The sequence below is a fragment of the Nocardia sp. NPDC058499 genome (genome assembly GCF_042719915.1).
GTDB lineage: Bacteria > Actinomycetota > Actinomycetes > Mycobacteriales > Mycobacteriaceae > Nocardia.
In genome coordinates this window covers 3,272-60,942 of sequence record NZ_JBHXMZ010000002.1, presented here as the reverse complement: position 1 = coordinate 60,942, position 57,671 = coordinate 3,272, and the positions used below count along the sequence as shown (strand labels likewise).

At 68.7% G+C, this 57,671-nt stretch carries 48 protein-coding genes (1 of these 48 cut by a window edge); 32 read left to right on the top strand and 16 right to left on the bottom strand.

Annotated elements, in window-relative coordinates; translation table 11 throughout:
• The 3 genes in view from ACFWPH_RS05360 to ACFWPH_RS05350 are tightly spaced (each overlapping or abutting the next) and all read right to left on the bottom strand, a layout consistent with a single transcriptional unit that may run on beyond the window.
• Nucleotides 1–945 carry the 5' portion of a glycosyltransferase family 4 protein gene (locus tag ACFWPH_RS05360; protein WP_378748299.1) on the bottom strand. 318 nt of this gene lie to the left of the window's left edge, so the window shows 945 of its 1,263 coding nt (coding positions 1–945); it begins with the start codon at nt 943–945; the stop codon falls past the left edge of the window.
• Nucleotides 942–2,483, bottom strand: coding sequence for a 1,4-alpha-glucan branching protein domain-containing protein (locus ACFWPH_RS05355; RefSeq protein WP_378748298.1), 1,542 nt, complete (start codon nt 2,481–2,483; stop codon nt 942–944). The genes ACFWPH_RS05360 and ACFWPH_RS05355 overlap by 4 nt, the downstream gene beginning before the upstream one ends.
• The gene (locus ACFWPH_RS05350) at nt 2,480–3,265 is read right to left on the bottom strand and encodes a methyltransferase domain-containing protein (protein WP_378748297.1); all 786 of its coding nucleotides are present in this window, start codon (nt 3,263–3,265) and stop codon (nt 2,480–2,482) included. The genes ACFWPH_RS05355 and ACFWPH_RS05350 overlap by 4 nt, the downstream gene beginning before the upstream one ends.
• Nucleotides 3,266–3,460: 195 nt before the next feature.
• On the opposite strand from ACFWPH_RS05350, the gene ACFWPH_RS05345 reads away from it, so the two are divergent.
• From ACFWPH_RS05345 to ACFWPH_RS05330, 4 genes are all read left to right on the top strand, one after another.
• On the top strand, nt 3,461–4,246 hold the full coding sequence (locus tag ACFWPH_RS05345; protein ID WP_378748296.1) for an electron transfer flavoprotein subunit beta/FixA family protein: 786 nt from the start codon (nt 3,461–3,463) through the stop codon (nt 4,244–4,246).
• Nucleotides 4,247–4,285: 39 nt separating this feature from the next.
• Nucleotides 4,286–5,242, top strand: a complete 957-nt coding sequence (locus ACFWPH_RS05340) for an electron transfer flavoprotein subunit alpha/FixB family protein (RefSeq protein ID WP_280414930.1) — start codon at nt 4,286–4,288, stop codon at nt 5,240–5,242.
• A gap of 373 nt (nt 5,243–5,615) precedes the next feature.
• Entirely contained in the window at nt 5,616–6,965 is a 1,350-nt protein-coding gene (gdhA, locus tag ACFWPH_RS05335) for an NADP-specific glutamate dehydrogenase (protein ID WP_378748295.1), read from the top strand.
• 320 nt (nt 6,966–7,285) lie between these two features.
• Nucleotides 7,286–8,128 carry an SDR family oxidoreductase gene (locus ACFWPH_RS05330; RefSeq protein WP_378748293.1) on the top strand — a complete coding sequence of 281 codons (843 nt, stop codon included), beginning with the start codon at nt 7,286–7,288 and terminating at the stop codon, nt 8,126–8,128.
• An 82-nt stretch (nt 8,129–8,210) separates the two neighbouring features.
• Here the strand turns inward: ACFWPH_RS05330 and ACFWPH_RS05325 are convergent, their stop codons facing one another.
• Both ACFWPH_RS05325 and ACFWPH_RS05320 read right to left on the bottom strand, forming a co-directional pair.
• Nucleotides 8,211–9,851 carry an AMP-binding protein gene (locus ACFWPH_RS05325; protein ID WP_378748292.1) on the bottom strand — a complete coding sequence of 547 codons (1,641 nt, stop codon included), beginning with the start codon at nt 9,849–9,851 and terminating at the stop codon, nt 8,211–8,213.
• 193 nt (nt 9,852–10,044) lie between these two features.
• Nucleotides 10,045–11,022 carry a helix-turn-helix transcriptional regulator gene (locus tag ACFWPH_RS05320; protein WP_378748291.1) on the bottom strand — a complete coding sequence of 326 codons (978 nt, stop codon included), beginning with the start codon at nt 11,020–11,022 and terminating at the stop codon, nt 10,045–10,047.
• Between the two features lie 101 nt (nt 11,023–11,123).
• Here ACFWPH_RS05320 and ACFWPH_RS05315 point away from each other — a divergent pair, with 101 nt between their 5' ends.
• On the top strand, nt 11,124–11,519 hold the full coding sequence (locus tag ACFWPH_RS05315) for a RidA family protein (protein ID WP_378749389.1): 396 nt from the start codon (nt 11,124–11,126) through the stop codon (nt 11,517–11,519).
• Between the two features lie 367 nt (nt 11,520–11,886).
• Entirely contained in the window at nt 11,887–13,086 is a 1,200-nt protein-coding gene (locus ACFWPH_RS05310) for a lipase family protein (protein WP_378748290.1), read from the top strand.
• Nucleotides 13,087–13,415: 329 nt separating this feature from the next.
• Here the strand turns inward: ACFWPH_RS05310 and ACFWPH_RS05305 are convergent, their stop codons facing one another.
• A complete protein-coding gene (locus ACFWPH_RS05305; RefSeq protein WP_378748288.1) occupies nt 13,416–14,222 on the bottom strand; it encodes an SAM-dependent methyltransferase in 807 nt (268 codons plus the stop codon).
• Nucleotides 14,223–14,360: 138 nt separating this feature from the next.
• On the opposite strand from ACFWPH_RS05305, the gene ACFWPH_RS05300 reads away from it, so the two are divergent.
• From ACFWPH_RS05300 to ACFWPH_RS05290, 3 genes are all read left to right on the top strand, one after another.
• The gene (locus ACFWPH_RS05300; protein ID WP_378748287.1) at nt 14,361–16,493 is read left to right on the top strand and encodes a putative bifunctional diguanylate cyclase/phosphodiesterase; all 2,133 of its coding nucleotides are present in this window, start codon (nt 14,361–14,363) and stop codon (nt 16,491–16,493) included.
• 59 nt (nt 16,494–16,552) lie between these two features.
• The gene (locus tag ACFWPH_RS05295; RefSeq protein WP_378748286.1) at nt 16,553–16,876 is read left to right on the top strand and encodes a hypothetical protein; all 324 of its coding nucleotides are present in this window, start codon (nt 16,553–16,555) and stop codon (nt 16,874–16,876) included.
• Between the two features lie 150 nt (nt 16,877–17,026).
• Complete coding sequence (locus ACFWPH_RS05290) at nt 17,027–17,326, top strand: hypothetical protein (RefSeq protein ID WP_378748284.1); 300 nt, start codon at nt 17,027–17,029, stop codon at nt 17,324–17,326.
• A 327-nt stretch (nt 17,327–17,653) separates the two neighbouring features.
• Here the strand turns inward: ACFWPH_RS05290 and ACFWPH_RS05285 are convergent, their stop codons facing one another.
• Nucleotides 17,654–18,511: a LysR family transcriptional regulator gene (locus ACFWPH_RS05285; protein WP_378749387.1), complete on the bottom strand. Its 858-nt coding sequence runs from the start codon at nt 18,509–18,511 to the stop codon at nt 17,654–17,656.
• 110 nt (nt 18,512–18,621) lie between these two features.
• Between ACFWPH_RS05285 and ACFWPH_RS05280 the strand changes: the two genes are divergently transcribed.
• The 3 genes from ACFWPH_RS05280 (at nt 18,622) to ACFWPH_RS05270 (ending at nt 21,900) form a co-directional block, all read left to right on the top strand.
• On the top strand, nt 18,622–19,926 hold the full coding sequence (locus ACFWPH_RS05280) for an NAD(P)/FAD-dependent oxidoreductase (protein ID WP_378748283.1): 1,305 nt from the start codon (nt 18,622–18,624) through the stop codon (nt 19,924–19,926).
• A gap of 221 nt (nt 19,927–20,147) precedes the next feature.
• Nucleotides 20,148–20,975: a GNAT family N-acetyltransferase gene (locus ACFWPH_RS05275; RefSeq protein ID WP_378748282.1), complete on the top strand. Its 828-nt coding sequence runs from the start codon at nt 20,148–20,150 to the stop codon at nt 20,973–20,975.
• Nucleotides 20,976–20,979: 4 nt separating this feature from the next.
• Entirely contained in the window at nt 20,980–21,900 is a 921-nt protein-coding gene (locus tag ACFWPH_RS05270) for a lysophospholipid acyltransferase family protein (RefSeq protein WP_378748281.1), read from the top strand.
• Nucleotides 21,901–22,010: 110 nt separating this feature from the next.
• Here ACFWPH_RS05270 and ACFWPH_RS05265 read toward each other — a convergent pair whose 3' ends face one another.
• Nucleotides 22,011–22,586, bottom strand: a complete 576-nt coding sequence (locus ACFWPH_RS05265; protein WP_378748280.1) for a hypothetical protein — start codon at nt 22,584–22,586, stop codon at nt 22,011–22,013.
• A gap of 469 nt (nt 22,587–23,055) precedes the next feature.
• Between ACFWPH_RS05265 and ACFWPH_RS05260 the strand changes: the two genes are divergently transcribed.
• From ACFWPH_RS05260 to ACFWPH_RS05230, 7 genes are all read left to right on the top strand, one after another.
• A complete protein-coding gene (locus ACFWPH_RS05260) occupies nt 23,056–24,270 on the top strand; it encodes a fatty acid desaturase family protein (protein WP_378748278.1) in 1,215 nt (404 codons plus the stop codon).
• Nucleotides 24,271–24,566: 296 nt separating this feature from the next.
• Nucleotides 24,567–24,719 carry a hypothetical protein gene (locus tag ACFWPH_RS05255; protein ID WP_378748277.1) on the top strand — a complete coding sequence of 51 codons (153 nt, stop codon included), beginning with the start codon at nt 24,567–24,569 and terminating at the stop codon, nt 24,717–24,719.
• A gap of 189 nt (nt 24,720–24,908) precedes the next feature.
• Nucleotides 24,909–26,135: a cysteine desulfurase family protein gene (locus tag ACFWPH_RS05250; protein WP_378748276.1), complete on the top strand. Its 1,227-nt coding sequence runs from the start codon at nt 24,909–24,911 to the stop codon at nt 26,133–26,135.
• Between the two features lie 3 nt (nt 26,136–26,138).
• Nucleotides 26,139–27,239 (top strand): tRNA 2-thiouridine(34) synthase MnmA, encoded by a 1,101-nt coding sequence (gene mnmA, locus ACFWPH_RS05245; protein ID WP_280417293.1) that lies wholly within the window; start codon nt 26,139–26,141, stop codon nt 27,237–27,239.
• A complete protein-coding gene (locus tag ACFWPH_RS05240; RefSeq protein WP_378748275.1) occupies nt 27,236–28,273 on the top strand; it encodes a methionine synthase in 1,038 nt (345 codons plus the stop codon). The genes mnmA and ACFWPH_RS05240 overlap by 4 nt, the downstream gene beginning before the upstream one ends.
• Nucleotides 28,274–28,468: 195 nt before the next feature.
• The gene (gene ligA / locus ACFWPH_RS05235) at nt 28,469–30,613 is read left to right on the top strand and encodes an NAD-dependent DNA ligase LigA (RefSeq protein WP_378749385.1); all 2,145 of its coding nucleotides are present in this window, start codon (nt 28,469–28,471) and stop codon (nt 30,611–30,613) included.
• Nucleotides 30,614–30,673: 60 nt separating this feature from the next.
• Nucleotides 30,674–31,918: an ATP/GTP-binding protein gene (locus tag ACFWPH_RS05230; RefSeq protein ID WP_378748274.1), complete on the top strand. Its 1,245-nt coding sequence runs from the start codon at nt 30,674–30,676 to the stop codon at nt 31,916–31,918.
• Nucleotides 31,919–31,937: 19 nt separating this feature from the next.
• Here ACFWPH_RS05230 and ACFWPH_RS05225 read toward each other — a convergent pair whose 3' ends face one another.
• Nucleotides 31,938–32,141, bottom strand: coding sequence for a hypothetical protein (locus tag ACFWPH_RS05225; protein ID WP_280417297.1), 204 nt, complete (start codon nt 32,139–32,141; stop codon nt 31,938–31,940).
• 442 nt (nt 32,142–32,583) lie between these two features.
• Between ACFWPH_RS05225 and ACFWPH_RS05220 the strand changes: the two genes are divergently transcribed.
• Nucleotides 32,584–32,913 carry a hypothetical protein gene (locus ACFWPH_RS05220; protein WP_378748273.1) on the top strand — a complete coding sequence of 110 codons (330 nt, stop codon included), beginning with the start codon at nt 32,584–32,586 and terminating at the stop codon, nt 32,911–32,913.
• Between the two features lie 5 nt (nt 32,914–32,918).
• Here the strand turns inward: ACFWPH_RS05220 and ACFWPH_RS05215 are convergent, their stop codons facing one another.
• Nucleotides 32,919–33,569 (bottom strand): amino acid-binding protein, encoded by a 651-nt coding sequence (locus tag ACFWPH_RS05215; protein ID WP_033241261.1) that lies wholly within the window; start codon nt 33,567–33,569, stop codon nt 32,919–32,921.
• A gap of 247 nt (nt 33,570–33,816) precedes the next feature.
• On the opposite strand from ACFWPH_RS05215, the gene gatC reads away from it, so the two are divergent.
• Together gatC and gatA are read left to right on the top strand one after the other, a co-directional pair.
• Entirely contained in the window at nt 33,817–34,116 is a 300-nt protein-coding gene (gene gatC, locus ACFWPH_RS05210) for an Asp-tRNA(Asn)/Glu-tRNA(Gln) amidotransferase subunit GatC (RefSeq protein ID WP_378748271.1), read from the top strand.
• 71 nt (nt 34,117–34,187) lie between these two features.
• Nucleotides 34,188–35,660 (top strand): Asp-tRNA(Asn)/Glu-tRNA(Gln) amidotransferase subunit GatA, encoded by a 1,473-nt coding sequence (gene gatA, locus ACFWPH_RS05205; RefSeq protein ID WP_378748269.1) that lies wholly within the window; start codon nt 34,188–34,190, stop codon nt 35,658–35,660.
• A 489-nt stretch (nt 35,661–36,149) separates the two neighbouring features.
• On the opposite strand, the gene ACFWPH_RS05200 is transcribed toward gatA, so the two are convergent.
• The 4 genes from ACFWPH_RS05200 to ACFWPH_RS05185 all read right to left on the bottom strand — a co-directional run bounded on the left by ACFWPH_RS05200 (nt 36,150) and on the right by ACFWPH_RS05185 (nt 40,384).
• Nucleotides 36,150–36,596 carry an SRPBCC family protein gene (locus ACFWPH_RS05200; RefSeq protein ID WP_378748268.1) on the bottom strand — a complete coding sequence of 149 codons (447 nt, stop codon included), beginning with the start codon at nt 36,594–36,596 and terminating at the stop codon, nt 36,150–36,152.
• Nucleotides 36,597–36,605: 9 nt separating this feature from the next.
• The gene (locus tag ACFWPH_RS05195; protein ID WP_378748266.1) at nt 36,606–37,544 is read right to left on the bottom strand and encodes a hypothetical protein; all 939 of its coding nucleotides are present in this window, start codon (nt 37,542–37,544) and stop codon (nt 36,606–36,608) included.
• A gap of 123 nt (nt 37,545–37,667) precedes the next feature.
• The gene (locus tag ACFWPH_RS05190; protein WP_378748265.1) at nt 37,668–39,509 is read right to left on the bottom strand and encodes an alpha/beta-hydrolase family protein; all 1,842 of its coding nucleotides are present in this window, start codon (nt 39,507–39,509) and stop codon (nt 37,668–37,670) included.
• Nucleotides 39,506–40,384: a hypothetical protein gene (locus ACFWPH_RS05185; protein WP_378748264.1), complete on the bottom strand. Its 879-nt coding sequence runs from the start codon at nt 40,382–40,384 to the stop codon at nt 39,506–39,508. Before ACFWPH_RS05185 ends, ACFWPH_RS05190 begins: the two co-directional genes overlap by 4 nt.
• A gap of 141 nt (nt 40,385–40,525) precedes the next feature.
• Between ACFWPH_RS05185 and ACFWPH_RS05180 the strand changes: the two genes are divergently transcribed.
• The 3 genes from ACFWPH_RS05180 (at nt 40,526) to ACFWPH_RS05170 (ending at nt 45,247) form a co-directional block, all read left to right on the top strand.
• A complete protein-coding gene (locus ACFWPH_RS05180) occupies nt 40,526–41,794 on the top strand; it encodes a histidine kinase (RefSeq protein WP_378748263.1) in 1,269 nt (422 codons plus the stop codon).
• A 554-nt stretch (nt 41,795–42,348) separates the two neighbouring features.
• Entirely contained in the window at nt 42,349–43,011 is a 663-nt protein-coding gene (locus ACFWPH_RS05175) for a response regulator transcription factor (protein ID WP_033241265.1), read from the top strand.
• Nucleotides 43,012–43,117: 106 nt separating this feature from the next.
• On the top strand, nt 43,118–45,247 hold the full coding sequence (locus tag ACFWPH_RS05170) for a serine/threonine-protein kinase (RefSeq protein ID WP_378748262.1): 2,130 nt from the start codon (nt 43,118–43,120) through the stop codon (nt 45,245–45,247).
• A 166-nt stretch (nt 45,248–45,413) separates the two neighbouring features.
• Here ACFWPH_RS05170 and ACFWPH_RS05165 read toward each other — a convergent pair whose 3' ends face one another.
• Together ACFWPH_RS05165 and ACFWPH_RS05160 are read right to left on the bottom strand one after the other, a co-directional pair.
• Complete coding sequence (locus ACFWPH_RS05165) at nt 45,414–46,175, bottom strand: ABC transporter ATP-binding protein (protein ID WP_378749383.1); 762 nt, start codon at nt 46,173–46,175, stop codon at nt 45,414–45,416.
• 43 nt (nt 46,176–46,218) lie between these two features.
• The gene (locus tag ACFWPH_RS05160) at nt 46,219–46,524 is read right to left on the bottom strand and encodes a hypothetical protein (protein ID WP_378748260.1); all 306 of its coding nucleotides are present in this window, start codon (nt 46,522–46,524) and stop codon (nt 46,219–46,221) included.
• Between the two features lie 191 nt (nt 46,525–46,715).
• On the opposite strand from ACFWPH_RS05160, the gene ACFWPH_RS05155 reads away from it, so the two are divergent.
• The 7 genes from ACFWPH_RS05155 (at nt 46,716) to gatB (ending at nt 57,445) form a co-directional block, all read left to right on the top strand.
• Nucleotides 46,716–48,206, top strand: coding sequence for a sensor histidine kinase (locus ACFWPH_RS05155; protein WP_378748259.1), 1,491 nt, complete (start codon nt 46,716–46,718; stop codon nt 48,204–48,206).
• 400 nt (nt 48,207–48,606) lie between these two features.
• Nucleotides 48,607–49,293, top strand: coding sequence for a response regulator (locus ACFWPH_RS05150; RefSeq protein WP_378748258.1), 687 nt, complete (start codon nt 48,607–48,609; stop codon nt 49,291–49,293).
• Nucleotides 49,294–49,359: 66 nt separating this feature from the next.
• Nucleotides 49,360–51,873: a protein kinase gene (locus ACFWPH_RS05145; protein ID WP_378748256.1), complete on the top strand. Its 2,514-nt coding sequence runs from the start codon at nt 49,360–49,362 to the stop codon at nt 51,871–51,873.
• Nucleotides 51,874–51,941: 68 nt separating this feature from the next.
• On the top strand, nt 51,942–52,910 hold the full coding sequence (locus tag ACFWPH_RS05140) for a hypothetical protein (RefSeq protein ID WP_378748255.1): 969 nt from the start codon (nt 51,942–51,944) through the stop codon (nt 52,908–52,910).
• Nucleotides 52,911–52,990: 80 nt separating this feature from the next.
• A complete protein-coding gene (locus tag ACFWPH_RS05135) occupies nt 52,991–54,025 on the top strand; it encodes an ATP-dependent 6-phosphofructokinase (protein WP_378748253.1) in 1,035 nt (344 codons plus the stop codon).
• Nucleotides 54,026–54,509: 484 nt separating this feature from the next.
• Nucleotides 54,510–55,892 (top strand): alpha/beta hydrolase family protein, encoded by a 1,383-nt coding sequence (locus ACFWPH_RS05130; protein WP_378748252.1) that lies wholly within the window; start codon nt 54,510–54,512, stop codon nt 55,890–55,892.
• Between the two features lie 44 nt (nt 55,893–55,936).
• Complete coding sequence (gene gatB, locus ACFWPH_RS05125; protein ID WP_378748251.1) at nt 55,937–57,445, top strand: Asp-tRNA(Asn)/Glu-tRNA(Gln) amidotransferase subunit GatB; 1,509 nt, start codon at nt 55,937–55,939, stop codon at nt 57,443–57,445.
• The last annotated feature ends 226 nt before the right edge of the window (nt 57,446–57,671 follow it).

Below are 57,671 nucleotides of genomic sequence, written 5' to 3'. Positions count from 1 at the left end.
GGTGGCCGCCGCCTCCAAGGCGACGATCCCGAACGGCTCGTAGCGGCTGGGCAGCACGATGGCGTCGGCGCCGTGCAGCCAGCCCAGTAGTTCGGCGTGATCCAACTGACCGGTGAAATGCACTGCGCGCGCCACCCGGTGTACGCGGGCACGCTCCCGCAGCCATTCGAACTGGGTGCCGACCCCGGCGATGGTCAGCGTGGTACCGGGATGGGCGCGGCGGATCCGCGGGAGTGCGGCGATCGCGTCCTGGATACCTTTCTCGTACTCGAGCCGCCCCACATACAGCAGGCGCGGCGGCCCGCTACGCGGCGGGCGGGCGCGAAACGACCAGGCTCCCACGTCGATTCCGTTGCGGATCACGTGCACGGGCACCCGGTCGGGCCGGTAGAGCCGTTCCACTTCGTCCTGCATGGACGCCGAACAGGTGATGAGCGCATCCGATTCGTTGGCCAGCCACCATTCGACCGAATGCACCTGCCGGTTCACCCGCCCCGCGACCCAGCCGCTGTGCCGCCCGGCCTCGGTGGCGTGGATGGTGGAGACGAGCGGGACGTCGTAGTACTCGGCCAGCGCGATCGCCGGATGCGCCACCAGCCAGTCGTGCGCGTGCACGACGTCGGGGGTCCAGCCTTCGCCGATACCGGGTTTGTCCAGTGCGACCCCGGCGCGCACCATCGCATGCCCCATGGCCAGGGTCCAGGCGAGCATATCCTCGCCGAAATCGAAGATCGGCGGATCCTCCGCGACCGCCACCACCAGCACGCCCTCGGCGACGAACGAATGGGTGGGATGGGTGGCGGGGCTGGTGCCGGTGGGGCGTCGCGCGAGCACCACCACTTCGTGTCCGGCCGCCGCGAGCGAGGTCGCGAGGTGGTGGACATGCCTGCCCAGACCCCCGACGACCACGGGTGGGTATTCCCACGACACCATCAAGATCTTCATCGCGGTCCTTCTACTGGATTGACGCGTAGCCTACGCGCGTCCAGGGCCGGGAACACGCCGTCTGCCACGGCCCATCCGGCCGCCAGTTCCCGGGCTCGCGCGTACTGGCCGGCGCCGACGGCGCCCGCGATCTCGCGGACGGCGTGCGCATGCTGGTGGGCGCGGTCGCGGGCGTATCCGGCGGCGGAATCCTTGCTGACCATGAACGCCCAGTCGCTGGACACGGCGAGGATGGCTTCGCGCAGGAGTTGATCGGCCACCGGGTCGCGGCCGATTGGCGCGGTGGCCCGCATCTTCGCGGTGGTGTCGAGGGCGAGCCGGACGATTTCCTCGTTCAGTTCGACCAGGTCGCGGACCTGGTCGCCGGCCCAGACCCGCCAATCCTTACCCGACCCCCACGAGGAATCCGTGAGCGGAACGGGATCGCCGACGAACCCGCGTTCACGGGCGTCCGCGAGGGTGCCGACGGTGACCCCGGCCTCCGGTAGCGCCCGCAGCACCTGGGCCAGCCACTGCGGACCCTCGTGCCACCAGTGCCCGTACAGTTCGGTATCGAAGGCCGCTACCACGAGGGCGGGCCGCCCGATCCGCTCGGATTCGGTGATGAGCCGCTCGCGTACGGTCGCGACGAAATCCGCGACATCCCGCTCGACCTGGGCCGCGGCGAGCGCGGGGTCGTAGGGCGCCTTGTCCGGCCCGGCGACGGTTTTCCCGGTGACCCGGGCGGGTTTGAGTCCGGTGGCGTGGTCGTAGTGATGGAAGTCCCGGTAGGCGCCGTTGCCGGGGTAACCCGATTTCGGCGACCACACCCGGTAGCTGACCGTGAGATCGCGTCCGAATGCGACGACGGGAGAGTCGCGCACCGGCCGGCCGAGCGAGGTATCCCCGCGTAGAGCGGGCCCGTCGACCATGAAATGCGTCACACCGGCGGCGGCGTAGCCGTCTTCCATGCCGGGCGTGAACCCACATTCCGGTGCCCACAGACCCGAAGGCGTATGTCCCCAGCGCAGTCGTGCGTCGGTGAGCCCTTCACGCAATTGGAAATCGCGCAGCCGTTCGTCGAGCAACGGCTGGAACGGATGCGCCAGCGGGCCACCGAGCAATTCGATGGCATCGGCGTCGAGCAGCTGCCGCCATACCGGCGCCGCCCCGTGCCGCCAGTTCTGTTCGAACTCGGCCAGCGCGGCCGCCGCGAGCCGGTGCTCGTGCCGGCCGAGTGGTTTGTTGCCGGCCATGGCGGCCTCGTCGGCCCGCAACTGCCAGTTGCCGAGCCAGTGATGCATCCCCGCCAGCGAATGCGGGTCGTCGAGTTGTGCTGCGAGAACAGGGGTTATCCCCAGTGTCAGCAGATGCGAGCGCCCCTCGGCGGCGAGCGTGCGCAGGACCTCGACCACCGGTAGATACGAGGCCGCCCACGACTGGTAGAGCCATTCCTCGCCGACCGGCCACCGGCCGTGATGGGCCAGCCAGGGCAGGTGTGAGTGCAGGACGAGCGTGAATTGTCCGGGTACCGTGTCGCCGGTGTTGTTGCCGCTCACGGTTTCACCGCTCGGGCGACCAGGTCGAGGCTGGCGTCGATATCGGCGGGGGTCAGCGCGAAATCGTCGACGGTGATACCCGCGACGTCGGCGGTGAGTTCGGCCGGCCAGGGTTCACCGGCCAGTGCCCGCTCGATCTGCGCGTCGATGAAAGAGCCGCCGTGCTTTTCGTCCAGTGCGCGCAGGCTCGGGCCGTGGTGCACACCCGTCATGAGTTCCACCCGGAAACCGGCTTCCTCGAGCAGTTCGGTCAGCTCGGCGGCGTTCAGTTCGCGCGTGTGGAACGGATTGAGCGGGGTGTCCCGGCCGGGGGAGAAGGTGATCCGATTGGGAGTGCTGATGAGCAGTTCGCCCCCGGGACGCAGCACGCGCAGGCATTCGCGCAGGAACTGCACCTGATCCCAAAGATGTTCGATCACTTGGAAATTCACCACGGTATCGACCGTGTTGTCCGGCAGCGGGAGAGCGGCCAGATTACCGCGGATCATCCGCACCCGGGGGTATCGCGCGCGCACATGTGCCGCCGCGCCGCGGTCGTAGTCGAGCCCGATCACCGCGGCCGCGATCTCGGCGATCATATTCGCGCCGTATCCTTCGCCCGATCCCGCCTCGAGTACCACCTTGTCCGCGCACCGCGACAGCAGCCGGGCGTAGACGATCTCGTGCCGGCGGAACCAGTAGTTCTCCTCCGCGATACCCGGCACCGTCCGCTCACCGGTCAACGGCAGCGGCTCCAGTACGTCAGGGGTAGCCGGTGCGGCGGGAATCACAGCCTCGCTCATTGCGACGAGGTTACTGGTACTGCCCGGTACACGGGTCTCCAGGGAGGCCCTCCGGGCGGCCGTGCTTGTAAGTTACCCACGAGTAACTTAACGTAGGGTAATGTCTCGGCCTGAGCTACTCACATGGACGTACGGCCGCTGGAGATCGTGCGACCGCCAATACAGGTAACCAGAACAGGAGGTCGACGAAGACCGATGCCGAATATCGTCGTACTCATCAAGCAGGTGCCCGATACCTGGTCCGAGCGCAAGCTGACCGACGGTGACTTCACCCTCGACCGTGAAGCCGCCGACGCGGTGCTCGACGAGATCAACGAGCGCGCTGTCGAAGAAGCCCTCCTGATCAAGGAGGCGCAGGGCGGTGAGGTCACCGTGCTGGCCGCCGGTCCGGATCGTGCCACCGAGGCCATCCGCAAGGCCCTGTCCATGGGCGCCGACAAGGCGATCCACATCAACGATCCCGCCATCCACGGCTCCGATACCGTCCAGACCGCGTGGGTCCTGGCCGGTGCGCTGGGCCAGGTCGAGGGCGTCGAACTGGTTATCGCCGGTAACGAGGCCACCGACGGCCGCTCGGGTGCCGTCCCGGCCGTTATCGCCGAGTACCTGGGCATCCCGCAGCTCACCCATCTGCGCAAGCTCACCGTCGACGGCGAGAAGATCACCGGCGAGCGGGAGACCGACGAAGGCGTGTTCAAGCTGGAGGCGTCGCTGCCGGCCATCGTCAGCGTCACCGAGAAGATCAACGAACCGCGCTTCCCCTCCTTCAAGGGCATCATGGCCGCCAAGAAGAAGGAAGTGCAGACCTTCACCCTGGAAGACCTGGGCATCGACCCGTCGACCGTGGGTGTGGCCAATGCGGGCACCGCGGTGACCGCGTCCACCCCGAAGCCGCCGCGTACCGCGGGCGAGAAGATCAGCGACGAGGGCGACGGCGGCACCAAGATCGCCCAGTACCTGGTCGGCCAGAAGATCATCTGAGTCCCCCGCACCCGCAGCAACTTCTAGGAGAAGAGACAAATGGCAGAAGTACTTGTGCTCGTCGAGCACGCCGACGGTGCGGTCAAGAAGGTGACCACCGAACTGCTGAGCGCCGCCGCCGGCCTCGGTGAGCCGTCGGCCGTGGTGCTGGGCGTCCCCGGCACCGCCGACAAACTGTCCGATGCGCTGGCCGCGGCCGGCGCCGCCAAGATCTACGTCGCCGAATCCGACGATGTCGAGAACTACCTCATCACGCCGAAGGTCGACGTGCTGGCCGGCCTCGTGGAATCCGCCTCCCCGGCGGCCGTCCTGGTCGCCGCGAGCGCCGAGGGCAAAGAGGTCTCCGGCCGCCTGGCCGCCCGTATCGGCTCCGGCCTGCTGGTCGACGTCATCGACGTCAAGGCCGACGGCTCGGCCGTGCACAGCATCTTCGGTGGCGCCTTCACCGTGGACGCCAAGGCCACCGGCGATGTGCCCGTGATCTCCGTGCGTCCGGGCTCGATCGAGGCGAACGCCTCGGCCGGCGCCGGCGAGAAGGTCACCGTCGAGGTCCCCGCGCAGGAAGAGGGCGTCGTCAAGGTCACCAGCCGCGAGCCCGTCGTCGCCGGTGACCGGCCGGAACTCACCGAGGCGAATATCGTCGTCTCCGGTGGCCGCGGTGTCGGTTCCGCCGACAACTTCTCCGTGGTCGAGACCCTCGCCGATTCGCTCGGCGCGGCCGTCGGTGCCTCGCGTGCCGCGGTCGACTCCGGCTACTACCCGGGTCAGTTCCAGGTGGGCCAGACCGGTAAGACGGTTTCCCCGCAGCTGTACGTCGCCCTGGGTATCTCCGGCGCCATCCAGCACCGGGCCGGTATGCAGACCTCGAAGACCATCATCGCGGTCAACAAGGACGAAGAGGCGCCGATCTTCGAGATCGCCGACTATGGCATCGTCGGCGACCTGTTCAACGTCGCCCCGCAGCTGACCGAAGAGGTCAAGAAGCACAAGGGCTGAGCCCTCGCGCTTTCCCACGCCACGGCGTGAGCACGCCCGGTCGGTTACTCCGGCCGGGCGTTCGCTGTTTTGCGTCGAATATCGGGAAGCCCCGGAGACGCCCGTTCTCGACGTGCTGAGCGGCCGCGGCGACCGGACGACCGAACACGTGTGGCGGATACCGCCGGTCACAGACCATGCAGCTGTGGCGAAAATAACGCTTCACAGATCTGAATCACATCGTGAGTGGGCAGATGGCGGGGGCAATCCGACCGACGGTTAGGCTCACAACGGTGACCTTGCGGCGGTGAGCTCGTGGCCGGATGCGAATGCTCGAACGCGGCCCGGTGGTCGATCAGCGCAAGGTCGCCGACGATGAGGAGGTACCGGATCCATGCCCGTTCTGCACGAGGAGCTACAGGAAATCTACGACGAGGTGCTTCTCCGCAATGCGGGGGAGACCGAGTTCCACCAGGCCGTACACGAAGTGCTGGACAGCCTCGCCCCGGTGGTCGCCAAACACCCCGCCTACACCGATGCGGCCGTGATCCGGCGCCTGTGCGAGCCCGAACGGCAGATCATCTTCCGGGTGGCCTGGGTCGACGACTCCGGCCAGGTGCAGATCAACCGTGGATTCCGGGTGGAGTTCAATTCCGCGCTCGGCCCCTACAAGGGCGGGCTGCGTTTCCACCCGACCGTGAACGTCGGGATCGTGAAATTCCTGGGGTTCGAGCAGACCTTCAAGAACTCGCTCACCGGTATGCCGATCGGCGGCGGCAAGGGCGGCTCCGATTTCGACCCGAAGGGCCGCTCTGATGCCGAGGTGATGCGTTTCTGCCAGGCGTTCATGACCGAGCTCTACCGGCATATCGGCGAGCACACCGATGTTCCGGCCGGTGATATCGGTGTCGGCGGGCGGGAGATCGGCTACCTGTTCGGGCAGTACAAGCGCATCACCAACCGCTTCGAATCGGGTGTGCTCACGGGTAAGGGACTCGCCTGGGGCGGGTCGCAGGTCCGCACCGAAGCCACCGGTTACGGCGTGGTGTTCTTCGTCGACGAACTGCTGCGGACCCGCGGCGAAGGCTTCGACGGAAAGAAGGTCATCGTCTCCGGCTCCGGGAACGTCGCCCTCTACGCGATCGAAAAGGTCCAGCAGCTCGGGGGCACGGTGATCGCCTGTTCCGATTCGAGCGGCTATATCGTCGACGAAGCCGGTATCGACCTCGAACTGCTCAAAGAGGTCAAGGAGCAGCGCCGGGCCCGGATTTCCCGCTACGCCGACGAACGCGGCCCCTCGGCGCGGTTCGTCGAAGACGGATCGGTCTGGAATCTGCCGTGCGATATCGCACTGCCCTGCGCCACCCAGAACGAACTCAACGGCCGGGACGCGGCCGTGCTCGTACGCAACGGTTGTACGGTCGTCGCCGAAGGGGCGAACATGCCTTGCACGCCCGAGGCGGTGCGGGTGTTCGGCGAGGCGAAGGTCGGGTTCGCACCGGGTAAGGCCGCCAATGCCGGCGGCGTCGCGACCAGCGCCCTGGAGATGCAGCAGAACGCCTCTCGGGACTCGTGGTCGTTCGAGTACACCGAGGAACGTCTCGCCGAGATCATGCGCGGTGTGCACGATCGCACTCTCGCGACCGCCGACGAATACGGTTCCCCCGGAAACTATGCAGTCGGGGCGAATATCGCCGGTTTCATCCAGGTCGCGGATGCCATGCTCGCCCTCGGCGTCATCTGAGCGGTAGGCCGGACGGTCTCCTTGTCGCCGGGCGGCGGTGTCGCAGCGACCAGGAGACCGGTGCGGAGGAGGCCGGCCCGCCCGGCTCGTGGACAGTGCCGCTCGCCTCGAATTCCCGATACCGGGGCGGGCGGTTTCAGCTTCCGGCGCCGATCGTGCAATCGAGTCGCCTGCCGCGCAGTGGTACTCAGGGGCGAGACGAGCGCGGTGGTACTCAGGGGTGACACGAGCGTAGGTCCGGAGACCGATGTGGTCGGCAGCCGAGGTCGCGAGGATGGTGGGGAGCCCGCCGGCGGGGTGGGCACCCGACTGGAGGGCATATGAAACTGGAAGCCGGGCAGGTTGCCGTCGTCACCGGTGCCGCGAACGGTATCGGCGCGGCAATCGCCGCCGCGTTGGCAGAGCGGGGGCTGCGGGTGGTCGTGGCCGATATCGATTCCGCGGCGCTGACGAAAACCGCTGCCGAACTGGGTGACCGGGCGATCGCCGTGCCCACCGATGTCGCCGATATCGAGCAGGTGCGTGCGCTCGCCGACCGGACGCTCGCCGAATACGGCCGCATCGACCTGGTGTTCAACAATGCCGGTATGGGGACCGGCGGGCCGAGCTGGGAGGTCACGCCCGCCGATTGGAACCGGGTCTGGGCCGTGAATGTCGGCGGAGTCGTGAACGGTCTCCACGTATTCACGCCCCATCTGATCGCTGCCGGGCACGGGCATATCGTCAACACGGCTTCTTTGGCCGGGCTGGCGGTCGGTATGTTCGGGGCACCGTACGCGGCGAGCAAGGCAGCGATCATCTCGCTCTCGGAATCGTTGCGGGGTGAACTGGACCTGATCGCACCGAACGTCGGTGTGACAGTGGTGTGCCCGGGCCCGGTGGACACTCAGATGTTCCGGGGCCTCGCCGAGCTCGCCACGCCGCCGGAGGACCGGGCACCGGAAGCGGAGGCGTTGCCGCCCGAAGTAATGGACAAGCTGGCACCGATGATGGAGGCGGTCGCCGAAATGGCGAAGGAGATGATCCCGGCGCCGCGGGCGGCGGAGATCATCCTCGGTGCAGTGGAATCGGGGAAGCTGTACGAAACCACGCATCCGGCGATGGCGGCCGCCGCCCGTGAGCGGATCGATACGATTCTGGAGTCTTTCGGCACCCCTGCCTGAACCGCTTCGACGACCTCGCCGGGCCGGTGGAATTCCGGCCCGGCGAACCTCCCCGTCGTTGTGGATTGCTCGCACGACTCGGTTACTTGCCGACGCCCATGCCCTCGAGCAGTGCCAGGGCTTGCTTCCGCATCTCCACCTTGCGTACTTTCCCGGTGACGGTCATCGGGAATTCGTCGACCACATGCACGTAGCGGGGGATCTTGTAATGCGCCAGCCGGCCCTCGCAGAATGCGCGCAGCGCCGCGGCATCGAGAGCGGGGGCACCCTCACGCATCCGGACCCAAGCCATGAGTTCCTCGCCGTATCTGGCGTCGGGCACACCGATCACCTGCGCATCGAGGATATCGGGATGGGTGTAGAGGAATTCCTCGATCTCGCGCGGGTAGATGTTCTCGCCGCCGCGGATCACCATATCCTTGATCCGGCCCGTGATCGCCACGTAACCGTCGTCGTCCATGATCCCGAGATCGCCGGTATGCATCCAGCGGGCCGCATCGACGGCCTCGGCGGTTTTCTCCGGATCTTCCCAGTAGCCGAGCATCACCGAATAACCCCGCGTGCACACTTCACCGGGCTCCCCGCGCGGCAGTGTCCGGCCGCTCACCGGATCGATGATCTTGATCTCCAGATGCGGGCCCACCCGCCCGACCGTCGCCGTGCGCTGGTCGATACTGTCGTCGGCCCGGGTCTGGATCGAAACCGGTGACGTTTCGGTCATCCCGTAGCAGATGGTCACCTCGCTCATCCCCATTCGCTCGATGACCTGCTTCATCACCTCCACCGGACACGGCGACCCCGCCATGATCCCGGTCCGCAACGTCGACAACCGGTAGTCGTCGAATCCGGGTTCGGCGAGTTCGGCGATGAACATGGTCGGCACCCCGTACAACGATGTGCACCGGTGCGTCTGTACCGCGGCGAGCGTGGCCGCGGGATCGAACGCCGGTGCCGGGATGACCATCGTCGCCCCGTGACTGGTGCAGGCCAGGTTGCCCATCACCATCCCGAAGCAATGATAAAAGGGGACCGGGATGCATACGCGGTCCTGATCGGTGTAACCGCAGATCTCGCCGACGAAGAAGCCGTTGTTGAGGACATTGTGGTGGCTCAGCGTCGCACCTTTCGGGAAACCTGTTGTGCCCGAGGTGTATTGAATATTGATCGGATCGTCTGCGGACAACCCGTCCTGTGCGGCGGCGAGCGTGGCGGGGTCGGCGTCGTGGCCTACGGTGAGCAAGCCGGACCAGTCCGCGCTGCCGAGCAGTACGACCCGTTCCAGCGCTGGGCAACCCGCGCGCACCTCCGCCAGCATGGCGGCATAGTCCGACGTCTTGAACGACTCCGCGGCGATGACCATCCGGATACCGGCCTGCCGGAGCACATACTCCAGTTCATGCGCGCGGTACGAGGGATTGATCGTGACCAGAACGGCACCGATCTTGGCGGTCGCGTACTGCACGAAAACCCATTCGGGACAGTTGGGCGCCCAGATCCCCACCCGGTCCCCGCTGCCGATCCCCGCCGCGAGCAACCCCGACGCCAGCGCATCGATCTCGGTCGCCAGCTCGCGATAGGTCCAGTGCCGGCCGCCGGCAACATCCACCAGGGCATCGTTATCGGGGAAAGTGGCGACCGTGCGATCGAAATTGTCGCCGATCGTATCCCCGAGCAGCGGCACATTCCACGCGCCGGAGGCGTAGCTCTTCAGGGCTGTACTCATCACCGGTCCTCTCCCGGCGCCCGTGTGGACGCCTGTATCCGGGGCCGTAGGCGTATTCCGTCCCGCCGCGTGACCCGCTGAGATAGTGATACAGGTCACCGTCGACCGGCCACCCCCGAACGGGGGTATAAAGGGCCGCCGTATCGGCAGTCTCCCCGAGCCGCAGGTGCAAGCGGGTAACCCGCCGGATTTCCTAGGTGGTGGATCCGCCGTAGCGGGTGGCGATGGCGGCGGCGCGGTTGTGCAGGCGGATACGCAACGACTGCGGGGCCAGGGCTTCGGCGTCCGGGGCGAGCTGCCACAGCGCCCATTCGGCATGCCGGAAATCCTGGAAGGTCACCTCCAGTCGCAACTTGCCGTCGGTGCCGGTTTCTTCGCTGCGGACGGTGAGGGCGGTGCTCACCAGTTCGTCGCGGCGGGCCGGATCCACCTGTACCAGCACGGTGACCTGGTTGCCGCCCACCCGGAACCGGGTGCTGCGTTCCTGCCAGGCGCTGTGCAGATCGACCCGGTCCGGTCGCTGGGCGGTTTCGTGCAGTTCTTCGGCGGCCAGTAGCCGCGACAGGCGGTAGGTGCGGTCCGCGCCGGACCGGGTGGCCAGCAGATAGCCCTGGCCGCGCACCGTGACCAGCCCGATCGGGTCCACGGTGCGCCACTGCGGGGCCTGGTCCACGGCCGCGTAGTGGATACGCAGTTTGTGCCCGGCGAACACCGCGCGCCGGACCTCGGTCACCACGGCGTCGGGCACATCGTCGTCGCCCACCCGGCGCGCGAGTAGGTCGGTTTCCGGGTCGATGAGCAACCGTTGGGCCGCTTCGCTCGCGGTGGTCCGGTAGTTCTCGGGCAACGCGTCGACCACCTTCAGCATGGCCGATGCGAGCGCCGACCCCAGCCCGAAAACCTGGGCACCGCGACGTGTTCCGGCGACCAGCAGGGCGAGCGCCTCTTCGTGGTTCAGTCCGGTGAGCTCGGTCCGGAAACCGGGGAGCAGTGCGAAACCGCCGTGCCGGCCGCGTTCGGCATACACCGGGACACCGGCCGCGGAGAGCGCTTCGATATCGCGCAGCACCGTCCGGGTGGATACTTCCAGCTCGCGGGCGAGCGTGGCGGCCGGTAACCGGCCGTGCCGGCGCAGCAACAGCACCAGCGAGACCAACCGGTCGGCGCGCATACCGGGAAATCTACCCGGAATACATGACCGAGGATGTCGTGATTTCCCGCGAGACTCGTCGGCATAGGACTTCCGATGAAACGAATGGAGCAGAAGTGACAGTGCAACGCACGGCGGTCAACCCGGTGATGTGGTCGGCGGAGCTGGGATTCAATCAGGGGGAACTCGTCGCCGGGCACACCCGGACGCTCTATTGTTCCGGCCAGACTGCCACGGATCGCGACGGTAAACCGGAGCACGACGGCGATATGGCAGCGCAGCTGGCGCTGAGTCTGGACAACCTCGAGGCCGTGCTCCGCGAGGCGGGTATGTCGGTCGCCGACCTGGTGCGGCTCAACGTCTACACCACCGACGTCGATCTCCTGTTCCAGCACTACGGTGTGCTGGCGGCGCGGTTGGGCGCGGCCGGGATCGCGCCGGCCACCACGATGCTCGGGGTGACCCGGCTCGCGCTTCCCGGCCAGATGGTCGAACTCGAGGGGACCGCCGTCGCGTGACCATATGACAGCCGCCGGCCGGCTCGGGGTGCCGAAGAAGAGCCGGTCGGCGGCCCGTGCCCGGGACGTAAGGGCTGGGAAACCGTCGGGACGCCGGCGCCGAGCTTCGGCTCCGGGCAGGCCGTCGAGGTCGCTCTCATTGTGAAGAAGCGCAACGACCGAGGGTGCGGTGGGCGAGGTCGACTGTTCCGGTGGGGCCGGTCCGCGGCTTTCGGACGGCGATCACCGGCGGCGATCCGGAACCTTCCGATTCGCTCCGTCCGCATATCGCGCCGTGCTACGTTCTAGAATGAATTTCAGTTTTATCCGTGGCGACCGGTGTCCGATGGAGCGATATCGCGCCGCCACAGATGGTTGGAAGCGTGATATGAGAACAGTTCTGTCCCGCCGCGGCACCGGGAGATGGCGTGCGGCGATCGTGCTGGCGGCCACGGCCCTGGTCGCCACGGCATGTGGCGATTCGACCGAAGAACCCGACAGTGCCGCGCCGGGCGCCCTGATCACCGCCACACCGGTGCAGCTATCTCCGGACTCGGTGGTGCCCGAAGCTGCGCGGACCGAACGCATCACGTATCTTTCGCAATCCGCCGCCGGGCAGGAGATCCTGGTTTCCGGCACGGTAACCGTCCCGGCCGGCGAGCCGCCCGAGGGCGGCTGGCCGGTGATCAGCTGGGCGCACGGCACCACCGGTGTCGGAGACGCCTGCGCACCCTCGGCGCACAGCGTCGGCGGGCCGGCGCGTGACTATCTGGCCGTCACCGATCCCGTTATCGCCCGGTGGGTGACCCGCGGATACGCGGTCGTCGCCACGGATTACGAGGGCCTGGGAACGCCCGGCGGACATCCGTACATGAACGGTGTCAGCGCAGCACATACCGTCACCGATATCGTCCGTGCCGCGCGTGAACTCGATTCCCGGATCGGCGCGAAATGGGCTGTGGCCGGACATAGTCAGGGCGGGCATGCCGCCTTGTTCACCGCGGCGCAGGATGCCGGATACGCGCCGGAACTCGACCTCGTGGGCGCCGTGTCCTACGCACCGGGGAGCCGCACCAGCGATACCGCCGAATATATGGCGGCCGGCGGCCCCGGGGTGCGTGCGGCACTACCGTTCCTGCCGGTACTGCTCCTCGGCGCCGAGGCCGCGGATCCGGAACTTTCGGCCGAGGCGATGATCAGCGATGCGGCGCGGCCGCTACTCGATGTGGCACGCACGGGTTGTATGGACCAGATCAAAGCGGCAGCGGCCGAGGTCCCGCCCGGTGATCTGTTCGCACCCGGTGCCGATACCGCCGCGCTCACCGCGTACTTCGCCGGACAAGAGCCGGAAGAGCTGAACCTCACGGTCCCTGCCCTGGTTGCGCAGGGCACCACCGACGCCCTGGTCGCCGCACCGATCACCACGCAGATCACCGAGAAGCTGTGCGCGAACGGTTCGCCTGTGGACTACCGGTCCTACGAGGGCGCCGACCACCGGGGTGTCCTCACGGCCGCGGGTGACGATGTCGACGCCTTCCTGAACACGCTGTTCGCCGGCGAGGACCCGGGCGCCATGTGCGGAGCGTGACGGGAAAGGACCTGAGGTGGTCACCCGCCGACCGCCTGCGCTGTGCCGGGATCCAGGTGGCGTCGACCCGGTAGTTGGAGCCGTTGTAGGCACTCGACGCCGGCTACTGGTTCGGTGTGAACAGCGAAAAGTCGAGAACCCTGCCGGCAGTGGCAGTTGCGGTGCCGACGGGACGAGGACGTAACCGTCGGCCGATACGCAGGTGGTCGTCCGGAGCCGCAGCGGTCGAGCGCGGCAGCTCTCACCGCGCGGCTGTCACCCGAATGAGCAATCGGGCCGGTATTTTCCACGGCCCGAAGCACTGGGCTCGACGGTGCTGGGCGCTCGGATCAGTCCTTGCGGGCGACCGCGCCGTACGCCCCGGACCGTTCCGGATGTTCGCCGATATCGTCGGGGTGCTCGGGCCGCCACAGCGGGAGGTGGACGAGCCCGGGATCGAGCATCGTCCAGCCGGTGAAGTAGGCCGCGATCTCGTCCTGGGTGCGGAGGACGATCTCCGTGGAGGTCCGGCCGGACAGTTTCTGTGCTTCCAGGACCTCGGCCGGCTGCCCATCGGCGGTGGCATGGGTGATCGCCAGGTAGCTGCCCGCCGGAACGGCGGCGCCGAGCCGGGCGACGCAGCCCGCGGGGTCGGCATCGTCGGTGACGAAATGCAGTACGCCCAGCAGCAATACCGCGACCGGCTTGTCGAAGTCGATGAGGCTCTTGACCAAAGGGGCGGCGACGATCGTTTCGGGCCGGCCTGCGTCGGCCTGGATCACGGCCGCGTTCGGGTTACCGGCCAGGATGGCCGTGCTGTGTGCGACCGCGACCGGGTCGATATCGACGTAGACCACCCGCGCCGACGGATTGGCCGCCTGCGCGACCTCGTGGACATTGCCGACCGTCGGGATACCGGAGCCGATATCGAGGAACTGTTCGATTCCCTGGTCGGCGAGGAACCGGACGCAGCGGCGCAGCAGATCTCGGTTCGCGCGCATGGTCTCGGCGACATTCGGGGTGAAGGTCTCGATCTGCTGGGCGAGCTGCCGGTCGATCTCGAAATTGTGCATACCGCCGACGAAGTAGTCGTAGACGCGGGATGCGCTCGGGCGATCCAGGTCGATACCGTCGGGGGCCCAACTCGGTCTGGTCATCGGTCGGTATTTCCTTTCGCGCCAACGTTTTCTGCGTCGGCGAAGCCTGGCGACCCGGACGGCCGTCATGGTATCCGAAACCGGTGGGAAGTGGGTACGTTCCACATCCGGAGCCGCTTGCGGCTAGCATCGGACCCCATGGGTTGGGATGCCGGGCCCGGTGCGTTACCCCAGGGCTTGTATGCCGACCTGGCCGGCCGATGGATGACAGCGCTGCGGGAGGGAGCGCGCGATCACATCGTGCCGATGAGCGCCGCCGAAACCGCCGGCTTGCTGACCCAGCTGACGGCCGAGGTCTGTGTGGCCGCCACCCCGCGGCCCGATCCGGAGCGGGCGGCCGCGGCCGGTGCCGATCTCGCCCGCGCCCACCTCGTGGGTGACGAGGTATTGGGCCGCAGTATCCATGTTCTCGGCACCCACCTCGCCGGCCTCGGTGTCCCGGCACCGCACGTGGCCGCGACGCTGGGGGCCTTCGCCAACGGTTACCTGCGCGCCTTCCGGGCGTGGGTGCTCGCCGAGCAGGAAAGCGTTCGCACCGCCGAAATCGCGGCGCGGCGCGCCGCCGAAGAACAGTTGCGGGCCAGCGAAGCACGGATGCGTGGCGTATTCGCGCAGGCCGGTGTCGGTACGGGGCTGTCGGATATGACGGGCCGGATCATCGAAGTCAATGCGGCGTTCGCGGAGATGCTCGGGTACCGGCCCGAGGAGATGTGCGGAATGTTGGTGACCGACCTTGCGCATCCGGAAGACGAATCGGGGATGTGGGAGCTGTACGGGGCGCTGATGGCCGGCGGATGCGACAGTGTCCGGCTGGAGAAGGCATACCCGCATCGGGACGGGCACGCGGTGTGGACCAACCTGAACGTCTCGCTCATCCGGGATCAGCGAGGCGCCCCGCAGTACACCCTGGTGCTGGTAGAAGACATTTCCGAACAGCGGGCTCTGCAGGCGAGCCTGCATTACCGGGCCCACCACGACCAGCTGACGGGCCTGGCCAACCGGTCCTATCTGTTCGACGCGCTCGCCGAAGCGTTCACCGCTCCGGACTCCGGCGTCGGCCTGTGTTACGTGGACCTCGACCATTTCAAGACTGTCAACGACACCTACGGTCACGCGGTCGGCGACGAACTGCTGGTTGCCGCCTCGGCCCGGCTGCGGGGATGCGTCACCGAACCCGGGCAGCTGGTCGCGCGGATGGGTGGCGACGAGTTCGTGATCCTGGTGCCCGACCCCGCCCACCCCGGCGAGGTGGCGGCGCTGGCCGAGACCGTTCTGGCGGCATTCTCCGAGCCCTTCGAGATCAATGGTCAGCGCCTGCGCGTGGGCGCCAGCGTCGGGGTGATGGAGGAACGCTCGGACCGGGCCGACGCGGACGAATTCCTGCAAGCCGCGGACACATCCATGTATTGGGCCAAATCGGCCGGCCGCGGCTGCTATGCGGTGTTCGACCCCGACCGCGGCCGCCGCGAGCACGCCCGGGCCGAACTGTCGGCCGCCATCCCCGAGGCGCTGGCCGCCGGGGAGTTCTTCCTCGACTACCAGCCGATCGTGCCGCTGTCCGGGGACCGGGTCGACGCCGTGGAGGCGCTGGTGCGGTGGCGTCATCCCGACCTGGGGGTGCTCTCACCCGTCGAATTCATCGACCTGGCCGAGGACGACGGCCATATCCTGGCCCTGGGCGCCTATGTGCTCGGGCGGGCGTGCCACGCCGCCCGCCGCTGGTACGACCTCGACCCGGAGGGCGCACCGGTCATCAGTGTGAACGTCTCCGCGGTGGAGGTGGCCGACCCGTCCTGGCTGACCCGAGTGGAGAAAACTCTCGCCGAGACCGGAATACCGCCGCAGCGGCTGCAACTGGAGCTGACCGAGCGGGCGTTCATGGCCGATGACGGCGGACCGCTGGCGGCCTTGCGCACCCTGGCGGACGCGGGGGTGCGTATCGCGCTGGACGATTTCGGCACCGGTTACTCCAACCTGGCCTACCTGGGCCAGCTGCCGCTACAGGTGGTGAAGCTGGCGGGCCCGTTCGTCCAGCGGATCCGCGACAGTGCCGGCGACACCGATTTCGTGGTGCTGGAATCGATCGTGGGCCTGACTCATGCGCTCGGCTTCACGGCCACCGCGGAATGTGTCGAAACCCGGTTCCAGGCCGAACAGTTGCGGGCCCTGCACTGTGATACCGCGCAGGGCTGGTATTTCCACCGGCCGCTGACCGAGGAAGCGGTGACCGAACTCCTCGAGCGGCAGCGAGGCGATCACCACGAGCGGTAGCGGCCGCCGGCTGTTGAGCTGCTGTGGTGGTCGAACACGGCCGCGCGGATACTCGAGATATGGCGCGATATGAATCGCAGGCACAGCCGCAGTGGCGCGGTACGGGCCATCGGAGGTTTCCGCTGGCCGCCGAGGTCGATGGGCACTGGTGGGTGTTGCGGCTGAACCCGTTTCCCGACCACAGCCTGTGGACTCTGTTCGTCGACGGCGTCGCTCGCTATGACCTCAACGATGCGCCGCCGAGCTGGGGCGTTCTCGCTCCGGCCTCCGCGCCCCCGCTGGACCCGTGGACCGCCGACAGTTTGCTGGCGCCGCTGCGCGGTTTCACGGTGTACGGCAGTGAGGCCGGGAAGCCGTGTGACGACCTGTTCTGCTGCGGCTGATCCCGCGCGGCCGGTTCTCAAGAAGGCTGCCGGTTCCCAGCCGACTCCCAGCCGAGTGCGCAGCTGGGGCACAGGAAAGCGAACTAACGTCGCAGACATCGGAAAGCCGGTCACTCGATCGGCGAAAAATGCGATGTGACAAGGAGTTTCATGGTGAGTCTGAAACCGGCGAGTAGGGCTTTCGCCGCTGTGGTGTGCGGAGTAGGGGTCGCAGGTGCGGCCGTGGCGGGTGCCGGGGTGGCCAGTGCACATCCCGGGCCCGGTGAGAAGAAGATCATCATCAATGGACAGGAGCGGCCCGATATCGACCGGGTGATCCTGCGGGAGAACCTCGGACGGGATCTGCCCGGATACCAGCTGCCGCCGGGCAGCCCGGGCGTGATCATTCTGAAGAACGGTGAGGTTCAGCCGGTGCCCGGAGGTGCGGTGCTGCGCACCGACCGGCCGTAGATCCACGACAGCGGTATCCACCGTCGTAGGACGGTAACGAGACAACCCGAGGTGTGGTCCCTCGCCACTCGGGTTTCCCGGCGGCCACTGCCCGGCCGCAGGAGCACGGCCGGCCCGGTGAGCCACGGCACCGGGCCGGCCGTTTGCGTGGCGTGATTGTGTCGTGGCGGCGTTTTTCATTGGCCATGTTGCGGGAGAGTTGCGGGCGGTACTCCCGGAGTGACTGACGGCGTGTATCGCAGGCACGGCCGAACCCGGTGCTATGGCGCACGGGGGTCGGCCGTTTGCGTGGGGCATTCCAGTGGGTTGCGGTGCGGGTTCGTACCGCTACGCGCCGTGCAGTCCGTGCAGCAGTGTCGCGAGGATGGGGGTGCGGCGGGTGTCGGCGCGTAGTACTGCGGAGACCGGGATGCGCAGGCGCTGGTCGGCGAGGGAGAGGGTGGCGATACCTTCGGTGGAACTGTTCGCGTAGAGCGCGGTCCACGCGTCGGGGTGGTTGATCAATTCCATGGTGGCCGTGTGGTCGGGGGGAATGGGCGGGCCGTAGGTGGGGCCGACCGGGAGGTCGGCGAAGGCGGCGCGGATGACGTTGTGGATGAGGACCTGCTCGGATTCCGGGGGGAGCAGGAGGGGGTAGGCGCTCAATTCGGACAGGGTGACATCGGTGCGTCCGGCGAGCGGGTGGGCGGGGGCGGTGGCGAGGGTGAGGTCTTCCACCCACAACTGTTCGACGATGAGGCCCGCCTGCTGGACGCTGCCGCGGATCAGGGCGAGATCGCAATCGCCGTCGGCCACCGCGGCCACGCGCTGGCGGAAGGGTTTGATGACGAATTCGATCTCGGCGCCCGGGTGGGCTTCGCGGGCGCCGGCGATAGCCGTCAGCGATCGTGTGGCGAAGGACATATTCGCCGTGAGGCGGATTCTGGGGCCGGTGGTGCGGATGGAGGCTCGGATCGCGGATTCCAGACCTAGCATCTGCTTCGCCAGCGGTAGTAGCCTTGTGCTCGCGTCGGTGGGGACGACCGAGCGGGTCGAGCGTTCGAAGAGCTGGACGCCGAGGTCGTGTTCGAGCCGGGCGATCTGATGACTGATCGCCGATTGCGAGATGAAACAGCGGGCCGCGGCCCGGCTGAAGCTGAGTTCCTCGCACACCGCGACGAAGTACGTGAGCTGGCGAAGTTCCATCTCCACCCCATTCATGACGAGATCAGATAAGAGTCATCTCAATTATGCGCCCTGAACCCTGAAATATCTGCGTTCTGGATGACGGTTAGTAATGAGTGAAGGAGGCTGTCATGCAGAACGTCACGGAAATCGGCGCCGGCGTCGAGTACGCGGATGTCGTGATCATCGGATCGGGGTTCGGTGGGCTCGCCGCCGCCAAGCAGTTGGCGAAGGCGGGCGTCGATTATGTCCTTATCTCGAGCACGCCGGAACACCTGTTCCAGCCGCTGCTGTACCAGGTCGCCACCGGGGTGTTGGCGTCCGAGGAGATCGCACCCCCCATCGCGAACATTCTGCGCCGGCACAAGGAGGCGGATGTCCGGCAGGGGCATGTCACCGATATCGAGCCCGATTCCGCGATCCTCACCTACGAGACCCCCGAGGGCACCCGGCGTATCCGCTACGGTTCGATGATCGCCGCCACGGGTGCCAGCCAGTCGTATTTCGGACGTGACGATTTCGCCGACAAGACCTACTCACTGAAAACCATCGACGACGCCAAGCTGCTGCGTGCGCAGATCGAACGCGTTTTCCGGGAAGCTGCCGACGCCGACGAGGAGACCCGCCGCAGGCTGCTGTCGTTCGTGGTGGTCGGGGCCGGTGCCACCGGCGTCGAGGTCGCGGGACAGCTGAAAGAGCTGGCGAAGCGGCACTTCCACCAGGAGGTTTCGGTAACCCTCGTCGAAGGTGCGGGCGCGGTGCTGCCGCCGTTCGGTGGCGGGCTCTCGGAGTATGCGAAGAAATCGCTGACCCGTAGCGGTGTGGAGGTGCTGCTGGGCACCTTCGTCACCGATATCGAGGCCGGGCAGGTCACCGTCAAAGACAAGGACGGGCAGCTTCGGCAGATCGACGCGGAAACCATCGTCTGGTCGGCCGGTGTGCAGGCGGGCGGGTTCGCGAAAATGCTGGCCGAAGCCACCGGATGCGAAACCGACCGGGCCGGGCGGCTGCTCATCAACCCCGACCTCACCGTCGGCGGTTACGCCGATATCTACGCCATCGGCGATATGACCTCGCTCAACGGCTACCCGGGGCAGTCGCCGGTCGCCATGCAGGAGGGGCGTCACGCCGCCGATATCGTCAGTCGCGATAAGCACCCCGGTACGCCGTTCGTGTACTGGGACAAGGGCAGTATGGCGGTGATCAGCCGGTTCAGCGCGGTCACCAAACTCAACGAGCGGATCAGCTTCCGTGGCACGATCGCCTGGTTCATCTGGCTGGCGGTGCACCTGTTCTACCTGGTCGGCTTCCGCAACCGTTTCGCCGCGGTGCTGTCGTGGCTGGTGGCGTTCATCGGCACCGGGCGGCCCGGGTTCGACGAGGTCGACGAGCAGTGGCGGGGCGCGGTTCGGGAACCGGAACGTTTTGTCGCCTAGCGACCACCGGTTGGGTGGTTCGTCCGAATTGGCGCAATCCTCAACGAGGTAGATGGTCGTTCGGTTCCCGGCGTCATGCGGCCTCTGGCCTCCCACGGGGCGAACTCACGGGAAGCTGCTGGTAAACGGCCGGTGTGAGCTGCATCTCGTTAACCGAACCGGCATACCGGCGACACTTCACGGATGCCCGGGCGCAGTGTCGAACTGGCCTCCTAGGCCTTATGGCTATTACGTCCGTGCTGACAGCGCCGGCTCGACCGGCCGGCAGCGAGGATCACCGGTCCCGATACGCACTGATCGTCTCCTCCGATACCGACCATCGCATCGCGGCGCAGCGACTGCGGTACAACGTTTTCGCCGATGAACCCGGTTTCCGGATCCCCGACAACGGAACGGGTCTGGACGCCGATCGCTTCGACGACCATTGCGACCACATGCTGGTACGCGACGAGCACACCGGCGAATTCGTCGGCTGCTACCGGATGCTGCCACCGGACCGGGCCGCGGCGGCCGGCGGTTACTACACGGCCACCGAATTCGATCTGACCCGGCTGGACCCGGCCGGGAAGCGGATCGTGGAGATGGGGCGGGCCTGTGTGGTGCCCGACCACCGCAACGGCTCGGTGCTCACGCTCATGTGGGCGGGGATCCTGCACTACATCCAGCTCACCGGTTACGACTGGGTGATGGGTTGCGCCTCGGTGCCCATGCGTAACCGCCCGGACGAGCCGGCCGGGGTCAATGTGCGCGGGGTGCGTGATTTCCTGCTCGCCAAACATGCGTGTGCACCGGAGAAGCGGGTGCGGCCGTACCGCCCGGTCGTGGTGGACGGGGTGGCGCTCGACGATCTACCTGCGCCCGCGCGCCCGAAATTGCCGCCGCTGCTCAACGGGTATCTGCGGCTCGGTGCGGAGATCTGCGGCGAACCGGCGCACGATCCGGATTTCGCGGTCGCCGATTTCGTGGTGCTGCTGGGGCTGGACACCATCAACACCCGCTACCTGGACCGTTTACGCGGTGCGGCGGCGAATTTCGACGGTGGGCGGTGATCCGATGCCGGTTCGGACGCTGGAAGATCAGGCCGGAGTAACCGTGCCGCAGCATTCGTGGATGCCCACCAGCCCGTGCGCGGCGGGATGCGTCCAGCACAGGGCCGAGGTCGGAATACTGCGTGCCGGGTTCCGGGCCGCCGGTGCGCTGTCGGTGCTGGCCGCCTATCCGTTCGCGCATATCGTCACGCCACCGTCGCGCCGTTCCGGTGTGCAGCGGCGCTTTGCGGGAATGCTGTTGCGTAGCTGCGGGATCCGGCTCCGGGTGGTGGATCGACGGCCGGTGCAGGGGAGGCCGCAGTTCGCGCCGGCCGGTACCGGCGTGCTGGTGGCCTGCGGGCATATCGGCTGGGCGGACATCATCGTCTTGGCCTCGGTGCAGCCGCTGGCCTTCGTGGCGCGCGCGGATCTGATCGACTGGCCGCTGCTCGGGCGGCTGGCCCGGATCATGCGGGTCGTGCCGATCGAGCGGGAGCGGCTACGCCGGTTGCCGGAGGTGGTGCAGCAGGTCGGGCAGCGACTGGCCGCGGGCGAGCGGATCGGTTTCTTCCCGGAGGGCACCACCTGGTGCGGGCGGGCCTACGGGAAACTGCGGCCGGCGATTTTCCAGGCCGCGGTGGATACCGGGGCCCCGGTGCAGCCGGTGCGGTTGCGGTATCTGGATGCGCACGGCAACAGATCGACCGTGCCGGGCTTCGTCGGCGACGATACGCTGATCGGGTCGGTGGTCCGGGTCCTGCGGACGCGTGGGCTGACGGCCGAGGTCGTGCTTGCGCCGGTCGAGCAGGCGGGCGACGACCGGATCGATCTTGCGCGGCGGTGTGAGCGGGCTGTCCGGGCGGAGGAGCTTTCGGATGCGGCGCATGCAGTACTTGCCGCGGCCGGCCGGCAGTTGACGTCGGCGGCGGTGGCGGCGCCCGTGTGATCGAAGAATCGGGTTACGGCCGGGTCCGGGGTATGGACCCGGCCGTATTATCTCAACTGATGTATCGCTTTCATATGGACCGCTAAATAACGGCAACATAGAGCGCGGTATCAAAAGGCGCTGCCCGTGCCGGGCAGTCCCGGGAGCCCGACCAGTGGCAGTGGAAGATGCGGCAGCGCCGGGAGGTGTACCGGCGGAGTCGGCAGCAGGGCCGGGGGAGGCGGCGGAATATAGGGGTTGGGCACATTCCAGGTCTGGTTCTGGGTGCCGCCGCTGTGGTCGTTGTCGTCCCAGTCGGCCGGAGCGTCGTAGTCGCTACCGCGGTTACCGTTGTAACCCGCGTGCGAGTCCCGGTCTTCGCGATCGGTGTGACCGCTGTTGAACTGGTCGTTCCAGCCGTCGTAGTTGTGCCGATTGTGATCGCGATAGCCGTACTGGCCGTTGTCGTCCCAGCCGAAGCCGTCGTCGTCCCAGCCGGCGCCGTAATCGCCGGAGTCGTTGCCGAAGCCGTGGCTGTCGTCGTTGCCGAAACCGCCGGAGTCGCCGAAATCGCTGACCTCGGTCGCTGTGGTGGGGTCGGCGAGGGCGTTGCCGGTGGTGACGGCCAGTGGCGCGAGGGCGAGGATCGCGATCGCGGCGATCCGGGCGGCAATGCGGCGGGTGCGCTGTTCGGGGGTTCGGTTCATCGGAGAGTCCTCACTCGTCGCGCCCCGGTGGACCTGCGGGGCGGTAGCGCTTCTGCAGCGCTCCATCGATACATTCAATACCGTACCGCTAAATAACGGCACATTCAACAGGTTCTTTGGAAGGTGGGTAACTTGTGCGCATCCCGCCACCCGCATCGCGCCACTACCAGCCATTTCCCGGGTAGCCGGTGGGGGCCGCGGATCCCGGGAACCGGCGCGCCGCCCCGCCACCGGTGTTGTGGACCGCCGCGAACGAATGCGGCTACGGTGGACTCGAACAGGCCGAGCTGCTGCTCTCGATATCGGTGGCGCCGCATCCGAGCGTGTCCGGAGTGTTCCCGGGAAGGGCCTGGCGCTGCTCGGGCGCGGCGGCTTCAGCAGGTGGCACCGCTGACCACTGTCATCGGTGCTTCCAGACGGTTCCGGCTCCGGATCCGGGCAACTACCCAGGAATGTGGGGCAGAGAACTATGGCCATCAGCCAGGTGGCGGTGTATGCGCACCTGAGCGTCACCGAAATCGAGTCCCTCGGGCGCGAACTCGACGAGATCAGGCGTGATGTCGCCGACGGGCTCGGTACCCGTGATGCCGGCTACATCCGGCGCACCATCGCGTTCCAGCGCACACTGGACGCGTCCGCGCGGGCGACGATCGGATTCAGCCGGCGTCGCGGCGGCTGGCTCGCCGGCACCGGTGGGCTGGCTCTGGCCAAGATCATCGAGAATATGGAGATCGGCCACAATGTGAGCCACGGCCAGTGGGATTGGATGAACGACCCGGAAATCCACTCCACCTCCTGGGAGTGGGATATGGCCGGACTGTCCGCGCAGTGGCGGCATTCCCACAACTACCGGCATCACGTCTACACCAATGTGCTGGGGCTGGACGACGATATCGGCTTCGGTGTCATGCGGGTGACGCGCGACGAACGCTGGCAACCCGGACATCTGTTGCAACCGCTGCGCAATCTGCTGCTGGCGGTCACATTCGAATGGGGGATCGCCTCGCAGGGCTGGTATCTCGAGCGCAAATTCGGTCGTACCGCGGCCGGTGGGACGGGTTCGGCGCGGGCGCTGGCGGCGAAAATCGCCCGGCAGGTGGCTAAGGACTATGTGGTTTTCCCGGCGTTGAGCGGCCGCCGGTGGCGCCGGACGCTGGCCGCGAACGCGACGGCGAATCTGGTCCGCAATCTGTGGGCCTATACGGTGATCGCCTGCGGTCATTTCCCCGACGGCGCGGAGAAATTCGAGCCCGAGGTGATGACGGACGAGTCCCGGGCGCACTGGTATCTCCGGCAGATGCTGGGCACCGCCAATTTCGACGCCGGCCCGGTGCTGGCCTTCCTCAGCGGGCATCTGTCCCATCAGATCGAGCACCACCTGTTCCCCGATCTGCCGAGTAATCGGTATCCGCAGGTCGCCGTGCGGGTCCGAGCGCTGTGCGAGAAATACGATCTGCCGTATACAACCGGGTCGCTGCCCCGCCAGGCGGTGCTGAGCCTGCGGACCATCCACAAGCTCGCGCTGCCGGACCGACTCCTCACCGCGACCGCCGACGACGCGCCGGAGACCGCGTCCGAACGCCGATTCGACGCTACGGGTGATACCGGCGAACACGCCTCGGCGCGGGGGCTGCGCACCGCGCTGCGGTTACGAAAGACGACTTCCCTGCGCCGCGGCGAGTAAGGTGGAGAGGGCCCTGGCCTCGCGACCCATTTCGGCGCGGGTCCGGACCGTCGGATGACGCGCAATCCGGTCCGCTCGGGCCGAGTCAGGAGTATCCATCACAGCACCGGATCCGTTCGGGACCCGGGCGCTGCCCGCTACGCCCGATCGGGCGGCCCGGTGCACGGCGAACGATCGCCGTCCCGCGGGCGGGCGGCGGGGCCGGGCGGCCCGCTGGTGATGCGGGAGGAGTCGCCACCGGCGACCACCGCGCACCGCGCTCCCACTGCGAAACCTTCTACGACCGGAGTATCGATATGCACGAGAGCAATCTGTTCAGTCACGTCCCCGCGGAACCCGAGGTCTATCCGGCCTCGACCGTCGCGAACCAGCCGGTGTTCTCGAGCGCCACGACCGAGAACCGGGCCGCGGGCGACGCCACCCCGGAAGACGGCGCCGAGCGGTCCTGAGAGCGCGGACCGGGCGAAGACCCGGCCACGGATCGCCGATCGGCTGCCACCCGGTGGCCGGTCGATTTCCCGGGCCGACGCGGGGAATATCGGCGGCCGGGCGGACGTTCGCCGAGTGAGGGGATCCCGCAGTACGCCGAGGATGCCCGGAAGATATGCAGGTCAACGGTGGGATAGGCTTTACCGGTCATGAAATCGGCTTTTCCGGGTGCGGTCAACGGTGTGCCCACGACGGTTTACCTCGATCATGCGGCGACCACACCGATGCTGCCCGCCGCCATCGAGGCGATGAACGCTGTCTTCGGGTCTGCCGGGAACGCGTCCTCGCTGCACGGATCGGGCCGGGCGGCCCGCCGGCGGCTGGAGGAGGCCCGCGAATCCATCGCCGCCGACCTGGGGGCCCGGCCGTCCGAGGTCATCCTCACCTCCGGCGGTACCGAAAGCGATAATCTCGCGATCAAGGGTATTTTCTGGGCCCGCCGCGATGCCGACCCCCGATGTACCCGGATCCTCGCCGGCGCCACCGAACATCATGCGGTGCTCGACGCCGTGGAATGGCTGGAGCGGCACGAGGGTGCGCGGGTCACCTGGCTGCCGGTGGATTCCGACGGCATCGTCGCGCCCGAAACCCTGCGCGCCGAACTCGCCGACAATCCGGGCGAGGTAGCGCTGATCACCGTGATGTGGGCGAACAACGAGGTCGGAGCCATCCAGCCGATCGAGGAACTGGCGGCCATCGCGCGCACGGCAGAGGTGCCGATGCACAGCGACGCGGTGCAGGCCGCCGCGCAACTGCCCATCGATTTCGGGGCGAGCGGGCTGGCGGCGGCGAGTTTCGCCGGCCATAAGCTCGGCGGGCCGCACGGAGTGGGTGTACTGCTGCTCGGGCGGCAGGTGGGCTGTGTTCCGCTGCTGCACGGCGGCGGGCACGAGCGCGACCTGCGATCGGGTACCTCCGATGTGGCCGCCGTGGCCGGGCTGGCCGCGGCATTGCGGCAGACCGTGGCGGAAATGCCCGCGCGGGCACAGGAACTGATCGCGCTGCGCGACGAACTCATCGCCGGGGTGCGCCGGATCGCTCCGGACGCGGTGCTCAACGGCCCGCACGACGACCGCCGGCTGCCGGGTAACGCCCATTTCACCTTCCCGGGTTGTGAAGGTGATTCGCTGCTGATGCTGCTGGACGCCGCGGGGGTGGAATGCTCCACCGGTTCGGCGTGCACGGCGGGAGTCGCCTCGCCGAGCCACGTCCTGATCGCGATGGGGGTCGAGCCCCGGGAAGCGCGCGGATCGCTGCGGTTCTCGCTCGGGCACACCTCGCAGCGGGCCGATATCGAGGCCCTGCTGGAAGTATTACCGCAAGTGGTGGAACGAGCCAGAGCCGCCGGCCTGGCCGGTGCGAGAGGAGGTGCGTAGCGTATGCGCGTACTCGCCGCGATGAGTGGTGGAGTCGATTCGGCGGTGGCGGCGGCACGGGCTGTCGATGCCGGACACGAGGTGGTCGGGGTCCATCTGGCGCTGTCGAGCGCGCCGGGCACCCTGCGAACCGGTTCCCGGGGCTGCTGCTCCAAGGAAGACGCCGGTGACGCCCGCCGGGCCGCCGATGTGCTCGGTATCCCGTTCTATGTCTGGGATTTCGCCGACCGTTTCAAGGAAGACGTGATCGACGATTTCGTCGCCGCGTATGCCGCGGGCGAAACGCCGAACCCGTGCCTGCGCTGCAACGAGAAGATCAAGTTCTCCGCGCTCGCCGACCGGGCGGTGGCCCTCGGCTTCGACGCGGTGGTCACCGGGCACTATGCGCGGCTGACCGACGGTGTACTGCGCCGGGCCGTGGACGCGGACAAGGACCAGTCCTACGTCCTGGCGGTGCTGACCGCCGAACAGCTGAAACGGGCCATGTTCCCGGTAGGCGACACCCCGAAGCCGCAGATCCGCGCCGAAGCCGCCGACCGCGGCCTCGCGGTAGCCGATAAACCCGACAGCCACGACATCTGCTTCATCCCCTCCGGCGACACCCGCGCCTTCCTCGGCGCGAAGATCGGGATCCGGCCGGGCGCGATCGTGGACTCCGGCGGTGCCGAACTCGGCCGCCACGACGGGGTGCACGGGTTCACCATCGGCCAGCGCAAGGGTCTCGGCCTGCCCGGACCCGGACCGGACGGCAAACCGCGCTACGTCACCGAGATCGACCCGGACTCCGGCACCGTGCACGTGGGTTCGGCCGACGATCTGCAGGTGTGGTCCATCGACGCCGAACGGGCCGTGTGGACCGGCGGCACGGCCCCCGACGGCCCGGTCGACTGCGTGGTGCAGGTCCGGGCGCACGGCGGTACCGCCCCGGCCACTGCGGAAGCCGTGGGCGACGGGTTGCGGGTGCAGTTGCACGAACCGCTCAGCGGTGTGGCGCGCGGCCAGGCCGCGGTGCTGTACCGGCCCGACACTGCCGGTGATGTGGTCCTGGGCAGTGGCACCATCGCCGCCACCGCGCGCACGGCACCCGCCGGCGCGTCCCGATGAACCAGGCCGGGTTCCCGGCGGGGGTGGCGACAGGGGTCGGCTCCTGGCCGGGCACGGACCCGCGCGAGGCCGCCGCGGTGATCGTCGGAGAGCTGCCCGGACTGCCGCATCTGGTGGAACTGCCCGCGCGGGGCGTGGGCGCGGATACGGTCGGGCGGGTTTCGGCCCTGCTGGTGGATATGCGTTTCGACACCACCCCGCGCGGCTACCGGCTCGCCGCGCGGCCGGGTGGAGTCTCACGGCGCGCACACGATCTACTGCGCACCGATCTGGACGCCCTGCAGGAAGCCTGGGAGAACGCCGGGCTGCGCGGGTCGGGCCGGCCGGTGAAGGTACAGGCGGCGGGCCCGCTGACGCTGGCGGCGGAGGTGGAACTGCCGGGCGGCCATCGGGTCCTCACCGACCGCGGTGCCGTGCGGGATCTGGCGGATTCGCTCGCCGAGGGAGTGGCCGCCCATATCGCCGAGATCGCGATGCGGCTGGACACCGAAGTCGTCCTGCAACTGGACGAACCGCTGGTGGCCGACGTGCTGAACGGTTCGCTGCGCGGGGCCAGCGTGCTGAACACGGTCCGCGCCCTGCCCGAACCGGAAGCACTGGCGATCCTCGACGCGGTGCTGGCCCCACAGCGCGTGCCCACCCTGGTGCACACCTGCGCGAACCGGCCACCGCTGGATTTCCTGCGCCGCACCGCGGCCGACGCGCTCGGATTCGATCTCGCGACGCTGTCCGGGACCGCGGGCCTGGACGCGGTCGGGCACGCGCTGGACGCGGGCAGACGCCTGATCCTCGGGCTGGTGCCGACCAGCGCCCCCGGTACCCCGATGACCTGGCAGGATATCGCCGAACCGGGCGCTCGCTTGATGGACCGCCTCGGGTTTCCCCGCGCGACCCTGGCCCGGCAGGTATCGGTGAGCCCTGCCTGCGGACTCGCCGGAGCCTCGCATAGCTGGGCTCGCGACGCACTACGACTCACCTCCGACACCGCGAAAGCCTTCGAGCAGGACCCGGAATCGCTGGTGCCGCAGTCGTAGCTGTGAGCTGTGAGTCGGTGACGAGTGCCGCGTTTTCCACGAGCGGCCGTCTTGCCGCCGCGGAAACCGGGCTTCCGCGAGTTCGCCGCAGAACTTGCTCCAGGCGGTTCGATTCGCCCGATCCGGGGTGGCGACGTGCCATAACGGTGGACCGAAGTGTCGGTGGGCTCGACTAATCTGCGATACGTGAGTGAGATCGGAACCCCCACCGAACGGGATACCCCCACCGGCGAGGCCGCGCCACCGCCGGCTGCCGGGGAGGAACGCGCGCGTTGGCAGGAGCTCGCCGATACGGTGCGTGAACACCAGTTCCGCTACTACGTCCGGGACGCGCCGATCATCTCCGACGGCGAATTCGACGGGCTGTTCCAGCAGTTGCTGGCGCTCGAGGATCAGTATCCCGATCTGCGGACCCCTGATTCGCCCACCCAATTGGTGGGCGGCGGGTTCGCCACCGATTTCACCCCGGTGGACCACCTCGAGCGGATGCTCTCCCTGGACAATGCATTCTCCGAGGCCGATATGCGGGCTTGGGCCGCGCGGGTCGAGGAGGAGACAGGCCCCGATCTGCACTATCTGTGCGAGGTCAAGATCGACGGGGTGGCGCTGAACCTGGTGTATCGCAACGGCAAGCTGGTACGCGGCGCCACCCGCGGTGACGGCCGCACCGGTGAGGACGTCACGCTCAACGCGCGCACCATCGAGGACATCCCCGGGGAGCTGACCGCCACCGCGGAGTTTCCCGTACCCGAACTGCTGGAAGTGCGCGGTGAGGTGTACTTCCGGCTCGAGGATTTCGAAACGCTCAATGCCGCGATCGTGGCGGAGGGTAAACCGCCGTACGCGAATCCGCGGAATACCGCGGCCGGTTCGCTGCGGCAGAAGGATCCGGCGGTCACCTCGCGGCGGCGGTTGCGGATGATCTGCCACGGTCTCGGGCGAACCGAAGGTTTCACCCCGCGGTCCCAGCACGAGGCCTACCGGGCGCTCGCGGCCTGGGGGTTGCCGGTGTCCTCGCATACCGAGCTGGTCAGCGGGGTCGATGCCGTGCTCGCGCGGATCGCCTACTGGGCCGAGCACCGCCACGATATCGAGCACGAGATCGACGGTCTGGTGGTGAAGGTCGACGAGCTGCTGCTGCAACGCCGGCTCGGTTCCACTTCGCGGGCACCGCGCTGGGCCATCGCGTACAAGTATCCGCCCGAGGAAGCCACCACGAAGTTGCGCAATATCGCGGTGAACGTCGGGCGCACCGGCCGGGTCACGCCCTTCGCGGTGATGGAACCGGTGGTGATCGCCGGGTCCACGGTCGCGATGGCGACCCTGCACAATGCCGCCGAGGTGGTGCGCAAGGGTGTGCTGATCGGCGATACCGTCACGATTCGCAAGGCCGGCGATGTGATCCCGGAAGTTCTGGGCCCGGTGGTCGATGCCCGCACCGGCGACGAACGCGAATTCGTGATGCCGACCCACTGCCCGGAATGCGGTACCGAACTGGCCTACGAAAAAGAGGGCGACGCCGATATCCGCTGCCCCAACCAGCGCACCTGCCCCGCCCAGCTGCGGGAGCGGGTATTCCATGTGGCCGGCCGCGGCGCCTTCGATATCGAGGCGCTCGGCTACGAGGCGGCGGTCGCGCTGTTGAATTCCGGTGCCATCACCGACGAGGGCGACCTGTTCGATCTCGATACCGACCGGCTGCGCAACGTTTCGCTGTTCATCAACAAGAACGGCAGCCTCTCGGCCAACGGCCGCCGCCTGCTGGACAATCTCGCCGCCGCGAAGGACGTCCCGCTGTGGCGGGTACTGGTCGGCCTGTCCATCCGCCATGTCGGTCCGACGGCGGCGCGCGCCCTGGCCGCCGAATTCGGCAGCCTGGAACGGATCGAACAGGCGTCCCTGGAAGAGCTGTCGGGAGCCGAGGGCGTCGGTCCCACCATCGCCACCGCGGTCGCGGAATGGTTCACCGTCGATTGGCATCGCGCCATCGTGGACAAATGGCGCGCCTCCGGGGTCCGGATGGCCGACGAACGCGACGAATCGATCCCGCGCAACCTCGAGGGCCTGTCGATCGTGGTCACCGGATCGCTGCAGGGGTATTCCCGCGACGGCGCGAAGGAGGCGATCCTGCAGCGTGGCGGTAAGGCCGCCGGATCGGTATCGAAGAAAACGGCTTTCGTGGTGATCGGTGATTCCCCCGGTTCCAAGGCCGCCAAGGCCGAAGAACTCGGTGTCCCGATCCTCGACGAGGACGGTTTCCGCACGCTGCTCGAATCCGGTCCGGTCGCGGTGCGCCCGCCCGGTGAATCCGGTCCGGAAGCAGATACACCGGACGAGTAGTGCGACACGGGCGCGGTCCCGGTGCTGCGGTCCGCCGGCGGGGCACGGCAGGATGGCGGGATGCTGCGCAGTTTTCGGGTGTCCAACCACAAATCGCTGGCCGACCTACAGGAATTGCGGTTGACCCGCGGCGGTGCGCCGGTGGCGGTGCCGGTGACCGCGGTCCACGGCGGGCCCGCGGCCGGTAAATCGAACCTGGTGGACGCGCTGGGGCAGATGCGTGCGGCGGTGTTGCGTTCGGTGACCGGCTGGGATCCGTATGCCGGGCCGGAGCGGGCACCCCATCTCGGGCATACAGGGCAGCCCTCCGAATTCGAGGCCGTGTTCATCGCCGAGGAGACGCCCTACACCTACGGGTTCCGGCTGGATGCGGCGGATGTGGCGGCCGAATGGCTCTACAGCCATCCCCGGTCGCGGAAGCGGATCGTGTTCGAACGGGAGGGCGAGGCGGTGCGCGTCGGGCCCATGTTCGAGGCCGCGCGGTTCGGGATCACCGCCCTGATACCGCTGGTACGGCCGAATGCGCTGCTGTTGAGTCTGGCCGGGCAGATGTATGCGGAAGCGCTGGTGCCGGCCTACCGCTGGTTCGAGACGATGCTCGAGGTGTTGCACGGCACCGGCGATATCGACTCCGTCGAGCTGCGGGTGGGCTCGCATCTGTCGCGGTCCACCGAGAACGCCGCCCGGCTGCTCACCCTGCTGCAGACCGCCGATCTCGGGATCACCGATCTGCTCATCGCGCAGAACGATCCGGGCTACGCCGACTACCTGCGCGATCTCGACGCCGATATCGCGGCCCTGGGCGAACAGACCGATCGCGCGGCGGGCTCGGCGGCCTACGCGGCGCAACTGGAACTCGATAGTGGGCTCACCGCCGCGCAGCTGGCACGCGAACTGACCAATATGCGCAATGCCCGCGACGCGCTTTATACGCGCATGGTGGCGCGGCGCGGCGTCGGGCTGCGGCTGGTGCACACCGGTGTCGACCCGGTGTTCACCCTGGTCGAGGAATCCTCGGCGACGGTGGCGCTGCTGCGGCTGCTACCGGTCCTGCTCGACGCCTTGGACGCCGGAAAGGTGCTCGTCGTCGACGATATCGGCGCGAACCTGACCGTCGAAGAGGCCGATCGGCTGATCCAGCTGTTCCAGAACCCGGAAACGAACACCCGCGGTGCGCAATTGGTGTACACCACCGGCGATCGCGCCCTCGTCGACCGCGGTAACGGCCGGTCGGCGCGGACCCGGACCGGTGTCTGGGCGGTCCGCCGGTCCGACGCCGGTACGAGCACCCTCACGATGTCCTGAAGCCCCGGCGGGGTCCGGGCTAGCTGCTCGGTTGCGGGATTGTGCACCCCATCTTCGGGTTCATCCCCATGTAGTTCAGCGGTCCGGCGAGGACCGTAACCGCCAGGGTCGCGGCGTGGGAACACTCGGCGGGTGGTTCGTTGAAGTAACCGCGCTGCCCGGCGGCGACCAGCCCCGCCACGAACCACACGAGGATGACAATGCTGACTACTCGGCTTCCCATGGCACCTGCTCGAATCGATGAGTCCGGCATGTCGATCGTTTCCTTCCACATCGGTACTCTCCGAATACCCCGTGCTGGCGGGCTGATGCGCCGATGACGGCGGTGTCGCATAAATAGGAGCTTTCCGGCGGGGGCTGCCGGTCTTTCTTCGGTGCACGGGGTTCTGCGGGAACATTCCGCCGCCTGGGGTTCGACGGGCCGGCCGAATCGCGGCGTGGCTGTGTACCGTTCGAGAACCCGGGCCGAGCCGGACTTCACGAAACGCCCAGGGGCCGAATATGCCGAGCGGCGGTGTCCGTCCGTTGTTTCGTCTCCGGGCTCGGCGCCTACCGACACATCGGCGGCGTGGGAGCGTGGCGCCGAGGCTCGTGCAGTCTGCGCCGCTGTGGGCGTGTCGGCGTACCCGGGCGAAGGCGAGGCGCGGTACGCCTACCATGGGGGTGTGTTCGAACTGGCGATGCTGGCGGTCATGGTGGCCGCACTGGTCGGGATGCTGGTCCTGGTGTTCCGGGGGCGGCGGGGTACCGCGTTGCCGCAGGACGCCGAGGTCGGGTCGTTGTATCTCACCGGGGTGAGCCCGCGGCCCGAGGCGATGGGCGAGCAGTTCGTCACCCTCACCGGAAACCTTTCCGGCCCTTCCGAACCCGGGAAAGTGGTGTATGGGCGGCTGGTGTGGGATGCGGCCTACTGGCCGGCCATCGGCGATACGCTCACCGTCGCCTACCCGCCCGGTAAACCGGATCGGTGGCGGATCGTCGAACCCGGGAAGTAGGGCCCTCAGCCCAGGACGGTGGCCACGATCCCGGCGAGGTAGCCGAGGCGCGCCACCTCCGACGGCCGGAAATCGGGTCCACCGGGACGGCCGAGCAGCAGCGCCTTACTGGACGGACCCAGCGGCGCGGCCGCCATCTTGGTGTCCATATCGCGCCAGATCTCGGGCACCCAGTCCGCGTCCGCGTCGAGGGCAAGCGGTTTCTGCAGCGGCATCCACGGCACCGAAGCCGCCTGGGTCTGCGGCGCGCTCTGGCTACCGACCAGCCGGTAAGCGCCCTGCGGGCCGATATCGAGCACCGTGCTCCAGCCCACCCGTAACACGCGCGGGATACCGTCGACCAGCACCTGTAGGCGGTCGTCGCGGGCGTTGGCCACATTGTCGATGAGTTCGAGTTCGCGGTGGGTGTCGAGGACACCGGAATAGGGCCGGATCGAATCGACCCGCACATCGCCGAGCGATTCCGCGGCGGTGATGAGCGTATCGGGAAGTGCGTTGGGGGCGATCTCGACCACCAGATCGTCGACGGCGAACCCCGCGCCCCGTTCGACCACATCCAGCGAGAGGATATCGGCACCCACGGTGCCGAGTGCCACCGCCAATGACCCGAGGCTTCCCGGACGATCCGGAAGTTGCACGCGGAGCAGATATGACACGTGCGTTTCCCTTTCCTTCTGCGGCCGAGGCTCTGGACGAATACCCGGTCTGCCCATCCTTACACCCATTTCGGGCGGTTATCGACTCGAATTGTGCGCGCTGACCGCCGCGCAACGATAGCGAACGGTGTGAATCGGGTGGCCCGAGGTACTCCTGTGGCCTCGCGACCGACCCCGCGCCGCGGCACCATTAGGCTGTTCGTTGCTCGTGATCCGTATCCGAACTACACGCCGAAAGGGGTTCGCGGTGACCGCCATCTCCCGCGACGAGGTCGCACACCTCGCCCGGCTGTCCAGGCTCGCCCTGTCCGAGGCCGAACTCGATCAGTTCGCCGGACAGCTGGATTCGATCCTCAGTCATGTGGCGACCATCTCCGAGGTGGCCGCCGCCGATGTTCCGGCCACGCCCTCACCTGATCCGGTGACGAACGTGACCCGCCCCGACGAGGTCCGTCCCGGGCTCAGTCCCGGACAGGCCCTGTCCGGGGCACCGGCCAGTGAAGACCAGCGGTTCCTGGTTCCGCAGATCCTGGGAGAGGGCGAATGAGCGAGTCAGGCCCGGAGGAGGCAGCGCAGCGTAACCACGCAGGGCCCTCGTCCATTCGTAATCAACAGAGCATGAGCGACCTGACTCAGCTCGAGGCGTCCGAGCTCGCCGCTAAGATCCACGGCCGGGAAGTGTCGTCGGTGGAGGTGACTCGGGCGCATCTGGACCGGATCGCCGAGGTCGACGGCGAATATCACGCATTCCTGCATATCGCCGGTGAGCAGGCGCTGGCGGCCGCGGCCGAGGTCGATACGGCGCTCGCCGACGGGAAAGCGCCGGCCTCGCCGCTGGCCGGGGTGCCGCTGGCACTCAAGGACGTGTTCACCACGACCGATATGCCCACCACCTGCGCGTCGAAGATCCTCGAGGGCTGGGTGGCGCCCTATGACGCCGGCCTGACCTCCCGGCTGCGTGCCGCCGGTATCCCGATCCTCGGGAAAACCAATATGGACGAGTTCGCGATGGGTTCCTCCACCGAGAACTCCGCCTACGGGCCGACCAAGAACCCGTGGGATACCGGGCGTATCCCCGGTGGCTCCGGTGGTGGTTCGGCGGCGGCGCTGGCCTCGTATCAGGCGCCGCTGGCGATCGGTACCGATACCGGTGGGTCGATCCGGCAGCCGGCCGCGGTCACCGCGACCGTCGGGACCAAACCCACCTACGGCACCGTCTCGCGGTACGGGCTGGTCGCCTGTGCGTCGTCGCTGGACCAGGGCGGCCCCTGCGCCCGGACGGTGCTGGACACCGCGCTGCTGCACGAGGTGATCGCCGGACACGATCCGCGCGATTCGACCTCCCGCGACGTGCCGGTACCAGCGGTGGTGGAGGCCGCACGGCGGGGTGCGGGCGGGGATCTGCGCGGTGTGAAGATCGGGGTGGTCAAGGAACTGCACTCCGACAGCTACCAGCAGGGCGTGCTGGCCTCCTTCGATGCCGCGGTGGGTGTGCTGAAGGAGCTCGGCGCGGAAGTGGTCGAGGTGTCCTGCCCGCATTTCGAATACGCGCTGGCGTCCTACTACCTGATCCTGCCCAGCGAGGTCTCCTCCAACCTGGCCCGCTTCGATGCCATGCGGTACGGCCTGCGCGTCGACGACGACGGTAACCACAGCGCCGAGCAGGTCATGGCCGCCACCCGGGCCGCCGGGTTCGGGCCCGAGGTGAAGCGGCGCATCATGATCGGCACCTATGCGTTGTCGGCTGGGTACTACGACGCCTACTACGGTCAGGCGCTCAAGGTGCGGACCCTGATCGCGCGCGATTTCGAGCAGGCCTACGAACAGGTGGACGTGCTGATCTCGCCGACCAGCCCGTTCACGCCGTGGAAGCTCGGCGAAAAGGTCGACGATCCGCTGGCGATGTACCTGTCGGACCTGTGCACGCTGCCCACCAACCTGGCCGGGCATCCGGCGATGTCGGTGCCGTCGAGTCTCAGCAGCGACGACGGGATGCCGGTGGGCCTGCAGATCATGGCGCCCGCATTGGCCGACGACCGGTTGTATCGGGTGGGTGCGGCCTACGAGGCGGCGCGCGGGCCGATCGCCTGAGCTTGTCGTAGCGCATCACAGATGCCGGCCGCGGGCGGTGATCCTTTACGGGTCACCGCCCGCGGTCTATCCGGCGTCCTCCGTGCGGCAACAGGTGGCGGTCGGCAGCGCTGCCGCGGAGCCGGTGTTGTGGGCGCCGTGGCCGACCCGGGTAGGAACGGAATATTCCGGGTGGGAGCCCGTCACCGTCGCCCTCTCCGGTGCAGGGGGTCAGTGGCCGCCCCTGGGGTTTCGGGTGCGGACAGGATGCGGAAGGTGAGTTAGTTGACGCGGGCGGCGGACTCGGCATAGGTGAGGTGTGGGGCCGGATGCCGCTGCTCGGTCGGTCGTGGCCGAATCCGGATCGGCTTAGGTGCAGCCTGGCAGCGCGGGCACGCCCACCTCCTGGGCGGCCGGCAGGCCGGACTGGACAGCGTCGAGTTGCTCGCGCCCACGAGTGTGGGCTCCGCGGCGTGACTCGAGCCATGGGGGGCGGCTCAGGCGGCGGGATTATGCGGCCGTGTGCCGGCGTTCGGCTTCGCGTTCCACTGCGGTGGTCATCCCGGGGAAGCCGCGGCGGAAACCACGGCCGAACAGCAGGCCCACCAGGGGTGCCAGCCATCCGGCGAGTTCGAAATGCGATTCGTAGCGGGTGCGGTTGTCGCCGAGGGGGATCAGGGTGTGGGAGCGGTTGCTGCGTAGCGCGCCGAGCGGGAGAGGTTTCATGGAGTAGCCGAACTCCCGGCCGGGCGTGACGGTGTGGATGAATTCGCGCATCGGGATCGGCAGCGGCATCAGCTGCTGGACCCGCATATCGATCGGCGCGCCGACCGTCAGTTCCGCGCGACAGCGACCGATGAACGGATTCCAGTCGCTGTACCGGTCGAAATCGGTGAGGACCGACCACACCACGTCGGCGGGGGCGTCCACTTCGACCACATCGTCCACAACAAGCACGCCCCCAAACTAGAACGTGTTATAGACGGGGTCAACCGGGGCGTGGCCCTGCCGGGCAGGTGACTTCCCGGCCACCGGGAGCCGCGGTAGCTGCGGCAGCGGGACGGGGTCCACCGGTAGCCGGATCAGGCCGGGCAGCGCAAACCGCGGGCGGCGCCCGGCGGTCCGGGCCGACGCCACGATATGGCCGGGCCGCGCCGGTAGGCCGCGATGATCGCCGACGACCGCCGGGCGGCGGACCCGCCGATGCAGCCGCCGCACACCCAGGACCAGCCCGGCGACCGCCGTCAGCCCGAATGCGACCAGCCGCAGCAGCCACGGCTGGGTCGGATGCTCGGTCGCGGCCTGGGTCGCCGCCTGCGTGAAGGTTTCCACCACCGGCACCCCGTAGTGCTGGCGGCGTGAGTTCAGCTCCACCGCTGTCGCCGCAACCGAGGCCAGGGTTTCGCAGCGGGTCCGCACCATCGGCTCGTCGTGCGCGTCGCAGGCCTGATGCAGCCGCACACTCAGGGTGCGGTCCAGCTCCTGCCGGGCCCACGGGCCGAGCGGGGCGCCGACGCTGTCGGCGTAGCGGAGCAGGTCGTAACCCAGGTCGTGGGCCATACAGGCGGTATCGAATTCCGGCGGCAGTTCGACCGGTGACGAACAGTCGCCGTCGGGGGCCACGAGCACGCCCTGGCGCAGGACGGGGTCGTAGCCGGAATAGGTCGCGAAGTCGCGCGGTATGGCCGCCGTGGCAGCCCTACCCGGATCACCCGAAGTGAGTCCCACCACCGCGAGTCCGGTGGGGCCCGTGATCGACCCGTCGAAACCGACGGCGTCGGAGGCAGGCGCGGATACCGCCGTGAGTGCCAGACTGAGCAGAGCGGCGCCGGCGAGCGCAGGTGGCGATATCCGCCGCAACCGGCGCCGTTTCCGGCGCCGGTGATCATCACTGGGTGAAGCCATGGTGGGACACCTTAAGGGCAGAACCTGTGCGTTTCCGAACGGCACCGTAGGCGGTATGGGCCGGTGCAGGCGCGGTGGCGCGCCCGCATCCGGCGGGCAAACCCGCGCGCACCGCTGTCGGCGCTATCCGCAACCCGGTAGTGCGGTGCCCTGATCCACGCCGTAGCGGTGACCGTGACCTGGTGGCGCGGACAGGGCGCCCAGCAGGTCGGCGGTGGTCTGGACGAAACTCACCACCGGCAGCCAGCCAGGGGTCGGAGCGTCGCGACGAGCGCCGGTGAGGTCCGGCGGCTGCCACAGCAGGTCGGGTGACCAGTGCACGACCGGGTCGGAGGTATTGGCCAGGACCGCCGTCCGGGCGCCCGGCTCCCGGCCGCCGCCGCCCGGCATACCCGACCACAGCACCGAACACGCCCGGCGGTTCTGTTCGGCCGCCCCGGCGAACACCGCGCTACCGCCGAGCGCACCGAGGCTCTGCCCGTACAGGTGCAGTCGCGGCGGGTCCGGCAAAGTCGCGGCATGCTCTTCGATGGCCGTGAAGAGCGCGCGCGCCGACGCCGCGGCCGAATCCCGGCCGAGTACGAACGTCGCCCAGCTCGGGAGGTGTGAATACTGCAACGCAGTCACGGCGAAATCCGCACCGAACCGGTCCCCGAACCCGCGCAGGGCCCGCGCGTCCACCCACCCCGAACCGGTGGGTACGGCCACCACCAGATGCGAACGGTCGAATCCGCCGGCCCGATCGAGCTCCCGGACCGCCAGTTCGGCCCGCGACGCCAGATCGGGCGCCGACCGCAACCCGACATACACCCGCACGGCACCGGCCGGGCCGTTCGTCACGAACCGCTGCCCCTCGCGACCCAGCGAGTCCCAGCTCACCAAGGACTCGGCGCTACCGGATCGGGTCATCGCCACCGGCTGCACGAGGCCGGAATCGGTGCCACCGCCACCGGCCGCGGCGATCCCCGGAATCCCGAAGAACGCCGCCGGCAGCGTCGCGACCAGCGCCGTCACCAACCCACGCGACCACCCGATCCGCCGTAGCAACCGGGCGGCCCCGGACCCCACGGCCACGAGGACGACGGTGAGCACCAGCGACCCGACCGCCCAGAAGCCCCAGTACTCCGGTCCGATACGCGCGACCCCCATGGCGTCGCGCAGCGTGTTCTGCCACGACGCCGCATGCACCACCGAGGCCACCACACCGATGACGGTGGTGGCGAGCACCAGATGCCGCACGGTAGGCCCACCGGCGAAGCCATCCGAAACCGACCGGCGTAGGCGGCGCCCGGTCTGTACGTCTCGGAGTCGACGGATGAGCATGCCCGGGCGGCGCCGGTAGTCGAGTGTGCCCGAGTGTCGGTCGGTGGTGTGATTGCCGAGCGCGCCGGTCACGCCGCTGGTCATGGGCGCGGAGTGCGGCCGGCCGTTGGGGCCTCCGGCGTTGCCCGGCAGGGAACGGTTCAGTGGGTCGGGCAACCGGTCGCTGTGTCCGTCGTTCGGGTATGCAGCCGCTGCGCGGGGCGGGGCGTCGGTGAGCAGCGTGCCGGATGTGCCCGCGATGCGGGAGCCGAGTTTCCGGCGGGGCAGGTGTGGAACCGGGGCGTCGCGCCGACCGCGGGAGAAGACCGGGCTGCGGCGGCGGGAGAAGAGGGAACCGGTGAGTCGTGCGATACCCAGTAGAGCGATGACCAGCACGGAGGTGAGAACCGCCTGCGCGGCGGCAGTGCGGGGGAGCAGTCCGGGGGCCAGCGACAGGATCGTGCCCAGTGCCACCGAGAGGGTGACGCCTACCGGGAACCCGCGGCGTGCCAGGCGGCGAAGATCGCCGGGTGCGGTCGTATCGGATATCGCCTGGCGAAGCCAGGGGGCCGCTACTGCGGTACCGGCTCGGTCGAACGGCCGTAGGAGAAGCGGCGCGGGTGACCAGAGGGGCTGGGCCGCGGCCGGGGTGACGTGTTTCATGCGAACTCCTGCCGGAACGGGATCACCGGGAACGCGGCGCGCGGGGAAATGGCCGGCGATGTGCGCAGCCCCCGCGAACTCGTCGACTTCCGCGGAGGACTGCTGATGGGTTCGGCCGCAGGCCCGAGCAAGACCGGGCGGTCGGGGTACCTGGTGCCGGCCTCATTTCGCGAGCTTGTGAGTTCGAACAGCTCGCGCAGCGCTCGGCGGGCGAACCGGCCACCGCCGCGACTACGCCAGGTCAGGAATATCGCGAACGCGGCGAGTATCAGCGCAACCACCCGCGGCAGCCAGGTCGCGGCCGTTTCGGCGAACGAGAAATGCTCGACCACCGGCACCCCGTAGCCTTGCCGCCGCGAATTGAGATCGACCGCCGCCGCAGCGATCCCGGCCAGCGTGGTGCAGCTGGTGCGGGCCATCGGGTCCTGGCGGTGCCGGCACGCCGACAGCATTCGGTCGGCGAGGGCGCGATCGAGGTCGCGACGGGCCCACCCGCCGAGCGGGTGACCGCTGTGCTGGGCGTAGCGCAGCAGGTCGTATCCGAGGTCGTGTGCCTTGCAGGCGGTGTCGAACTCCGCGGGCAGCGGTACCGGTGACGAGCACGAACCCTGCGGGGCGACCAGGATTCCGTCGACCACCGCCGGGCGGTATCCGGTGACGGTGCCGAAATCGCCGGGAAGTTCCGGTGCGGCAGTGGTATCGGTCAGTGCGCGGACAGCGGCCGCGGCCGGGGTGGTGTCGGCCGCCGGTCCGGCGGCGTCGGCCGTGGGTACCGCGAGCAGCGATGCCGCCACGGCGATCCCCGCTACGGCGAGCGCGGCGGGCCGGCGGCGCACCGATGCCGGTCGGCGCGCGGCAAAGTTCGAGACAACCATGGTCGTGACGGTATGAATCGATAACGGTCGCGGCCGTCCCGCTCAGGAGCGGTTCCGGGCCCCCCCCGGGCGGTGAGGGCGGGGGTGGTCTACCCCGGGTGTACGGGCCCGATTTCACCCCACGGTATGAGGTGGATCCGGGTGGCGGTTCGTAATGTCGGTGCCATGATGGAGATCGGCGCCGGGCAACCGGCAGCGAAGTCACTGACTCTCCGGAGCAGGCTCGCCCGCCTCGGACCCCGGTGGTGGGTGGATGCGGGCACAGTCTTCGTCGTGCTGGTGTTGTTCTCGGTCGCCTGGCCCACCCTGCACCTGACCCATGACGTGCCGTGGTCGATCGCCCCGCTCATCGCGGCGTTCGCCGCCCTGCCGGTACTGCTGATCCGGCGGAACGCGCCGCTGGGCTGGGCCGTCTCCGCCGGTTCCGCGCTGTTCATCGCGCTGGCCGTACCGAACGAGCCAGGTGAAGCGCTCCCGTTCCAGGTGGTGCATATCGTCGCGCTCTACTTCCTGGTCTTCGGGGTGGCGTTGCGGTCACCGCCGCCGCTGGTGGCGGTGGTGTGGGCGGCGACATCGCTATTGCTGGGCGCGGCGCTCTCGGAAGAAGGGGTCGGCGCCGATCCGTGGGCTTGGCCGGTCTCCCTGGCCGCGACCGTGTTCGTCGCGGTACTGCTGCGGTCGCTGATCCGTTCACGCTCCGAGCTGAACCGGCAGACCGAACTCAGCGAACTCGAACGCGCGCGGCGCACCATCCTCGAGGAGAAAGCGCGGATCGCCCGCGATCTGCACGATGTGGTCGCGCACCACATGTCGCTGGTCGTCGTGCAGGCGCAGACAGCCCCGTACCGGGTGACCGGTGTGAACGAGGCCGCGCGGGCCGAATTCGAATCGATCGGCGCCACCGCGCGGGAAGCGCTCAACGAGATCCGCGGCCTGCTCGGTGTATTGCGCAGCGACGGTCAGCTCGCCGAACACACCCCGCAGCCCACCGCCGTGGACTTGGAAGCGCTGTTCCACTCCGCCACCCGGGCCGGGGTGGATCTCACCTGGTCGGTCGAGGGCCCACTCGCGGCGATACCCGACACCGTGGGCTCCGCGCTGTACCGGATCGTGCAGGAATCGCTGGCCAATGCCGGCCGGCACGCCCCCGGCGCCCCGGTCCGGATCGGGATCGACTGTGCCGAGACCGTCACCCTCACTGTCGTCAACGGTCCGGGCACCGGTCCGGCGGCCGCCGGCACCGGCGGGCACGGAATTCCCGGAATGCAGGCGCGGGCCCTGGCGGTCGGCGGACGGTTGACGGCGGAACCGACGGCCGACGGCGGATTCCGCGTCAGTGCACTACTACCCCGCACCGTCGCGATGGACCTGCCCTCGCCGGCCGCCGCCCAACCCGGCGCTCCCGCCTGATCCGAACCAGGTGGGTTCGCCCTGGCTGAGCCGTTCGGTGGTTTCCGGCAGCGCGGTGCACACCCGGCGTAGACGCGGCGCTGCGGCTATCACACCAGTGCACAACTTCTCGAATGGCCCGGAACCCCCGTGCTGTCAACAGATCACCGGATATCCGCCTGCATGTCCGATGCCGCCGAACCCCGGCCGGGCATTTACAGCAACCCGAATGGCCTCGACGATTCTTCGAGCGGGCGTGCGTGCCGGTTTTTTTGGAGGCGGCTCCGGTATAAGGTGCGTGGCCTGCCTGACTCGGAATCGGACCGTCGGGACAGACCGAACCGGCGAGATACGCCGCTCCTGCTGCCAGAGCGTTCTATGGCCGACCGCGCCGGACCAGGGCCTCCCACCTGGCCTTGTTGTGGCCCACCTCAAAGGTTCGGGGCCCGTCTCGTTCTGGAGCGACGGAGCGGGGGAGCGAAGCGGAGGAGCGGAGGAGTGAAGAACGAGACCCGAAGGGCCCCGAACCCGCGCCGCCGGAGGCGGCGCCATAGATACAGCTTTAAGCTGAGCGCGTGGCAATAACCGTGTTGATCGCCGACGATCAGGCCATGGTCCGGCAGGGGTTCGGGGCGTTACTGGCCGCGCAACCCGATATCAGTGTTATCGGTGATGCGCCGGACGGGAAAGTGGCGGTCGCCGAGGCGGCGCGGTTACGACCCGATGTGGTGCTGATGGATGTCCGGATGCCGGAGATGAACGGATTGGACGCGGCGCGTTCCATCCTGTCCGCGGGTTTCGATCCGCCGGTGCGGGTGCTCATGTTGACGACTTTCGATATCGACGACTACGTCTACGAGGCGCTCGGTCTCGGCGCCAGCGGGTTCCTGCTCAAAGACGCCCCGGCCGAGGAGTTGGTGCGTGCGGTACGGGTGGTCGCGGCCGGGGAGGCGCTGCTCGCCCCCACCGTGACTCGGCGGTTGATCGCCGAGGTGACGATGCGTCGGTCCGCGCGCCGCACCCCGTCTCCGGCGCTGGCGGCGCTCACCCCGCGGGAACGTGAAATCCTGGAGCTGGTCGCCCGCGGGATGTCCAATACCGAAATCGCCGAGGCCCTGTTCATCGCCGAGCAGACGGTGAAAACCCATGTGTCGAAGGTTTTCACCAAATTGGATCTGCGTGATCGTGCGCAGGCGGTGGTGCTCGCCTATGAATCGGGTCTGGTCACCCCGGGCTGATCGGATGGTCAGGTTTGCATGGACTGCGCGGATTCCCGTTTTCCCGGCGGAACCGGCGGCGTGTGCCCGGTAGGCTCACGAGTCTGTCAGTCACCCGAAGGGGGTCGTGTTGCTCAACAGCGGTGACGTGTTCGCCGGTTTCACCATCGAGCGGCAACTCGGTGAAGGCGGAATGGGTGCCGTGTATCTGGCCCGGCATCCCCGGCTGGGGAAACTGACCGCCCTCAAACTGCTCAAACCGGAATTGTTCGCCGACGCCGCGATCCGCACCCGTTTCGAGCGGGAAGCGGATCTGGCCGCCGCGCTGGATCATCCGAGCATCGTCACGGTGTACGACCGCGGGATGGAGGGGGAGCACCTGTGGATGTGCATGCAGTACATCGATGGCGCCGACGCGGGCACCGTGAATTCGCTGTCGCTGCCGCCGGACAAAGCGGTGCAGATCATCACCGGTGTCGCCGACGCGCTCGATTACGCGCACGGAATGGGTGTTCTGCACCGGGATGTGAAACCGTCCAATATTCTGCTGGCCCGCGCCAATACGGGGCAGGGTGAGCGGGTTTTCCTGACCGATTTCGGGCTCGCTCGGTTACGTGCGGAAACGGTCCGGTTGACGCAGACCGGTATGTTCACCGCGACCCTCGCGTTCGCCTCCCCGGAACAGATGACCGGCGGCGATATGGACGGCCGGTCGGACCAGTATTCGCTGGCCTGCACGCTGTATTGGCTGCTCACCGGAATGGCGCCGTTCGATTCGCCGAATCCCGCCGATATCATTCACGGGAATCTGCAGCTGGCGCCGCCGCCGCTGGCGGTCAAACGGCGTGGTCTGCCGCCGGGTCTGGATCCGGTGCTGGCCAAGGCGATGGCCAAACATCCGGCGCACCGCTACCGGACGTGTGCGGAATTCGCCGCGGCCGCGGAACGCGCGCTGACCGCCCCGCCGTCCACGCAGCCGCCGGAAACTGCCGGGCCGGGTACCGGATTCGTGGCGCCCCCAGCCGGTTACGCCCCCGCGCAACCTGTTCCGCCGGGCGCGCCCGCGCCGGCGGGGTATCCGGCCGACGGTCGATACGCGGGCAGTGCAGCACCGGTTGTGCCGCCGCAGCCGGCGGGTTCACCGCCTCCCGGTGCGCCACGAGGACCGTCCGTGGAACAGACGGGTGGTGCGGCGGCTCTCGTCCCCGCCGACGCCCCGCCGGGGCAGATCGACACAGGTGCGCAGCCCACTGTCGCGATCACGCGGCCCGCGCCGCCGGCCGGCTCGCCGGGTCCGGCGGTGGAGCGGACGGGCGGGTTCGGTGCGGTACCGCCGAGTGTCGAGCACACGGGCGCGAACCCGCAGGTTCCGGCGGGAGTCGAACATACCGGCGGGATGCCGGTGGTGCCGGGGCCGCAGCCCGCGGGCGCACCGGCCGGTTACGCGGGTGGTTCTGTGGAAACCACCGGTGCCACGGCGACCATGCGCCACGGCGGCTACCCGCCCGGCTACTCGGCGCCGCCCCCCGGCTACGCCCCGCCCGGGACCACCGCGCCGCCGGTGCGGCGCAGCCGGGCACCGTGGGTCGCCGTGGCGATTCTCGTACCGCTCATCGTGGCAGCCCTGATCGCGGTGGTCGTGGTGGTGCTCCTGGGCGCCGGCGATTCGGGCTCCGGCAGTGCACCGGCCGCGCCGCAGACGTCCACCCTGGAACGGGAGCCCAGCAGTGCGGCCGGTCCCGGTGGTTCGCCCGGCGGCGAGCCGGGCGACCGCACCCGCCGCCTGTTCCCCTCCCTGCTCCCGCAAGGGCCCGGACTCGACGGGCTCGGGTACCAGAGCGCCCGATGCAGCAGATTCGGTCCCGGGGATCGGATTCCGCTGCTCCCGGACGTGCCGGTTTTCGACGATGTCCTGGAAACCCGCCCCTGGGAGGCGATCTGGGATTGCCGGCAGATTCAGCTGCAGCCCGCCCGGATGGATTACACGATCATCACCTACCCGGACGCCGAAGCCGCCCGGGAGGTGGTCGCCGGCCTGCCCGCGCACGATACGTCGGCGGGCACCAAATCCGGCGAACCGTACACCGCCCATGTCTGGGAGGATTCCGGCGCGCGCGGGCAGTTCAACGTGAACATGCTGGTTTCCTTCGGCTCCGGCGGAGAATCACCGCGGAGCAATTCCCTGCTGTTCGTCCGCACATGGGGCCCGACCGCCCGTCAGGACATTCACAGCTGGTGGGCCGACGCACCGCTGTAATGTCCGCGCCGCCTCGACCCCGCGGGGGTCGACGTCGGGCGGGGTGTCCGACCTCGGATGGGTCGTAACCTTTCAGGGCGGCGTACGCTCGGAGGCGCCGCTGGTTACGCCGGGCTCGCTGCGGCTCGTTAGGTCGGGCCGGCTACGTCGGGTTCGGCGCGGCTGGTTATGCCGGGTTCGGCGCGGCGCGACCTGCGAGCGCTGCACTGAACTCGGCATCACCGCCCACCGGGTGCGCCGTGGTGCGTTCGTCCGACCCGATGCGTCCGTCGCCGAGGGTGACCACCCGGTCGCAGTAGTCCACCGCACCGCGGTCGTGGGTCACCATCACCACCGAATTACCCGATCCGGCGACCTCGGCCAGGAGTGCGAGGATCGAGGCGCCGGTTTTCGAGTCGAGGTTGCCGGTGGGTTCGTCGGCCAGGATGAGCGGCGGGTCCATGATCAGCGCCCGCGCCACCGCGACGCGCTGCATCTGCCCGCCGGACAGTTCGGCGGGACGGTGCTCGGCGCGCGCACCGAGCCCGACCCGGTCGAGCAGCTCCAGGGCCCGCGGTTTCGCCTTGCGCAGAGATTTGCCGTCGAGCAGTTTCGGCACCGCGACGTTCTCCCACGCCGACAGGGTGGGCAGCAGATTGAAGAACTGGAAGATGAACCCCACCCGATGCCGCCGGAATTCCGACTGCTGTTCCTCGCTCAACGCGCCGATTTCCGCGTCCTGGAACCGGATCGACCCGGAATCGGGGCGGTCCAGCGCACCGAGCATATGCAGCAGTGTGCTCTTCCCCGACCCGGACGGACCGATCACGGCGGTGAACTCACCCGCTTCCAGGCGCAGCCCGATCCCGTCGAGCGCCCGCACGGGCTGATCGCCGACGCGGTACTCCTTCACGACGTCGGTCAGTTCCAGCATGGCCGGCTGCGTCATCGCCACCCCGTTTTCCACAGATGTCGGTACGGCCGGGCGTGGCTCACGCGACCAGCACCCGCGACGCCGTCCGGGCATCCAGTACCGCACGCAGTACCGGCTGTTCGGCCGCCAGTTCGAGGTACGCCTCGTCCACGGTCCGGCCCTGGGCGGCGCCCAGTTCCAGCTTGGCGTCCAGATGAATGTTCCACCGATAGCGCAGGGCCGCAAGTACTCCGTGCGGTCCGCCGAACAACCGGTCGAGGTGCGGGATATCGTCGAACAGATCGGCGCGGGCGGGGTCGCCGGCCGCGCGATCGAGAACGGTGTGCAGGATCTCGGTACGCAGGTGCTGCTCTGTCCAGGACATGATCCGTGCCCTTTCGGTCGGGGCCTGGGGTACGCCGCCCGGTCCGGTGCGGCGTCGGCGCGTTCCACGCTACGGATCCGTGGCCCCCGATTCGTCGTGCGGCGGGCGTGAATCGATCTCCTACCGGGGGCGGAGTCCGGCCCCCGCCGCAGGTGGATGTCTCGCGTGGCCCGGCTGATTACCCTGGAGACGTGCCTGAGAGCCACCTCACATCCACGGCGGGTGACAACCCGCGGCGTACAAGCGAGGGCGTCGCTGCGGGGGCGGGAGATCAACTGGCGGCGGACCGTACCCGGGTCGCGGGCGTTGTGACGGAGGTCGGCACCCGTGGCGGTGTCGGCGCCGGCCGCTCGCCGGCGGTCCGGGCCGGTCGGGTGTGGCGGCGGTTCACGGCCTGGTGGCCGAGCGGGCGGTTGCGGTTGGGCTGGCACCCGCTCGGCGACCTGCCGTTCGACTACCCGCCGAAGGTGGTGCTGTTCGCCGATCTGGCGCTGCTCGTCCTCGGTTTCGTCGCCTGCCTGCAACGGCACGAGTATTTCCCGACCGTGCTGCCGTTGCTCGCGGTGGTGCTGTTGTTCCTGTCGGTACCGGCCTATGTGCTGTTCGGGATCGTGCCGCGGCCGCTGGCGCTGGGGGTGGCGACGATGGTCGCGGCGGCGCTGTTCTTCGCCCAGCCGGTGGATGCCGATTTCGCGCCGTTCGTGTTGATGGTGGTGGCCGCCGAAATCGCGGCGATCGCCCCGAAACGGGTGAGTATCCCGCTGGCGCTGCTGGCGACTCTCGAACTGGTCGCCTTCGCCGCATTGAGTCAGGAGCTGTGGGGAAACGACTCGCTGCGCATCGGTGTCCCGATGTATGCGCTCGGTATCCTGCTCGGCTGGCTGGTCGGCGTGATGCTGCAGTATCAGCGGCTGTACCTGTATCAGGAACGGGAGAACCAGAATGTGCGGGCCGCGCAGGCAGCGGCCGCCGAACGCAACCGTATCGCCCGCGAAGTACACGATGTCATCGCCCATTCGCTCACCGTGACCCTGCTGCACGTCACCGCCGCCCGGCATGCGCTCACCACCGACAGCGATGTGGAGGAGGCGGTGGACGCGCTGGCCGACGCCGAACGGCTGGGCCGGCAGGCCATGGCCGATATCCGGCGCACGGTGGGTCTGCTGGATTCCGGGCGGACCGCGGCGGGCCCGGAACCGGGCGCCGACGATATCCCCGCCCTGATCGACGACTTCGCCAACGCCGGCCTGATCGTGCGCCGCCGCGTCACCGGCGACCTGGACCGGATCTCCGCGGCGGTCGGTCTCGCGATCTACCGCATCTGCCAGGAATCACTGGCCAATATCGCCAAACACGCACCCGGTGCGGCCGTCGAATTCGCGCTGGATATCGGCGCGCGGTCGGCGGTCGTACGGGTGCGCAATCCGCTCCCACCGGGGGCACCGGTGGGGCGGATCGGGCACGGCACCGGCGTCGCGGGGATGCGGCAGCGCGCGGAAGGTCTCGGGGGCCGGATCCTCATCGGACCCGAGGCCGGCACCTGGATCGTGCGGGCCGAGTTCCCGCTGCACGACCGCCCGGAGCAAGTCGACGAGCCCGCACCCGACGCCCGAGAAGAGCACTGCGCGCTGATGAAATCGATCGGTGTACCCCAACTCCGCAGACCGGGACTACCTGGATGACCACCGCCCGCCCGTCCCATGTCGAGACAGCGCGCGAGAACGGACGCCCCGATAACGGACGCCGCGACGTGGGCGGTGCCCGGTCTGGCAGCCAGTGGGTTCGCGACGGACCGGAGATTGCACAGCGGGTGCTGCCGGGCCGATCCGGGTGCTGTGCCTGCGCGCCGACCCGATGCAGCGCACACCCCGCGGTCAGCTGTCGATGCGGTTGCGCGATGTGCGCGACGCGGATTCCCCACGCGCCTGGCCGGCCGAAGTTCCGGCTCGACGCCACCCGCCACGGAGACCCGGACCCCCGGCCGAGGCGATCGGTGAGCCGGCCCGGGCGAGGTATGACAGGGCCGCGTGATGTGCCGACGCGGGCCGGCCGGTGCCGGCCCACCAGTTCACGGGAGGAAAGATGACCAGGGCCGATAGCGATCCGGAACCACTCGAGGTCTTGATCGTCGACGATCAGGAACTCGTGCGCGGCGGGCTGCGCCGCATCCTGCGCCGCCGCGACGGGTTCCGGATCAGCGAATGCGCCGACGGCGACGAGGTGCTCGCCGCGGTCGCGGCGCACACTCCCGATATCGTGCTCATGGATCTGCGGATGAAACGGGTGGGCGGTATCGAGGCCACCCGGCTGTTGCGGGCCCGCGCCGGTGAACCGCCGGTACTCGTGCTCACCACCTTCGACGACGACCAGTTGCTGTCCGGGGCGTTACGCGCCGGCGCCGCCGGATTCCTGCTCAAGGATTCCCCCGCCGAGGATCTGATCCGGGCCGTCCGCACCGTGGCCGCGGGCGGGGCCTGGCTCGACCCCGCCGTCACGGGCCGCGTTCTGTCGACCTACCGCACGTCCGCGGTGCCGCCGGCCGGGCCGCCCGCAGGCGGTGAGCTGACCGGCCGCGAATACGAGGTCCTGGCCCTGATCGGCCGGGGCCGGGCCAACAGTGAGATAGCCCACGCGCTGGGAATCTCGGAAGTCACCGTGAAATCCCATGTGGGTCATATCTTCGGCAAACTGGGACTGCGCGACCGGGCCGCGGCCATCGTCTACGCGTTTGACCACGGCGTGGTTTCCCCGGGACAATCCAAGGTTTGACGGGCAGCCCGGCGCGACTACGCGACCGGGTCGATACGGCGCCCGCGACGTGGAGAGGATGGACGGGTGCAGGCGCCAGGTTCCGAAGTCGGCGGGCGGTTCGGTCCTTATGAGCTGCGTTCCCTGCTGGGTAGCGGCGGGATGGGGGAGGTCTACGAGGCCTACGACACCGTCAAGGACCGGGTGGTCGCGCTCAAACTGCTTTCCGGCGATCTGGTCGGCGACCCGGAATACCAGACCCGGTTCCGCCGTGAATCGCAGGCCGCGGCCCGGCTCGCCGAACCGCATATCATTCCCATCCACGATTGGGGCGTGATCGAGGGCCGGTTGTTCATCGATATGCGGCTGGTCGCCGGCACCGATCTGCGGACCGTGCTGCAGTCCGGTGGTCCGCTGAGCCCGCAGCGGGCGGTCACCGTGATCGAGCAGATCGCCGCCGCCCTGGATGCCGCGCACGCCGACGGCCTGGTGCACCGCGATGTGAAACCGGCGAACATCCTGGTCACCGACGCCGATTTCGCTTACCTCGCCGATTTCGGGATCGCCCACCACGCGGGCGATTCCGCTGTGACGCAAGCGGGGGTCGCGGTCGGTTCCTACACCTATATGGCGCCCGAACGGTTCGAACGTGTACCGGTCACCACGCGGGCCGATATCTATTCGCTGGCATGTGTACTGCACGAATGCCTCACCGGCGCGCAACCGTTCGACGCCCCCAGTATCGGCATGCTGATCCGCGCGCATCTGGCGGAACCGCCGCCACGGGCAAGCTTTCAGCGAACCGGGTTGCCGGCTGCATTCGACGATGTGATCGCATGTGGTATGGCCAAGGATCCGCACGAGCGTTTCGCTACGGCAGGAGAACTCGCTGTCGCAGCCCGTACCGCGCTGAATTCCCCGGCACGTCCGCCGCACTCGCAGGCGGCCTCTGCATCGGGAACCGGCGAATTCCCCGCAACCCCCGCGCCTTCCGCGGAGAGCTCCCCGCCGACCGGCGGAATACCCACCCTGGTGGTCCGGATTCCGAACCGCGACGAAGACGGCGCCCCGGACCAGACCACGGTCCTGCCCGCGATCATCCCCGGCGACCCCACCTCGGTGCGCCCCACCGAATTCGAGTTCACCCCGCTCAACTCCGACGAACAGGCCGAGCCCGAAGCCCCGGCCGCCGGTATCCGCCCGTTCCCCGACGCCCACCTGTACCAGAACGAGCAGTTGCATCCGGCCGCCGATCCGGATGCGGCCCCGGCGACCGGTGGGATGCCGGTCGCCGACTTCTACCCGCCCGACCAGGCGACCCGCATCTACGGCCAGGGCCTCGCACCCACCGCACCCGGTACCGACGATGCGACCCGCGTCTTCGAGTCACCGCCACCCGCCGCGGACTCCCCGGACCTCTCCGGCGACGCCACCCGCGCCTACCGGCTTCCCCCCGTCCCGGCCGACCCCGAGTTCGGGCGGGCCGACCCTGCCGACGAATCGGATCATGCCTACGGCTCGGACCAGCGTGCGTACGGCAGCCAGGCGCAGCAATACGAGAACGGCTATCGATCGAGCGATTACCCGCTCGAGCACGGACCGGGCGAACAAGCCTTCCAGCCGGATGAGCGCGGCCACCGATCGGGCGAATATCCGGCCGACGCCCACGGCGGGGCCGGCCGTGCTGCGCCGCCGGGCGACTTCCGCTCCCGCTCGGACGACGACACCCGGCGGGTGGACGATGACACCCAGTTCCCGGCCGGCCGCGGGTACAGGCCGGACGAGCATGGCTACCCGCCTGCCGAAGGCGTATACGGGCCGGGCGGCGCGGCCGGCCCGTCCACGGGAGACTGGTGGACCGCCGAGCGCGGGGACCCATCCGGCGACCGGCAGCCCGCCGGAGCGGTCCGGCCGGGCCCCGGCGGCCTGTTCGGTTACGGCGGCGCCGGCCCCGCTCCCGAAACCCCACAGCCCGACTCCTACGGTTCCGGTTCTGCTTCGGGTGTCCCGGAGCCCGACCCTTATGCCGCCGCCTACGAGGCCGGTTACCGCGACAGCTACATGGCGAATGCGGCCCGTCCACCCGAGTCCGGGCCGGAGCAGCAGCGGTCTCGCGCAATGCCGATCCTGGCCGGCGCCGGGGTGTTCCTGCTCGTCGTGCTGATCGCGATTCTCGGGATCACCTTCCTCGGGTCCGGCGGCGAGGAAACGCCGAGCGCCGCCGAATCCACCGGTGCCGCCACCACCACCGCTGCGCCCAGCAGCGCTCCGGCCACCTCCACCGCGCCGACCCGCACCTCCTCCACCACGACCACCACGACGCGCGCCGGCGTGCCGGCCGATGCGCAGCCCTGTACGGCGGCATCCGGCGGCGGCGCCTACGGTTCGGCGGCGGCGGGTACCGCGGTGACCAGTTGCGAGTTCGCCGAAGCGGTACGGCAGGCCTATCTGGATCCCACGGTGGTCTCCGCCGAGGGGGAACCCGTTTCCATCGAGGCCACGAGTCCGGTGACCGGCCAGGCCTACACCCTCGAATGTGTTGCCGCGGACGGCCTGGTCACCTGCCGGGGCGGCAACAACGCGGTCGTGTACCTGTACTGACCGGCACCCGGCCCGGCCCGCTGCCGCGCACAGTTCGCGGGCCGATCCGGGCCGGGCTATGGTCGCCGATGAAGTACGGTGCTTCGACCGGGTACGAGACGTGGGAGATCGCAATAGTCATGGGCAGAGTTGTGTCGACCGAGAAGAAACGGGAACTCTTTCCGGCCCGGCGCCCGCTCGCCCTGCTCGGTTGCCTGCTCACCGCGGTCGTCGTCACCGCCTGCGGATCCGAGACCACCGAACCCGCGGCGCCGTCCACCTCGGTCACCCAGGCGGCCGCGGCCGATGTGCCCGGCGCCGAAGTACTGATCACGGTTCCCGGCACGCTGGCCGCCGATTTCGTCGAATTGGAGCGTTCGCAGAAGGGTGAACTGGGGCTGGCGATCATGCCGGTCGGTGGGGAGCGTCTGGTCGGGATGGGGAAATGGACCACCGGCCCGGCCTGGTCCACGATGAAGGTTCCGCTGGTTGTCGCCGCCGAACGCAAGAACCCGGGCGAGCAGACGTATGCCACCTCGGCCGCCATCACCGCGTCCGACAACTCCGCTGCCGACAGTCTGTGGTCGAATCTCGGGGCCCCGCGTGCCGCCGCGGACGCGGTGCAGGCCGTTCTGCGCGAAGGCGGCGACGATACGACCGTGGTTCAGGAGAAACCCGTCCGGTCGGGGTATTCCGCTTTCGGCCAGTCCGAGTGGTCGCTGGCCGATCAGGTGCGGTTCGCGTCCCGGCTGCCGTGCCTGCCCGGCGCCGATACGGTGATCGAACTGATGGGTTCGGTGAGTGCGAGCCAGCAGTGGGGGCTGGGTTCGGTCTTCGCCGAGGCCGATTTCAAGGGCGGCTGGGGTCCCGACCCCGACGGCGCCTACCTGGTGCGCCAGTTCGGCCTGGTCCCGGTCACCGGCGGCACGATCGCGATCGCGCTTGCCGCGCAACCGGATTCGGGCACTTTCTCCGACGGGATGAACCTGCTCGACAAGATGGCCGACCTCATTTCGCAGCATCTGGGCGAATTCACCGGCGGGTCCTGCCCGGCCTGACCGCGGCCCCGCACCGGCGTTACCCGACATTCACGGGCCCGAGGCGGCGCGGCGGGCCGGAAGCGGGCAAGATGGGCGCCATGCGCATCGGAATCCTGACCGGCGGTGGGGACTGTCCGGGACTGAACGCGGTGATCCGTGCCGTCGTCCGTACGGCCAACGGCCGCTACGGCGATGCCGTCGTCGGCTTCGAGGACGGCTGGCGCGGGCTGCTCGAGGACCGCAAGATCCGCATCCAGAACGATGACCGCACCGATCGCCTGCTCGCCAAGGGCGGCACCATGCTCGGCACCGCCCGCACCAACCCGGACGTGCTGCTGGCCGGCCTGAGCCGGATCCGGCAGACCCTCGACGACAACGGGATCGAAGCGCTCATCCCGATCGGCGGGGAAGGCACCCTCACGGCAGCCAGCTGGCTGTCCGAGGAAGGTGTCCCGGTGGTCGGTGTGCCGAAAACCATCGATAACGATATCGATTGCACCGATGTCACCTTCGGGCACGATACGGCGCTGTCCATCGCCACCGAGGCCATCGACCGCCTGCACACCACCGCGGAATCCCATCAGCGCGTGATGCTCATCGAGGTGATGGGCCGGCACGCCGGCTGGATCGCAATGCACTCCGGGATGGCGGCGGGTGCCCACCTGACCCTGGTACCCGAGCAGCCGTTCGACGTCACCGAGGTATGCGCGCTGATCAAACGCCGCTTCCAGCGCGGGGACAAACATTTCATCTGCGTCGTGGCCGAGGGATCGCATCCGGCTCCCGATTCCGGCTTCACCCTGCGTGAGGGCGGGGTCGACGAATTCGGGCACGAACGGTTCACCGGAGTCGCCCAGCAGCTCGGCATGGAGATCGAGCGGCGGATCGGCAAAGAGGTGCGGACCACGGTGCTCGGCCACGTGCAGCGCGGCGGCGCCCCCTCCCCGTACGACCGGGTCCTCGCCACCCGCTTCGGCCTGCACGCCGCCGAAGCGGTGCACGCCGGGCACTTCGGTCAGATGGTAGCCCTGCGCGGCACCGAAATCGGCCTTGTCCCCTTGCACGAAGCGACAAAACAACTCAAACGCGTCCCACCCGACCGCTACGAGGAAGCGCAGGCTTTCTTCGGCTAGACCCACAACCCCGCTCCGGCCACGCGCCCACGTCACCGCGAACCACCCCGCCGACAATCTCCTGCCGCCTATCGCCCTGCCGTAAACGTCCCTGCCGCTACAACCCTGGGACATGCGACCTCACCCCCGTTCCGCACATCCGGATGGTTCACCCTCCACGGGGTGGGGCCCGCCCGGTTCTGGAGCGACGGAGCGGGGGAGCGAAGCGGAGGAGCGGAGGAGTGAAGAACCGGGCCTATAAGGGCCCCACCCCTCGAGACGCGGAGCGTCTCCAAAATTACAGCCCCACCCTTAACGGATGGCCCACCTCGCAACCAGAGGTAACGGATGGCCTACCTCGTAACCAGAGGTCGACAGCGGTAACCAGACGTCGATAGCGCCCTTCGATGGCGGCGCAGGCTGTCGGGATACAGCCCCCCCGCCGCCCCGACCCGCACCTCCGAAGACGTCCCCGAACAACGCACCCGGCGATACAGTCGAGCCCATGCGCCATGGCAGGGGAGCGTTGCCGGTAGTGGTTGTGTGGTTGCTCGTCTCGATGCTGGTCGGCTGTGGGGACGCTCCGGCCGATGAACGCGTGGCCGGGCAGTGGCACGGTGCCATCGAGGTGCCCGGCGCTCCGGTGGTGGTCGGGGTGGAGTTCACCGGCCGGCACAGCGGTGTCATCGATATCCCGGCCCAGCAGATGACGCGGCACCCCCTGGAAGATGTCGTGGCCGAACCGGATGAGGTGCGGTTCGGTGTGCCGGATGTCCCCGGCGACGCCCGGTTCGCCGGCCGGCTCGACGAATCCGCCGGCGCGATCGTCGGCGATTTCCGCCAGGCCGGGCAGTCCTTCGGGCTCACCCTGAACCGCGCACCCGTGCCGCCGCCGGGCCGTCCGCAGGAGCCGCATCCGCCGTATCCCTATATTTCCGAGGATATTTCGTACCAGAGTGGCGGTATCACCGTTGCCGGCACCCTGACCCGGCCCGATACCACGGCTCCGGTGCCCGCCGTCGTCCTCGTCACCGGCAGCGGCCCGCAGGACCGTAACGAGGAAATCGCCGGTCACCGGCCGTTCCTGCTGCTCGCCGATACCCTCACCCGCGCTGGGTACGCGGTGCTGCGCACCGACGACCGCGGTGTCGGCGGGACCGGTGGCAACCTGAACCAGGCCGATTACGACGATCTGTCCGCCGATATCGAGGCCGGGCTCGGCTATCTGCGCGGCCGCCCCGAGATCGACCCGGCCGGTATCGGCCTGCTCGGGCACAGCGAGGGCGGATACCTCGCCCCGCTGGTAGCCGCGCGACCTGCGAACGAGATCGCGTTCGTGATGCTCATGGCCGCGCCCGCGATCATCGGTACCGATATCGTCCTCGACCAGGGCACCCGGGCATTCGGCGCCGCCGGCGCGACCCCGGAGCAGATCGACCGCCATCGTGCTTTCCTGACCGACTGGACCGCCGCGCTGCGCGCCGGTCAGCTCACCAAGGCCGCCCGGCTGTCCGAAACCTACAATCGGGGGTTGCCGGCCGAGTTGCGTGCTGCCAGTGAACCGTTCACCTCCCAGAACACGCCGTATATGGCCGCGCTGGTGTCCTACGATCCCGCGCCGGCCCTGTCCGCGCTGCGGATGCCGGTGCTGGCGTTCTACGGGTCGAAGGACGTCCAGGTGACCGCGGACCCGAACGTGCAGACCATGCGAGCCTTGCTGGCCGGCAACCCCGACGCGGAAGTCCCGGTTTTCGACGGGCTGAACCATCTCATGCAGCCCGCCTACACCGGCATGCCCAGCGAATACGAATCCATCGAGACCACCATCGACCCGGTGGTTCTCGATACCGTCACCGGCTGGCTCGGTGTGCGGATACCGGCCGGTTGAGGTGACCGCCGGGCCGTCACACCTGCGCGCATAGACTGTGCTCCATGAGCGCACCCACCGTCGAACTCATGGATTACGCCGATGTCGTGACCCGGTACGAGCCGGTGCTGGGCATGGAGGTCCATGTCGAGCTGTCCACCGCGACCAAGATGTTCTGCGGTTGCCCCACCACGTTCGGCGCCGATCCCAACACCCAGGTCTGCCCGGTCTGCCTGGGTCTGCCCGGTTCGCTGCCGGTGGTCAATCAGCAGGCGGTGGAATCGGCCGTGCGGATCGGCCTGGCCCTGAACTGTTCCATCACTCCGTGGGGCCGGTTCGCGCGCAAGAACTACTTCTACCCGGATCAGCCGAAGAACTACCAGATCAGCCAGTACGACGAGCCCATCGCCACCGAGGGCTACCTCGAGGTCCCGCTGGACGACGGCACCACCTTCCGGGTCGAGATCGAACGGGCTCATATGGAGGAGGACACCGGTAAATCGGTGCACGTCGGCGGTGCCACCGGCCGGATCCACGGCGCCAGCCACTCACTGCTCGACTACAACCGTGCCGGTGTCCCGCTGATCGAGATCGTCACCAAACCCGTCACCGGCGCCGGCGACCGCGCACCGGAGGTGGCGCGCGCCTACGTGACCGCGCTGCGCGATCTGCTGAAATCGCTGGACGTTTCCGATGTCCGGATGGAACACGGTTCGCTGCGCTGCGACGCCAATGTGTCCCTCATGCCGGTTGGTGCGGACGTGTTCGGTACCCGCACCGAAACCAAGAACGTGAACTCGCTCAAGAGTGTCGAGGTCGCCGTGCGGTTCGAGATGCGCCGTCAGGCGGCGGTTCTCGCGACCGGCGGGGAGATCATCCAGGAGACCCGCCACTTCCACGAGGCCGACGGCTCCACCTCCCCGGGCCGCCGCAAGGAAACCGCCGAGGACTACCGGTACTTCCCCGAACCGGACCTGGAGCCGGTCGCCCCCGACGCGGCCTGGGTGGAGGAGTTGCGCGGCACCATCCCCGAATACCCGTGGCTGCGGCGCGCGCGTATCCAATCGGACTGGGGTGTCTCCGACGAGGTCATGCGCGACCTGGTGAACGCCGGTGCCCTGGACCTCATCATCGCCACCGTCGACGCCGGCGCCCCCGCCAAGGAGGCCCGCTCGTGGTGGGTCGCCTACCTCACCGAGAAGGCCAACGAGCGCGGCGGCTCCCTCGAGGACCTGCCGATCACCCCGGCCCAGGTCGCCGAAGTGATCGCCCTGGTCGAGGCGAAAACGGTGAACAACAAGGTCGCCAAGCAGGTCGTCGACCTGGTGCTCGACGGCGAGGGCGACCCGGGCGCGATTGTCGAGAACAAAGGCTTGGGCATGGTCAGCGACGACAGCGCCCTGCAGGCCGAAGTGGACAAGGCATTGGCCGCCAACCCGGATATCGCCGACAAGATCCGCTCCGGCAAGGTCCAGGCCGCCGGCAAGATCGTCGGCGATGTCATGAAGGCCACCCGCGGCCAGGCCGACGCCGCCCGCGTCCGCGAACTGGTCCTCGCGGCCTGCGGCGCATAACCCGGTAGAACCGGGACCGCGCGGCGCAACCGGACCCCGCGGCGGAACCGGACCGCGCGGCGGACCGGATGGCTGGGTCGCGCGCACACTCGACAGCCGCGAAGACCGTGGCATCCGAGACCGGTCTGCGCCGCGGCCGCCTGTTTTGGTCGTGGCGGGGTGAGGGGTTTTCTGGGGGTTTGGCAGGGGGGTGCGGGCGGTGGGCCCTGGGGGTTTTGGCCCCAGG

Excerpts from the sequence above, each read along its gene's own strand:
- ACFWPH_RS05350 (WP_378748297.1), bottom strand. The coding sequence starts at position 3,265 with ATGAGCGAGGCTGTGATTCCCGCCGCACCGGCTACCCCTGACGTACTG.
- ACFWPH_RS05345 (WP_378748296.1), top strand. The coding sequence starts at position 3,461 with ATGCCGAATATCGTCGTACTCATCAAGCAGGTGCCCGATACCTGGTCC.
- ACFWPH_RS05340 (WP_280414930.1), top strand. The coding sequence starts at position 4,286 with ATGGCAGAAGTACTTGTGCTCGTCGAGCACGCCGACGGTGCGGTCAAG.
- gdhA (WP_378748295.1), top strand. The coding sequence starts at position 5,616 with ATGCCCGTTCTGCACGAGGAGCTACAGGAAATCTACGACGAGGTGCTT.
- ACFWPH_RS05330 (WP_378748293.1), top strand. The coding sequence starts at position 7,286 with ATGAAACTGGAAGCCGGGCAGGTTGCCGTCGTCACCGGTGCCGCGAAC.
- ACFWPH_RS05325 (WP_378748292.1), bottom strand. The coding sequence starts at position 9,851 with ATGAGTACAGCCCTGAAGAGCTACGCCTCCGGCGCGTGGAATGTGCCG.
- ACFWPH_RS05320 (WP_378748291.1), bottom strand. The coding sequence starts at position 11,022 with ATGCGCGCCGACCGGTTGGTCTCGCTGGTGCTGTTGCTGCGCCGGCAC.
- ACFWPH_RS05310 (WP_378748290.1), top strand. The coding sequence starts at position 11,887 with ATGAGAACAGTTCTGTCCCGCCGCGGCACCGGGAGATGGCGTGCGGCG.
- ACFWPH_RS05305 (WP_378748288.1), bottom strand. The coding sequence starts at position 14,222 with ATGACCAGACCGAGTTGGGCCCCCGACGGTATCGACCTGGATCGCCCG.
- ACFWPH_RS05300 (WP_378748287.1), top strand. The coding sequence starts at position 14,361 with ATGGGTTGGGATGCCGGGCCCGGTGCGTTACCCCAGGGCTTGTATGCC.
- ACFWPH_RS05295 (WP_378748286.1), top strand. The coding sequence starts at position 16,553 with ATGGCGCGATATGAATCGCAGGCACAGCCGCAGTGGCGCGGTACGGGC.
- ACFWPH_RS05290 (WP_378748284.1), top strand. The coding sequence starts at position 17,027 with ATGGTGAGTCTGAAACCGGCGAGTAGGGCTTTCGCCGCTGTGGTGTGC.
- ACFWPH_RS05285 (WP_378749387.1), bottom strand. The coding sequence starts at position 18,511 with ATGGAACTTCGCCAGCTCACGTACTTCGTCGCGGTGTGCGAGGAACTC.
- ACFWPH_RS05280 (WP_378748283.1), top strand. The coding sequence starts at position 18,622 with ATGCAGAACGTCACGGAAATCGGCGCCGGCGTCGAGTACGCGGATGTC.
- ACFWPH_RS05275 (WP_378748282.1), top strand. The coding sequence starts at position 20,148 with ATGGCTATTACGTCCGTGCTGACAGCGCCGGCTCGACCGGCCGGCAGC.
- ACFWPH_RS05270 (WP_378748281.1), top strand. The coding sequence starts at position 20,980 with ATGCCGGTTCGGACGCTGGAAGATCAGGCCGGAGTAACCGTGCCGCAG.
- ACFWPH_RS05265 (WP_378748280.1), bottom strand. The coding sequence starts at position 22,586 with ATGAACCGAACCCCCGAACAGCGCACCCGCCGCATTGCCGCCCGGATC.
- ACFWPH_RS05260 (WP_378748278.1), top strand. The coding sequence starts at position 23,056 with ATGGCCATCAGCCAGGTGGCGGTGTATGCGCACCTGAGCGTCACCGAA.
- ACFWPH_RS05255 (WP_378748277.1), top strand. The coding sequence starts at position 24,567 with ATGCACGAGAGCAATCTGTTCAGTCACGTCCCCGCGGAACCCGAGGTC.
- ACFWPH_RS05250 (WP_378748276.1), top strand. The coding sequence starts at position 24,909 with ATGAAATCGGCTTTTCCGGGTGCGGTCAACGGTGTGCCCACGACGGTT.
- mnmA (WP_280417293.1), top strand. The coding sequence starts at position 26,139 with ATGCGCGTACTCGCCGCGATGAGTGGTGGAGTCGATTCGGCGGTGGCG.
- ACFWPH_RS05240 (WP_378748275.1), top strand. The coding sequence starts at position 27,236 with ATGAACCAGGCCGGGTTCCCGGCGGGGGTGGCGACAGGGGTCGGCTCC.
- ACFWPH_RS05230 (WP_378748274.1), top strand. The coding sequence starts at position 30,674 with ATGCTGCGCAGTTTTCGGGTGTCCAACCACAAATCGCTGGCCGACCTA.
- ACFWPH_RS05225 (WP_280417297.1), bottom strand. The coding sequence starts at position 32,141 with ATGGGAAGCCGAGTAGTCAGCATTGTCATCCTCGTGTGGTTCGTGGCG.
- gatA (WP_378748269.1), top strand. The coding sequence starts at position 34,188 with ATGAGCGACCTGACTCAGCTCGAGGCGTCCGAGCTCGCCGCTAAGATC.
- ACFWPH_RS05195 (WP_378748266.1), bottom strand. The coding sequence starts at position 37,544 with ATGGCTTCACCCAGTGATGATCACCGGCGCCGGAAACGGCGCCGGTTG.
- ACFWPH_RS05190 (WP_378748265.1), bottom strand. The coding sequence starts at position 39,509 with ATGAAACACGTCACCCCGGCCGCGGCCCAGCCCCTCTGGTCACCCGCG.
- ACFWPH_RS05185 (WP_378748264.1), bottom strand. The coding sequence starts at position 40,384 with ATGGTTGTCTCGAACTTTGCCGCGCGCCGACCGGCATCGGTGCGCCGC.
- ACFWPH_RS05165 (WP_378749383.1), bottom strand. The coding sequence starts at position 46,175 with ATGACGCAGCCGGCCATGCTGGAACTGACCGACGTCGTGAAGGAGTAC.
- ACFWPH_RS05160 (WP_378748260.1), bottom strand. The coding sequence starts at position 46,524 with ATGTCCTGGACAGAGCAGCACCTGCGTACCGAGATCCTGCACACCGTT.
- ACFWPH_RS05150 (WP_378748258.1), top strand. The coding sequence starts at position 48,607 with ATGACCAGGGCCGATAGCGATCCGGAACCACTCGAGGTCTTGATCGTC.
- ACFWPH_RS05140 (WP_378748255.1), top strand. The coding sequence starts at position 51,942 with ATGAAGTACGGTGCTTCGACCGGGTACGAGACGTGGGAGATCGCAATA.
- ACFWPH_RS05135 (WP_378748253.1), top strand. The coding sequence starts at position 52,991 with ATGCGCATCGGAATCCTGACCGGCGGTGGGGACTGTCCGGGACTGAAC.
- ACFWPH_RS05130 (WP_378748252.1), top strand. The coding sequence starts at position 54,510 with ATGCGCCATGGCAGGGGAGCGTTGCCGGTAGTGGTTGTGTGGTTGCTC.
- gatB (WP_378748251.1), top strand. The coding sequence starts at position 55,937 with ATGAGCGCACCCACCGTCGAACTCATGGATTACGCCGATGTCGTGACC.